This window comes from Pseudomonas sp. MPR-R2A5 (assembly GCF_058793055.1).
Window position 1 is genome coordinate 1 of the sequence record NZ_JBXAFK010000001.1, and the last position, 55173, is coordinate 55173.

The 55173-nt window shown below is 61.9% G+C and carries 53 protein-coding genes (1 of these 53 only partly in view); 30 read left to right on the forward strand and 23 right to left on the reverse strand.

Annotation, left to right across the window (positions count from 1 at the left end):
- Positions 1-158 precede the first annotated feature (158 nt).
- Positions 159-830 (reverse strand): ribose-5-phosphate isomerase RpiA, encoded by a 672-nt coding sequence (gene rpiA, locus AC1Q6I_RS00005; RefSeq protein ID WP_024077955.1) that lies wholly within the window; start codon positions 828-830, stop codon positions 159-161.
- A gap of 135 nt (positions 831-965) precedes the next feature.
- On the opposite strand from rpiA, the gene ilvA reads away from it, so the two are divergent.
- A complete protein-coding gene (gene ilvA / locus AC1Q6I_RS00010) occupies positions 966-2480 on the forward strand; it encodes a threonine ammonia-lyase, biosynthetic (RefSeq protein WP_024077954.1) in 1515 nt (504 codons plus the stop codon).
- Positions 2481-2520: 40 nt separating this feature from the next.
- Positions 2521-2934 (forward strand): DUF2269 family protein, encoded by a 414-nt coding sequence (locus tag AC1Q6I_RS00015; RefSeq protein WP_024077953.1) that lies wholly within the window; start codon positions 2521-2523, stop codon positions 2932-2934.
- 100 nt (positions 2935-3034) lie between these two features.
- Here the strand turns inward: AC1Q6I_RS00015 and AC1Q6I_RS00020 are convergent, their stop codons facing one another.
- A complete protein-coding gene (locus AC1Q6I_RS00020; RefSeq protein WP_024077952.1) occupies positions 3035-3691 on the reverse strand; it encodes a histidinol-phosphatase in 657 nt (218 codons plus the stop codon).
- A 143-nt stretch (positions 3692-3834) separates the two neighbouring features.
- Between AC1Q6I_RS00020 and AC1Q6I_RS00025 the strand changes: the two genes are divergently transcribed.
- Together AC1Q6I_RS00025 and ptsP are read left to right on the forward strand one after the other, a co-directional pair.
- Positions 3835-4314: an RNA pyrophosphohydrolase gene (locus AC1Q6I_RS00025; RefSeq protein ID WP_003176750.1), complete on the forward strand. Its 480-nt coding sequence runs from the start codon at positions 3835-3837 to the stop codon at positions 4312-4314.
- A 22-nt stretch (positions 4315-4336) separates the two neighbouring features.
- Positions 4337-6616 carry a phosphoenolpyruvate--protein phosphotransferase gene (ptsP, locus tag AC1Q6I_RS00030; RefSeq protein ID WP_102624183.1) on the forward strand — a complete coding sequence of 760 codons (2280 nt, stop codon included), beginning with the start codon at positions 4337-4339 and terminating at the stop codon, positions 6614-6616.
- A 65-nt stretch (positions 6617-6681) separates the two neighbouring features.
- On the opposite strand, the gene AC1Q6I_RS00035 is transcribed toward ptsP, so the two are convergent.
- Complete coding sequence (locus AC1Q6I_RS00035; protein ID WP_024077950.1) at positions 6682-7428, reverse strand: NRDE family protein; 747 nt, start codon at positions 7426-7428, stop codon at positions 6682-6684.
- Positions 7429-7550: 122 nt separating this feature from the next.
- Here AC1Q6I_RS00035 and AC1Q6I_RS00040 point away from each other — a divergent pair, with 122 nt between their 5' ends.
- The 3 genes from AC1Q6I_RS00040 (at position 7551) to AC1Q6I_RS00050 (ending at position 10096) form a co-directional block, all read left to right on the forward strand.
- Positions 7551-8333 (forward strand): sulfite exporter TauE/SafE family protein, encoded by a 783-nt coding sequence (locus AC1Q6I_RS00040; RefSeq protein WP_069077231.1) that lies wholly within the window; start codon positions 7551-7553, stop codon positions 8331-8333.
- Positions 8334-8397: 64 nt separating this feature from the next.
- Complete coding sequence (gene lgt, locus AC1Q6I_RS00045) at positions 8398-9210, forward strand: prolipoprotein diacylglyceryl transferase (RefSeq protein ID WP_024077948.1); 813 nt, start codon at positions 8398-8400, stop codon at positions 9208-9210.
- Between the two features lie 52 nt (positions 9211-9262).
- The gene (locus AC1Q6I_RS00050) at positions 9263-10096 is read left to right on the forward strand and encodes a thymidylate synthase (RefSeq protein WP_024077947.1); all 834 of its coding nucleotides are present in this window, start codon (positions 9263-9265) and stop codon (positions 10094-10096) included.
- A gap of 324 nt (positions 10097-10420) precedes the next feature.
- Here the strand turns inward: AC1Q6I_RS00050 and cadR are convergent, their stop codons facing one another.
- The gene (gene cadR, locus AC1Q6I_RS00055; RefSeq protein ID WP_024077946.1) at positions 10421-10870 is read right to left on the reverse strand and encodes a Cd(II)/Pb(II)-responsive transcriptional regulator; all 450 of its coding nucleotides are present in this window, start codon (positions 10868-10870) and stop codon (positions 10421-10423) included.
- A gap of 84 nt (positions 10871-10954) precedes the next feature.
- On the opposite strand from cadR, the gene AC1Q6I_RS00060 reads away from it, so the two are divergent.
- The 8 genes from AC1Q6I_RS00060 (at position 10955) to AC1Q6I_RS00095 (ending at position 20586) form a co-directional block, all read left to right on the forward strand.
- Positions 10955-13225: a heavy metal translocating P-type ATPase gene (locus tag AC1Q6I_RS00060; RefSeq protein WP_102624182.1), complete on the forward strand. Its 2271-nt coding sequence runs from the start codon at positions 10955-10957 to the stop codon at positions 13223-13225.
- A 16-nt stretch (positions 13226-13241) separates the two neighbouring features.
- Entirely contained in the window at positions 13242-14105 is an 864-nt protein-coding gene (locus AC1Q6I_RS00065; protein WP_024077944.1) for a LysR family transcriptional regulator, read from the forward strand.
- 257 nt (positions 14106-14362) lie between these two features.
- Positions 14363-15427 carry a putative 2-aminoethylphosphonate ABC transporter ATP-binding protein gene (locus AC1Q6I_RS00070; protein WP_102624181.1) on the forward strand — a complete coding sequence of 355 codons (1065 nt, stop codon included), beginning with the start codon at positions 14363-14365 and terminating at the stop codon, positions 15425-15427.
- A gap of 1 nt (position 15428) precedes the next feature.
- Positions 15429-17141: a putative 2-aminoethylphosphonate ABC transporter permease subunit gene (locus tag AC1Q6I_RS00075; protein WP_041161047.1), complete on the forward strand. Its 1713-nt coding sequence runs from the start codon at positions 15429-15431 to the stop codon at positions 17139-17141.
- Positions 17142-17163: 22 nt separating this feature from the next.
- Positions 17164-18189: a putative 2-aminoethylphosphonate ABC transporter substrate-binding protein gene (locus AC1Q6I_RS00080; RefSeq protein ID WP_024077941.1), complete on the forward strand. Its 1026-nt coding sequence runs from the start codon at positions 17164-17166 to the stop codon at positions 18187-18189.
- 73 nt (positions 18190-18262) lie between these two features.
- Positions 18263-19396 (forward strand): TIGR03364 family FAD-dependent oxidoreductase, encoded by a 1134-nt coding sequence (locus AC1Q6I_RS00085; protein ID WP_102624180.1) that lies wholly within the window; start codon positions 18263-18265, stop codon positions 19394-19396.
- Positions 19396-19950, forward strand: coding sequence for a phosphonate degradation HD-domain oxygenase (locus AC1Q6I_RS00090; RefSeq protein WP_102624185.1), 555 nt, complete (start codon positions 19396-19398; stop codon positions 19948-19950). The genes AC1Q6I_RS00085 and AC1Q6I_RS00090 overlap by 1 nt, the downstream gene beginning before the upstream one ends.
- A gap of 93 nt (positions 19951-20043) precedes the next feature.
- The gene (locus tag AC1Q6I_RS00095; RefSeq protein ID WP_069077227.1) at positions 20044-20586 is read left to right on the forward strand and encodes a hypothetical protein; all 543 of its coding nucleotides are present in this window, start codon (positions 20044-20046) and stop codon (positions 20584-20586) included.
- A gap of 5 nt (positions 20587-20591) precedes the next feature.
- Here the strand turns inward: AC1Q6I_RS00095 and AC1Q6I_RS00100 are convergent, their stop codons facing one another.
- Both AC1Q6I_RS00100 and AC1Q6I_RS00105 read right to left on the reverse strand, forming a co-directional pair.
- Entirely contained in the window at positions 20592-21959 is a 1368-nt protein-coding gene (locus tag AC1Q6I_RS00100) for a DUF3482 domain-containing protein (protein WP_024077937.1), read from the reverse strand.
- Positions 21952-23331 carry a DUF2868 domain-containing protein gene (locus tag AC1Q6I_RS00105; protein ID WP_069077226.1) on the reverse strand — a complete coding sequence of 460 codons (1380 nt, stop codon included), beginning with the start codon at positions 23329-23331 and terminating at the stop codon, positions 21952-21954. Before AC1Q6I_RS00105 ends, AC1Q6I_RS00100 begins: the two co-directional genes overlap by 8 nt.
- A gap of 90 nt (positions 23332-23421) precedes the next feature.
- Here AC1Q6I_RS00105 and AC1Q6I_RS00110 point away from each other — a divergent pair, with 90 nt between their 5' ends.
- Positions 23422-23934: a dihydrofolate reductase gene (locus AC1Q6I_RS00110; protein ID WP_069077225.1), complete on the forward strand. Its 513-nt coding sequence runs from the start codon at positions 23422-23424 to the stop codon at positions 23932-23934.
- A 95-nt stretch (positions 23935-24029) separates the two neighbouring features.
- On the opposite strand, the gene AC1Q6I_RS00115 is transcribed toward AC1Q6I_RS00110, so the two are convergent.
- Positions 24030-25421 (reverse strand): L-cystine transporter, encoded by a 1392-nt coding sequence (locus AC1Q6I_RS00115; protein WP_024077934.1) that lies wholly within the window; start codon positions 25419-25421, stop codon positions 24030-24032.
- Positions 25422-25662: 241 nt separating this feature from the next.
- On the opposite strand from AC1Q6I_RS00115, the gene AC1Q6I_RS00120 reads away from it, so the two are divergent.
- Positions 25663-26724 carry an HAD family hydrolase gene (locus tag AC1Q6I_RS00120; protein WP_102624179.1) on the forward strand — a complete coding sequence of 354 codons (1062 nt, stop codon included), beginning with the start codon at positions 25663-25665 and terminating at the stop codon, positions 26722-26724.
- Positions 26725-26913: 189 nt separating this feature from the next.
- Here the strand turns inward: AC1Q6I_RS00120 and ilvD are convergent, their stop codons facing one another.
- Positions 26914-28755 (reverse strand): dihydroxy-acid dehydratase, encoded by a 1842-nt coding sequence (ilvD, locus tag AC1Q6I_RS00125; RefSeq protein ID WP_024077932.1) that lies wholly within the window; start codon positions 28753-28755, stop codon positions 26914-26916.
- Between the two features lie 386 nt (positions 28756-29141).
- Here ilvD and AC1Q6I_RS00130 point away from each other — a divergent pair, with 386 nt between their 5' ends.
- Positions 29142-29600 (forward strand): REP-associated tyrosine transposase, encoded by a 459-nt coding sequence (locus tag AC1Q6I_RS00130; RefSeq protein WP_102624178.1) that lies wholly within the window; start codon positions 29142-29144, stop codon positions 29598-29600.
- A gap of 124 nt (positions 29601-29724) precedes the next feature.
- On the opposite strand, the gene AC1Q6I_RS00135 is transcribed toward AC1Q6I_RS00130, so the two are convergent.
- Both AC1Q6I_RS00135 and AC1Q6I_RS00140 read right to left on the reverse strand, forming a co-directional pair.
- On the reverse strand, positions 29725-30885 hold the full coding sequence (locus tag AC1Q6I_RS00135) for an MFS transporter (protein ID WP_024077931.1): 1161 nt from the start codon (positions 30883-30885) through the stop codon (positions 29725-29727).
- 225 nt (positions 30886-31110) lie between these two features.
- A complete protein-coding gene (locus AC1Q6I_RS00140; RefSeq protein ID WP_046381745.1) occupies positions 31111-32307 on the reverse strand; it encodes a class I SAM-dependent rRNA methyltransferase in 1197 nt (398 codons plus the stop codon).
- A 133-nt stretch (positions 32308-32440) separates the two neighbouring features.
- Between AC1Q6I_RS00140 and AC1Q6I_RS00145 the strand changes: the two genes are divergently transcribed.
- Together AC1Q6I_RS00145 and mutM are read left to right on the forward strand one after the other, a co-directional pair.
- Positions 32441-33307, forward strand: coding sequence for an HDOD domain-containing protein (locus AC1Q6I_RS00145; RefSeq protein ID WP_024077930.1), 867 nt, complete (start codon positions 32441-32443; stop codon positions 33305-33307).
- A 21-nt stretch (positions 33308-33328) separates the two neighbouring features.
- Positions 33329-34141, forward strand: coding sequence for a bifunctional DNA-formamidopyrimidine glycosylase/DNA-(apurinic or apyrimidinic site) lyase (gene mutM / locus AC1Q6I_RS00150; RefSeq protein ID WP_024077929.1), 813 nt, complete (start codon positions 33329-33331; stop codon positions 34139-34141).
- Positions 34142-34265: 124 nt separating this feature from the next.
- On the opposite strand, the gene AC1Q6I_RS00155 is transcribed toward mutM, so the two are convergent.
- The 5 genes from AC1Q6I_RS00155 to AC1Q6I_RS00175 form a co-directional block, all read right to left on the reverse strand.
- Positions 34266-34517 (reverse strand): YfhL family 4Fe-4S dicluster ferredoxin, encoded by a 252-nt coding sequence (locus tag AC1Q6I_RS00155; protein ID WP_010564414.1) that lies wholly within the window; start codon positions 34515-34517, stop codon positions 34266-34268.
- A 296-nt stretch (positions 34518-34813) separates the two neighbouring features.
- A complete protein-coding gene (gene coaD / locus AC1Q6I_RS00160) occupies positions 34814-35293 on the reverse strand; it encodes a pantetheine-phosphate adenylyltransferase (RefSeq protein WP_003176711.1) in 480 nt (159 codons plus the stop codon).
- 114 nt (positions 35294-35407) lie between these two features.
- A complete protein-coding gene (locus tag AC1Q6I_RS00165; RefSeq protein WP_102624177.1) occupies positions 35408-37003 on the reverse strand; it encodes a GMC family oxidoreductase in 1596 nt (531 codons plus the stop codon).
- A 71-nt stretch (positions 37004-37074) separates the two neighbouring features.
- Positions 37075-37620 (reverse strand): hypothetical protein, encoded by a 546-nt coding sequence (locus tag AC1Q6I_RS00170; RefSeq protein WP_024077927.1) that lies wholly within the window; start codon positions 37618-37620, stop codon positions 37075-37077.
- A gap of 28 nt (positions 37621-37648) precedes the next feature.
- A complete protein-coding gene (locus AC1Q6I_RS00175) occupies positions 37649-39076 on the reverse strand; it encodes a coniferyl aldehyde dehydrogenase (RefSeq protein WP_102624176.1) in 1428 nt (475 codons plus the stop codon).
- Positions 39077-39222: 146 nt separating this feature from the next.
- Between AC1Q6I_RS00175 and AC1Q6I_RS00180 the strand changes: the two genes are divergently transcribed.
- Together AC1Q6I_RS00180 and AC1Q6I_RS00185 are read left to right on the forward strand one after the other, a co-directional pair.
- Positions 39223-39894 (forward strand): TetR/AcrR family transcriptional regulator, encoded by a 672-nt coding sequence (locus AC1Q6I_RS00180; protein ID WP_069077217.1) that lies wholly within the window; start codon positions 39223-39225, stop codon positions 39892-39894.
- 32 nt (positions 39895-39926) lie between these two features.
- Positions 39927-40781, forward strand: coding sequence for a sulfurtransferase (locus AC1Q6I_RS00185; RefSeq protein WP_024077924.1), 855 nt, complete (start codon positions 39927-39929; stop codon positions 40779-40781).
- A 67-nt stretch (positions 40782-40848) separates the two neighbouring features.
- On the opposite strand, the gene AC1Q6I_RS00190 is transcribed toward AC1Q6I_RS00185, so the two are convergent.
- The 4 genes from AC1Q6I_RS00190 to AC1Q6I_RS00205 form a co-directional block, all read right to left on the reverse strand.
- A complete protein-coding gene (locus AC1Q6I_RS00190; RefSeq protein WP_102624175.1) occupies positions 40849-41844 on the reverse strand; it encodes a hydrolase in 996 nt (331 codons plus the stop codon).
- Between the two features lie 351 nt (positions 41845-42195).
- Entirely contained in the window at positions 42196-42813 is a 618-nt protein-coding gene (rsmD, locus tag AC1Q6I_RS00195) for a 16S rRNA (guanine(966)-N(2))-methyltransferase RsmD (RefSeq protein ID WP_024077922.1), read from the reverse strand.
- The gene (locus AC1Q6I_RS00200) at positions 42813-44303 is read right to left on the reverse strand and encodes a M16 family metallopeptidase (protein ID WP_024077921.1); all 1491 of its coding nucleotides are present in this window, start codon (positions 44301-44303) and stop codon (positions 42813-42815) included. The genes rsmD and AC1Q6I_RS00200 overlap by 1 nt, the downstream gene beginning before the upstream one ends.
- The gene (locus AC1Q6I_RS00205) at positions 44296-45651 is read right to left on the reverse strand and encodes a M16 family metallopeptidase (RefSeq protein WP_102623714.1); all 1356 of its coding nucleotides are present in this window, start codon (positions 45649-45651) and stop codon (positions 44296-44298) included. Before AC1Q6I_RS00205 ends, AC1Q6I_RS00200 begins: the two co-directional genes overlap by 8 nt.
- A 232-nt stretch (positions 45652-45883) precedes the next feature.
- Between AC1Q6I_RS00205 and ftsY the strand changes: the two genes are divergently transcribed.
- The 4 genes from ftsY to rpoH all read left to right on the forward strand — a co-directional run bounded on the left by ftsY (position 45884) and on the right by rpoH (position 49961).
- Positions 45884-47290: a signal recognition particle-docking protein FtsY gene (gene ftsY, locus AC1Q6I_RS00210; protein ID WP_102623713.1), complete on the forward strand. Its 1407-nt coding sequence runs from the start codon at positions 45884-45886 to the stop codon at positions 47288-47290.
- Complete coding sequence (ftsE, locus tag AC1Q6I_RS00215; RefSeq protein ID WP_003213784.1) at positions 47287-47958, forward strand: cell division ATP-binding protein FtsE; 672 nt, start codon at positions 47287-47289, stop codon at positions 47956-47958. Before ftsY ends, ftsE begins: the two co-directional genes overlap by 4 nt.
- The gene (ftsX, locus tag AC1Q6I_RS00220; RefSeq protein WP_024077918.1) at positions 47955-48977 is read left to right on the forward strand and encodes a permease-like cell division protein FtsX; all 1023 of its coding nucleotides are present in this window, start codon (positions 47955-47957) and stop codon (positions 48975-48977) included. The genes ftsE and ftsX overlap by 4 nt, the downstream gene beginning before the upstream one ends.
- A 129-nt stretch (positions 48978-49106) precedes the next feature.
- On the forward strand, positions 49107-49961 hold the full coding sequence (gene rpoH, locus AC1Q6I_RS00225) for an RNA polymerase sigma factor RpoH (RefSeq protein ID WP_003176698.1): 855 nt from the start codon (positions 49107-49109) through the stop codon (positions 49959-49961).
- A gap of 47 nt (positions 49962-50008) precedes the next feature.
- Here rpoH and mtgA read toward each other — a convergent pair whose 3' ends face one another.
- Positions 50009-50731 carry a monofunctional biosynthetic peptidoglycan transglycosylase gene (mtgA, locus tag AC1Q6I_RS00230; protein ID WP_024077917.1) on the reverse strand — a complete coding sequence of 241 codons (723 nt, stop codon included), beginning with the start codon at positions 50729-50731 and terminating at the stop codon, positions 50009-50011.
- Positions 50732-50805: 74 nt separating this feature from the next.
- On the opposite strand from mtgA, the gene AC1Q6I_RS00235 reads away from it, so the two are divergent.
- The 4 genes from AC1Q6I_RS00235 to trmB all read left to right on the forward strand — a co-directional run bounded on the left by AC1Q6I_RS00235 (position 50806) and on the right by trmB (position 53062).
- Positions 50806-51183 (forward strand): DUF423 domain-containing protein, encoded by a 378-nt coding sequence (locus AC1Q6I_RS00235; RefSeq protein ID WP_024077916.1) that lies wholly within the window; start codon positions 50806-50808, stop codon positions 51181-51183.
- An 83-nt stretch (positions 51184-51266) separates the two neighbouring features.
- Positions 51267-51467 carry a sulfur carrier protein ThiS gene (gene thiS, locus AC1Q6I_RS00240; RefSeq protein WP_069077196.1) on the forward strand — a complete coding sequence of 67 codons (201 nt, stop codon included), beginning with the start codon at positions 51267-51269 and terminating at the stop codon, positions 51465-51467.
- 65 nt (positions 51468-51532) lie between these two features.
- Positions 51533-52327, forward strand: coding sequence for a thiazole synthase (locus AC1Q6I_RS00245; RefSeq protein WP_017845016.1), 795 nt, complete (start codon positions 51533-51535; stop codon positions 52325-52327).
- 9 nt (positions 52328-52336) lie between these two features.
- Positions 52337-53062: a tRNA (guanosine(46)-N7)-methyltransferase TrmB gene (gene trmB, locus AC1Q6I_RS00250; RefSeq protein WP_024077914.1), complete on the forward strand. Its 726-nt coding sequence runs from the start codon at positions 52337-52339 to the stop codon at positions 53060-53062.
- Positions 53063-53204: 142 nt separating this feature from the next.
- Here the strand turns inward: trmB and AC1Q6I_RS00255 are convergent, their stop codons facing one another.
- The 3 genes in view from AC1Q6I_RS00255 to rdgB are tightly spaced (at most 19 nt apart) and all read right to left on the reverse strand, a layout consistent with a single transcriptional unit that may run on beyond the window.
- Positions 53205-53528: a DUF3392 domain-containing protein gene (locus tag AC1Q6I_RS00255; protein WP_003176691.1), complete on the reverse strand. Its 324-nt coding sequence runs from the start codon at positions 53526-53528 to the stop codon at positions 53205-53207.
- 19 nt (positions 53529-53547) lie between these two features.
- Complete coding sequence (gene hemW / locus AC1Q6I_RS00260; protein ID WP_069077197.1) at positions 53548-54750, reverse strand: radical SAM family heme chaperone HemW; 1203 nt, start codon at positions 54748-54750, stop codon at positions 53548-53550.
- Positions 54747-55173, reverse strand: the 3' portion of a protein-coding gene (rdgB, locus tag AC1Q6I_RS00265) for an RdgB/HAM1 family non-canonical purine NTP pyrophosphatase (protein WP_162163625.1). 170 nt of this gene lie beyond the right edge of the window; the window shows 427 of its 597 coding nt (coding positions 171-597); its start codon lies off the right edge, out of view; it ends in the stop codon at positions 54747-54749. The genes hemW and rdgB overlap by 4 nt, the downstream gene beginning before the upstream one ends.

Here is a 55173-nt window from a genome sequence, read left to right on the forward strand (position 1 = left end):
CCGCGTCCAAGCCTCAAATGTGTAAACGATGTCCCCGGTTTCAGATGTAAACGATGTCTACGGTTCTACACCCCGATGACGGTGGGTCAGTCAAGTAGATGTCGACTGACACACCGCCATCGGGGCAAGCCCCCTCCCACATTGGATGTGTGGTGTTCTCAGGCCTTGAGGGTTTTCACGCCTTCGGGCGTGCCCAGCAACAGCACATCAGCCGGACGCGCAGCGAACAGGCCGTTGGTGACCACGCCGACGATGGCGTTGATTTGAGTCTCAAGCTCCACCGGGTTGGTGATTTGCATGTTGAACACGTCGAGGATGATGTTGCCGTTGTCGGTCAACACGCCTTCGCGGTACACCGGGTCGCCGCCCAGTTTCACCAGTTCGCGGGCCACGTGGCTGCGGGCCATGGGGATCACTTCCACCGGCAGCGGGAACGCGCCGAGCACCGGCACCAGCTTGCTGGCGTCGGCGATGCAGATAAAGGTCTTGGCCACGGCCGCGACGATCTTCTCGCGGGTCAGGGCCGCGCCGCCGCCCTTGATCAGGTTCAGGTGCGCGTCGCTTTCATCGGCACCGTCGACATAGAACTCCAGGTCGCTCACGGTATTGAGCTCGTACACCGGAATGCCATGGCCCTTGAGGCGTGCGGCGGTGGCTTCGGAGCTGGCCACGGCGCCATCGAATGCGCCCTTGTGCTTGGCCAGCGCATCGATAAAGCAGTTGGCGGTGGAGCCGGTGCCGACACCGACGATGCTCTTGTCGTCGAGTTTAGGAAGGATTAAATCGACGGCGGCCTGGGCCACTGCCTGTTTGAGTTGATCCTGGGTCATGCGGGCTCCGGAACGGGCGGGGAGTAAAGAGGGCGCGAGTATAACCCAACAAAACCTCGGGATTCGTGTGGTCGTACGGCCAAAAGCCGGGTTAGACTCCTCGACCCTGCCCAACCCGCCCAGTGATGCTTTCCGATGCTTGAACAGTACGTCAAAAAGATCCTCACCTCGCGCGTTTACGACGTTGCCGTGGAAACTCCATTGCAGACCGCCCGCCAGCTCTCCGAGCGGCTGGGCAACAAGGTCTGGCTCAAGCGTGAAGACTTGCAGCCGGTGTTCTCATTCAAGATTCGCGGTGCGTATAACAAGCTGACCCAGTTGACGGACGAAGAGCGTGCGCGCGGCGTGGTCACCGCCTCGGCCGGCAACCATGCCCAGGGCCTGGCCCTGGCAGCCAAGGTGCTGGGGGTCAAGGCCACTATCGTAATGCCCAAGACCACCCCGGAGATCAAGGTCGAAGGCGTGCGCTCCCGTGGCGGCAAGGTGGTGCTGCACGGTGATTCCTTCCCGGAAGCCCTGGCCTACTCGCTGAAGCTGGTCGATGAAAAAGGCTACGTCTACATCCACCCCTATGACGATCCGCACACCATTGCCGGGCAGGGCACTGTGGCCATGGAGATCCTGCGCCAGCACCCAGGGCCGTTGGATGCGATCTTCGTTCCGGTGGGCGGCGGCGGGCTGATCGCGGGTATCGCGGCGTACGTGAAATACCTGCGCCCGGAAATCAAGATCATCGGCGTCGAGCCGGACGACTCCAACTGCCTGCAAGCCGCGATGGCGGCGGGCGAACGTGTGGTATTGCCGACCGTGGGCATTTTTGCCGATGGCGTGGCCGTGGCGCAGATCGGCCAGTACACCTTCGATATCTGCAAGGACTATGTGGATGAAGTGATCACCGTCAGCACCGATGAAATCTGTGCGGCGATCAAGGACATCTACGACGATACCCGTTCGATCACCGAGCCGGCCGGCGCGCTGGGCGTGGCCGGTATCAAGAAGTACGTCGAGACCCGTGGCATCACCGGGCAAACCCTGGTGGCCATCGACTCGGGGGCCAACGTCAACTTCGACCGCCTGCGCCATGTGGCCGAGCGCGCTGAGTTGGGTGAGGGGCGCGAAGCCATTATCGCCGTGACCATCCCGGAAAAACCGGGCAGCTTCAAAGCGTTCTGCGAGGCCGTGGGCAAGCGCCAGATCACCGAATTCAACTACCGCTACCACTCCGGCAGCGAGGCGCACATCTTTGTCGGCGTGCAGACCCACCCGGAAAACGACCCGCGCAGCGCGTTGATCGCCAGCCTCACCGGCAAGGGCTTTCCGGTGCTGGACCTGACCGAAAACGAGCTGGCCAAGTTGCACATCCGCCATATGGTTGGCGGGCATGCGGCCAAAGTCAGCGATGAAGTGGTGTTGCGCTTCGAGTTCCCGGAGCGCCCCGGCGCGCTGTTCAACTTCCTGAATAAGCTGGGCGGGCGCTGGAATATCTCGATGTTCCACTATCGCAACCATGGCGCGGCTGATGGCCGTGTGGTCGCCGGCTTGCAAGTGCCGGCGGACGAGCGCCACTTGGTGCCTGCAGCCCTTGAAGCCATCGGCTACCCGTACTGGGATGAAAGTGATAACCCGGCGTACCAACTGTTCCTCGGTTGAACGACTACGCTGATTGGGCGGCCTTTAAGGAATCGAAACCATGGAAACCCTGACCACCCTGAAAGTTATCCACATTGCGGCCACTGCGTTATTGCTGCTCAGCGGCCTGGGCCTGGCACTGCTGGCCTGGCGCAAACGCAGTGCCGGCCCGGCGGTTACCGTGCAACGCCCATGGGTGTTCGTGTGGTTGCTGATGGGGGTCTGCCTGCTCAGCATGCCGTTTACCGGCTGGTGGCTGGCGCACTTGATCGGCTGGCCGCTGGGGCAGACCTGGATCCTGGGCTCCAGCATCCTCTACACCGTCGCGGCGCTGGCCTGGTTCTGGCTGGTGGCGCGGCTCAATCGCCTGCGCAAGGGCGAGGGCGGCAGCCTGAATTTCACCCTGGTCCTGGCAGTGGTCAGCCTGGTGGGGTTTGTAGCGATTGCGGGGTTGATGGGCGCCAAGCCGGTTTAGGGTTTTAGACCGCGCCTACCTTATCGGGAGGCAAGCCCCTCCCACATGTTGATTTGTGAATGCGCTCGAGTGTGGGAGGGGCTTGCCCCCGATAGGGCCATCAGCTACGCAGCGTAATCACCGGCCAACCACGCTTCTCGGCTTCAGCGCGCAGATTCGGATCCGGATCCACCGCCACCGGATGCGTCACCTGCTCCAACAGCGGCAGGTCATTCATCGAGTCGCTATAGAAGTAACTGCCTTCCAGGCTATGCCCAGTCTCTTCCAGCCAACGATTCAAGCGTGTCACCTTGCCTTCACGGAAGCACGGCACATCGGTGCTGCGCCCGGTGTAGCGGCCGTCTTCCATCTCGCATTCGGTGGCGATCAGGGCGTCTACGCCCAGGCGTGCGGCAATTGGCGCGGTGACGAACCGGTTGGTGGCGGTGATGATCACCAACTTGTCCCCGGCATCGCGGTGTTTGGCCAGCAGTTCCAATGCCTGCGGCAACATGATCGGCTCGATGCAGTCGCGCATATAGTCGTTGTGCCACTCGTCCAGCTGGGCCATCTCGGTGCGGCCGAGGATTTCCAGGCAAAAGTTCAGGTAGGCCGCGTTATCCAGTTGGCCGGCCAGGTAGTCCTGGTAGAACTCATCGTTGCGAGCCTTGTAGGCCACCGGGTCGAGAATCCCGCGTTCGCAGAGGTAATCGCCCCAGGCGTGATCGCTGTCACCCCCCAGGAGCGTGTTGTCCAAGTCGAATAAAGCCAGGCGCATTGCAGTTACTCGCTGAAAAGTCTGTAAAAAGGCGTCCAGAATACGGTCTTTTCACAAGAGTGCACATAAGGTAAGAAGCCTCGTTGCCGCTGGATCAACCTTTGTGGAACAATGCGGCGACATGCGTTTGCGAGGTTGTTGCCGTGATCGACCCCGATGGTTTCCGTCCTAATGTCGGGATTATTCTTACGAATGATGCCGGACAGGTGCTATGGGCTCGCCGAATCAACCAAGATGCCTGGCAGTTTCCTCAAGGTGGAATCAACCCCGACGAAACCCCTGAAGACGCCTTGTACCGTGAGTTGAACGAAGAAGTCGGCCTTGAGCGTGAAGATGTGCAAATTCTGGCCTGTACCCGCGGCTGGTTGCGCTATCGTTTGCCGCAACGTCTGGTGCGTACCCACAGCCAACCGCTGTGCATCGGCCAGAAGCAGAAATGGTTTCTCCTGCGCCTGATCTCCAACGAGCAGCGGGTGCGGATGGATTTGACCGGTAAACCGGAGTTCGATGGCTGGCGCTGGGTCAGCTATTGGTACCCGTTGGGCCAGGTGGTGACATTCAAGCGCGAGGTTTATCGTCGCGCTCTCAAAGAGCTTGCCCCGCGCCTTTTAGCGCGCGACTGACGACGGAGTTCGACCCCGAGCCATGCTCAATACGCTGCGCAAGATCGTCCAGGAAGTTAACTCCGCCAAGGATCTCAAGGCGGCGTTGGGGATTATTGTGTTGCGCGTCAAGGAAGCCATGGGCAGCCAGGTCTGCTCGGTTTACCTGCTGGACCCAGAGACCAACCGTTTTGTGCTGATGGCCACCGAGGGCTTGAACAAGCGCTCCATTGGCAAGGTCAGCATGGCACCCAATGAGGGTCTGGTGGGCCTGGTGGGGACGCGTGAAGAACCCCTGAACCTTGAACACGCCGCTGATCACCCGCGGTATCGCTACTTCGCCGAGACCGGTGAAGAGCGCTACGCCTCGTTCCTCGGCGCACCGATTATCCACCACCGCCGCGTCGTTGGCGTGTTGGTCATCCAGCAGAAAGAACGCCGCCAGTTCGACGAAGGTGAAGAAGCCTTCCTCGTGACCATGAGCGCGCAACTGGCCGGGGTTATCGCCCACGCCGAAGCCACGGGCTCGATTCGCGGCCTGGGGCGCCAGGGCAAGGGCATCCAGGAAGCCAAGTTCGTCGGCGTGCCGGGTTCGCCGGGCGCTGCGGTGGGTACGGCGGTGGTCATGCTGCCACCGGCCGACCTCGATGTGGTGCCGGACAAGACCGTCATCGACATCGACGCCGAGATCAGGCTGTTCAAGACCGCCCTCGAAGGCGTGCGCGCCGACATGCGCAACCTGTCGAACAAGCTGGCCACCCAGCTGCGCCCCGAAGAGCGCGCGCTGTTCGACGTGTACCAGATGATGCTCGACGACGCGTCCCTGGGTAACGAAGTCAAGACCGTGATCAAGACTGGCCAGTGGGCCCAGGGCGCGTTGCGCCAGGTGGTCACCGATCACGTCAACCGCTTTGAAATGATGGATGACGCCTACCTGCGTGAACGGGCTTCGGATGTGCGCGACCTGGGTCGCCGTCTGCTGGCTTATCTGCAGGAAGATCGCACCACCAACATGGTCTTCCCCGATAACACCATCCTGGTCAGTGAAGAACTGACGGCCACTCAGCTTGGCGAAGTGCCAGAAGGCAAGCTGGTGGGCCTGGTTTCGGTATTGGGTTCGGGCAACTCCCACGTCGCGATCCTGGCTCGCGCCATGGGCATTCCGACCGTGATGGGCCTGGTGGACTTGCCTTATTCCAAGGTCGACGGCATCGACATGATCGTCGATGGCCATCGTGGCGAGGTCTACACCAACCCCAGCGACGTGCTGCGCAAGCAATTCGCCGAGGTGGTGGAAGAAGAGAAACAACTGGCGCAAGGCCTCGATTCGTTGCGCGAGCTGCCCTGCGTCACCCTCGACGGCCACCGCGTGCCGCTGCTGGTCAACACCGGCCTGCTCGCCGATGTCGCGCGCGCGCAACAGCGTGGGGCCGAAGGGGTGGGACTGTACCGCACCGAAGTGCCGTTCATGATCAACCAGCGTTTCCCGAGTGAGAAGGAGCAGTTGGCGATTTATCGCGAGCAATTGCAGGCCTTCCACCCGTTACCGGTGACCATGCGCAGCCTGGACATCGGCGGCGACAAGTCACTGTCTTATTTCCCGATCAAGGAAGACAACCCCTTCCTCGGCTGGCGCGGTATTCGCGTCACCCTCGACCATCCCGAGATTTTCCTGGTACAAACCCGCGCCATGCTCAAGGCCAGCGAAGGCTTGAATAACCTGCGCATCCTGCTGCCGATGATCTCCGGCACCCATGAGCTGGAAGAGGCCCTGCACCTGATTCACCGTGCCTGGGGCGAAGTGCGCGACGAAGGTGCCGACGTACCGATGCCGCCGATTGGCGTGATGATCGAAATCCCGGCGGCGGTCTACCAGGCCAAGGAGCTGGCGCGGCAGGTGGACTTCCTCTCGGTCGGTTCCAACGACTTGACCCAGTACCTGCTGGCCGTGGACCGCAACAACCCACGGGTGGCCGACCTCTACGACTACCTGCACCCGGCCGTCCTGCAAGCCCTGCAACACGTGGTGCGCGACGCCCATGCCGAAGGCAAGCCGGTGAGCATCTGCGGTGAAATGGCCGGCGACCCGGCCGCAGCGGTGCTGTTGATGGCGATGGGCTTTGACAGCCTGTCGATGAACGCCACCAACTTGCCGAAAGTGAAGTGGATGCTGCGCCAGATCAACCTGAGCCGGGCCAAAGACTTGCTGGCGGAGTTGATGACCATCGACAACCCGCAAGTGATCCACAGCTCGCTGCAATTGGCGCTGAAGAACCTGGGGCTGACGCGGATGATCAATCCGGCTTCCGCCAAGACTCTCTAAAGCCTGGCACCGATCAGAAAGGTGGGAGGGGGCTTGCTCCCTCCCACATTGGTTTTGTGGTGTGCCTAGAGCGTGAGTTCGACTTCGCCGAGTCGGCCACCATGGGGGCCGAAACTACGCTCCACCATCCGCCGCGTGCCATCGGCATTTACAATCAGCGCCGTACTCGCCCGTGTCCCATAACTTGGGCTGGCGATAAACACGCTCGATAACAGGCTTTCAGTCGCCAACCCCACGCCGGTATCCGGCAACTCCGCAAATGGCGCTGTCAGCGGGTCGCTCAAGATCTGCAGCAACGCGTCCGGCTGCGGGTCGTCCAGGACTTCGATCAATGCTGACTTGGCCTTGAGCAGCTTCGGCCAGGGCGTATCCAGCCCTGCATTGGATAGCCCGTACACGCCAGGCGCCAACAGGCTGGGCGCAGTGTCCCGGGCGTTGTAATGCCACAACTCATCCCGCGTGCCCACCAGCAGGTTAAACCCGGCATATTCAATCGATCGGCCGTTAACGTCGGCCAAGTAGTCGTCAATGGGCAGTGAACCGCTGAGAAACCGCGCCACCAATTCACCGCGCGACTTGCGTGCGGGCGGTTGGTGCGGGTCGCGGATATTGGTCAGGGCGGCGAATCGTCCATCGGTATTGACCCCCAGCCAGGTGCCGCCCGCTTCCTGGTCGCGACCGGCGTACACATCGGGCGCATCCAGCCACTGGGCCAGCGGCAGGCTGGGGCGGGCGTAGAACTCATCACGGTTGGCCGCGACGATCAGCGGTTGGGCGTGGCCCGGCCGCCAGGCGAAAACAATCAGGCACATCAGGCGATTCCCCTTTGTGTTTTTTTGTCACTCTACCCACACCGGCAGCGGCGTTCCATCGTATCCAGTTGGGTCGCATGCCTTCCATCCGTTAACATGCCGGACTTGGTTGGGGGGCTCCCATGGAATTTCTGCTGTATTTGCTGCTGGGTGCCTGTGCGGGCGTGCTCGCCGGGCTGTTTGGCGTGGGGGGCGGGATCATTATCGTGCCGGTGCTGGTGTTCAGTTTCACCTTGCAGGGCTTTGACCCGCAGGTGCTGACCCACCTGGCCGTGGGCACTTCCCTGGCGACGATCATATTTACCTCGATCAATGCCGTGCGTGAGCATCACCGACGCGGCGCGGTGCGTTGGCCGATATTCGTGTGGATGACGGTCGGCATCTTGATCGGCGCAGGCTTCGGCGCGCTGACGGCCGAGGCGATCTCCGGCCCGCATTTGCAGAAGATCATTGGCGTGTTCGCATTGATCGTCGCCGTGCAGCTGGCCCTGGAGGTCAAGCCCAAGGCCAGCCGGACGGTACCCGGCAAGGTCGGCCTGACCCTGGCCGGTACGGTGATCGGCTGGGCCTCGGCGATTTTCGGCATCGGCGGCGGCTCGCTGACCGTACCGTTTTTGACCTGGCGCAGCGTGCCGATGCAGCAAGCGGTGGCCACCTCATCGGCCTGCGGCCTGCCGATCGCCGTGGCCAGCGCGTTAAGTTTCATGATTCTGGGCTGGCATGACCCGCTGTTGCCCGCTCATAGTCTAGGGTTCGTGTATTTGCCGGCACTGCTGGGCATTGCCTTGACCAGCATGGTGTTCGCCCGCTTCGGCGCACGCCTGGCGCACCGCTTGTCGCCGCGTCTGTTGAAGCGGCTGTTCGCCGGTCTGTTGTTTTGTGTCGGTTTGAATTTTTTGCTGTAACGCAGGCTTAATCGCGCCCGGGCATGGTCCGGCGCCATAACGAATGATTTAACGAGGAGTCGCAATGCTGCCTTACCCGCAGATCGACCCGGTGGCCCTGGCCATCGGTCCGCTGAAAATCCACTGGTACGGGTTGATGTACCTGATCGGCATCGGCGGCGCCTGGCTGCTGGCCTCTCGGCGTTTGAACCGTTTTGACCCGACCTGGACCAAGGAAAAACTCTCCGACATGGTGTTCTGGCTGTCGATGGGGGTGATTGTCGGCGGGCGACTGGGGTATGTGCTGTTCTACGATCTCTCGGCGTATATCGCCAACCCGACGCTGATCTTCGAAGTGTGGAAGGGCGGCATGGCGTTCCACGGTGGGTTTATCGGCGTGATGATCGCCGCCTGGTGGTTTGGCCGGCGCAACGGCAAGTCGTTTTTCCAACTGATGGATTTCGTCGCACCGCTGGTGCCGATCGGCCTGGGTGCCGGGCGTATCGGTAACTTCATCAACGCCGAGTTGTGGGGCAAGCCGACCGACGTGCCGTGGGCCATGGTGTTCCCGCCGTTCAGCGACCCGGCACAGCTGCCGCGCCATCCGTCGCAGCTTTACCAGTTCGCCCTGGAAGGGGTGGCACTGTTCCTTATCCTGTACCTCTTCTCGCGCAAACCACGTCCCACCATGGCGGTGTCGGGTATGTTCGCGTTGTTCTACGGGATCTTCCGTTTCATCGTCGAGTTCGTGCGCGTGCCGGATGCGCAACTGGGCTACCTGGCGTGGGGCTGGCTGACCATGGGCCAGATCCTCAGCCTGCCGATGATCCTGGCCGGCCTGGGCTTGCTGTGGTGGGCCTACAACCGCCCGCAACCGCTGAAGAACACCGCGCTTTAAATTCGAACGCCGAGGCCTGCGAGGTCTCGGCTTCAACGATACGGGTAATGACATGAAGCAATATCTCGAACTACTGAACGACGTCGTGACCAATGGCCTGACCAAAGGCGACCGTACCGGCACCGGCACCAAGGCCGTGTTCGCCCGTCAGTATCGGCATAACTTGGCCGACGGCTTCCCGTTGCTGACCACCAAGAAGCTTCACTTCAAGAGCATCGCCAACGAGCTGATCTGGATGTTGAGCGGTAACACCAACATCAAGTGGCTGAACGAAAACGGCGTGAGAATCTGGGACGAGTGGGCCACCGAAGAAGGTGACCTGGGCCCGGTGTACGGCGAACAGTGGACCGCCTGGCCGACCAAGGATGGCGGCACGATCAACCAGATCGACTACATGGTGCACACGCTCAAGACCAACCCCAACAGCCGTCGCATCCTGTTCCACGGCTGGAACGTCGAGTACCTGCCGGACGAAACCAAGAGCCCGCAGGAGAACGCGCGCAACGGCAAACAAGCCCTGCCACCGTGCCACCTGCTGTACCAGGCGTTCGTGCATGACGGCCATCTGTCGATGCAGTTGTACATCCGCAGCTCCGACGTGTTCCTCGGCCTGCCCTACAACACCGCCGCGCTGGCGCTGCTGACCCATATGCTGGCGCAGCAATGCGACCTGATCCCTCACGAGATCATCGTCACCACCGGCGACACCCACGCCTACAGCAACCATATGGAACAGATCCGGACCCAGCTGGCGCGCACGCCGAAGAAACTGCCGGAACTGGTGATCAAGCGTAAGCCGGCGTCGATCTACGACTACAGGTTCGAAGACTTTGAAATCGTGGGCTACGACGCCGACCCAAGCATCAAGGCCGACGTGGCTATCTAACGTCGGTCTCGGTTCCACTGTGGGAGGGGGCTTGCCCCCGATTGCAGTATGTCAGCCACCTAATACTTAGCTGATCCACTGCTATCGGGGGCAAGCCCTAATGCCGTTCAGTTAAGCGTACATCGCCTTCTGTAGGAGCGAGCTTGCTCGCGAAAAACGTCAACGATAACGCGTGTTTCCTGAGTGAACGCGGCGCCTGTGAGTTCTTCGCGAGCAAGCTCGCTCCTACAAAAAAGCCTTAACTATGTCAGCCACCTGATACTTAGCTGATCCACTGCTATCGGGGGCAAGCCCCCTCCCGCATTTGATCTGTGTCGCCTTGAGTCAGTGGCCGTGGCTTCTGCCCACGTGCGAAGGCTCAGCCTCGCTGGCAGCGACACCGCCGCTGACCTCCAGCCGCTGCAAAATCCCGCACTGGTCCAGCTCCGGCCCGCTGCCACAGCGCTGGCGCAGGTCGATCAACTGTTCCTGCAACGCCAGCAGCCCATCGATCCGCGCTTTCACATGGTGGATATGCTCGTCGATCAATGCATTCACGTTTTCACACTGGTCCTGCGGGCTGTCGCGCAGCCCGAGCAGGCTGCGGATTTCTTCCAGGGTCATGTCGAGGCTGCGGCAATTGCGGATAAATACCAGCCGTTCGGTGTGCGCCTGGGTGTACACACGGTAGTTGGCCTCGGTGCGCGCCGGGGGCGGCAGCAGGCCTTCCTTCTCGTAATAACGGATGGTTTCCACCGGGCAGTCGGTCAGTTTGGCCAGTTCGCCGATCTTCATCGCAGCAATCTCCAAATGGGTGCTTGACCCTATAGTGGCTACAGGGTCTTTACTTGGCAACAGGCACCTTACGGACGCGACCTGATGAGCGACTCCTTCCACACCCCGCATAAGCATGACCACGATCACGATCACGACCATGAGCACGATCATGCGCCGAAGAAACTTACGCCCGTGCATGATCACGGCCATGGCGGCTCCTGCTGCTACGGTACCCCGGCGCCTGCATTGGTGCGACTGAGCGATGCCCAGACCGCCGGCTCACGCCTGAGCACCTTCCGTATCGAAGCCATGGACTGCCCCACCGAGCAAACGCTGATCCAGAACAAACTGGGCAAGTTGGCCGGCGTGCAGCAACTGGAGTTCAACCTGATCAACCGCATACTCGGCGTCACCCATGACCTGCCGAGCACCGCGTCGATTGTCGAGGCCATCAAATCCCTGGGCATGCACGCCGATCCGATCGAAGAGGGCGTCCCGGCCGCCGAGCCGCCAGCCAAGAAGCACTGGTGGCCGCTGGCGTTGTCTGGCGTGGGCGCACTGGGCGCCGAAGTGTTGCACTTTACCAATGCCGCGCCGACCTGGGTGATCGCCATCGTGGCGCTGGTATCGATCCTCAGTGGCGGCCTCACCACCTATAAAAAGGGTTGGATAGCCCTGAAAAACCTCAACCTGAACATCAACGCGCTGATGAGTATCGCGGTCACCGGCGCGATCCTGATTGGCCAGTGGCCGGAAGCGGCGATGGTGATGTTCCTGTTCACTGTGGCCGAGTTGATCGAAGCCAAGTCCCTGGACCGGGCGCGCAACGCGATCAGCGGCTTGATGCAGATGACGCCGGAGCAGGCAACGGTACGGCAGGCGGATGGATCGTGGGGCGTACAACCAGTCAAAAACATCGAACTGGGTGCAATCGTGCGGGTTCGACCTGGCGAGCGCATTGGCCTGGACGGCGAAGTTACCGCCGGCCAATCCACTGTCGACCAGGCGCCGATCACCGGCGAAAGCCTGCCGATTGAGAAGGCTGCGGGCGATAAGGTCTTTGCCGGCACTATCAACCAGGCCGGCTCCCTGGAATACAAGGTGACGGCGGCAGCCAACAATTCCACGCTGGCGCGGATCATTCACGCGGTGGAACAGGCCCAGGGCGCGCGTGCACCGACCCAGCGCTTTGTCGACAGCTTTGCCAGGATCTACACCCCGGCTGTGTTCCTGTTCGCGCTGGGCGTGGCGTTGATCCCGCCGCTGTTCATGGCCGGCATGTGGTTTGACTGGATCTACCGCGCGCTGGTGCTGCTGGTGGTCGCCTGCCCCTGCGCGCTGGTGATCTCCACCCCGGTGACCATTGTCAGCGGCCTGGCCGCCGCGGCGCGCAAAGGCATCCTGATCAAGGGCGGCGTGTACCTGGAGGGCGGTTACAAGCTCGACTACCTGGCCCTCGACAAGACCGGCACCCTTACCCACGGCAAGCCGGTGCAAACCGATTACCTGGCGCTGTTCCCGAATGTCGAAGACAGCGCACCGGCCCTGGCCGCGAGTTTGGCCGCGCGGTCCGATCACCCGGTGTCCCTGGCGATCGCCTTGGCGGCTGTGGATAAAAACCTGGCGACCCACGCTGTGGATAACTTCGCAGCGCTGGCCGGTCGCGGTGTGCGCGGCGATATCAACGGTCAAACCTACCACCTGGGCAACCACCGCCTGGTGGAAGACCTGGGCCTGTGTTCGCCAGCCCTGGAAGAAAAACTCTTCGCCCTGGAAAAACAAGGCAAGTCCGTGGTGCTGCTGCTCGACACATCCGGCCCGCTGGCGCTGTTCGCCGTGGCCGATACGGTCAAGGACAGCAGCCGCGAAGCCATCCAGCAGTTGCATGAGCTGGGCATCAAGACCCTGATGCTCACCGGCGACAACACCCATACCGCCCAGGCGATCGCAGCCCAGGTCGGCATCGACCAGGCCCAGGGCGACCTGTTGCCCACCGATAAGCTGCAAGCCATCGAAACCCTCTACGGCCAAGGCCACCGCGTGGGCATGGTCGGCGACGGCATCAACGACGCCCCGGCCCTGGCTCGCGCCGAGATCGGTTTTGCCATGGCCGCCGCAGGCACGGACACCGCCATCGAGACCGCCGACGTCGCCTTGATGGATGATGACTTGCGCAAGATTCCCGCATTCATTCGGTTGTCGCGGCAAACGTCGAGTATCCTCAAGCAGAACATCGCCCTGGCGCTGGTGATCAAGGCCATCTTCCTGGCCGTTACCTTCCTGGGCATGGCCACCATGTGGATGGCGGTGTTCGCCGACATGGGCGTGAGCCTGCTGGTGGTATTCAATGGCCTGCGCCTGCTGCGCAAATAGACGATGAGAGGGTGGTGTGCTGAGTGCCGAGCTGAAGGCGTTTTATCTGGTCGCCCGCCTGGGCAGCATCACCCAGGCGGCGAAAAAACTCGGCCTGAGCCAGCCCACCGTCACCACCCAGGTGCGCAACCTGGAGAGCCAATACGGCGTTGAGTTGTTCTACCGTGGCGGCCGCCGTCTCACCGTCAGCGACGAAGGCGCGCGCCTGTTGCCGATGGTCAAGACGCTGTTGCAGCAGGAAGCGGACATCGAGTTTTTCCTGCGCAACAGCGGTCAGGTCCAAGGGGCGCTGAGGATTGCCGCGACGGCGCCGTATTACATCCTCGACCTGGTCAAAGCCTTTCGCGAACGCCTGCCGCACGTGGAGGTGTCGGTGGAAATCGGCAACTCCCAGCAGGTGCTCGAGGCCCTGGACGATTACCGTGTAGACGTCGCTGCCTCCTCGCAGTTGCTGGAAGACCCCCGTTTGATCCGCCGCGTATTGGGCACCGACCCCCTGGTGCTGGCGGTGCATCGCAACCATCCCCTGGCCAAACTGGATCATGTGCCGTTGACCGCGCTCGCCGGCCATACGCTGTTGATGCGTGAGGCGGGTTCTACCACGCGACGGCTGACGGAAGAGATGCTGCAAGGCGCCGGTGTGAGTTATGGGCCGCTGCTGGAAATCGGCAGTCGCGAGTCGATTCGCGAAGCAGTGCTGCGCAATATCGGCATCAGCATCATCGCCCGCCAGGAAGTGCCCCATGACCCGCAGTTACGGGTGCTGACCATCGAGCATGCACCGCAGATTCCGGAATATCTCTACTGCCTCAAGGAAAGAAAAGGCGCTCGGTTGCCGGCGGCGTTTTTGGGGTTGGCGCAGGAAATGTCGCCGATCTGAAGCCTTGTGGTTGCTTTGGGGACCAATCGGGGGCAAGTCGAATCGTCGCACCGCCCCTCCCACAGGGGACCGCATTTCCATGTTGGAACTCGGTCAATGTGGGAGGCTTGCCCCCGATTGCGGTAAACCAGGCAACCCATCTCTGAATGGCCTACCCAAATCCACCAATACCACTATCGCCATGTTTTGCCTTTCTGCCACACCAGGGACGCATTGGCTGCCTAGCATGGCCCTCATCCGTTTGATGAGGTGCCTCCATGAACACAGCCCTGAGCAACCCCGGCGCGCCAATGAAGGTGCGCGGTGTCCAGAAACGCTTCGGCGCCTTTACCGCGCTGGACAACGTGTCCCTGGACGTCGCCGCCGGCGAGCTGGTGTGTCTGCTGGGCCCGTCGGGTTGCGGCAAGACCACCTTGCTGCGTTGCATCGCCGGCCTGGAGCGCCAGGACAGCGGTGAACTGTACCTGGGCAGCCGGGATGTTTCCCTGCTGCCGCCCCAGGCACGGGACTACGGCATTCTGTTCCAGTCCTACGCGTTGTTTCCCAACCTCAGCGTCGAAGCCAATATTGGCTACGGCCTTACCGGCAGCGGCCGTGATGAAGTGCGCCAGCGTGTCGGGCAGATGCTCGAACTGGTGGGCCTGGTCGGCAGTGAAAAGAAATACCCAGGCCAACTGTCCGGTGGCCAACAGCAGCGTGTCGCCCTGGCCCGTGCGCTGGCGCCAGCACCGTCGTTGCTGCTGCTGGACGAGCCGATGTCGGCCCTCGATGCCCGTGTCCGCGAGCATTTATGCACCGAGTTGCGCCAACTGCAACGGCGCCTGGGCATCACCACCCTGATGGTCACCCATAATCAGGATGAGGCCATGTTGATGGCCGACCGCATCGCCGTGATGAACAACGGCAAGGTCGAGCAATACGCCACGCCCCAGGAAATCTATGATCGCCCGGCCACGCCGTTCGTGGCCGAGTTTGTCGGCCAGGGCAATTGGCTGCCGTTCAGCCGCAACAGCGCGAGTCACGCCCAGGTCGGCGGGATGAACATGCGCCTGGCCGACGACGCGGGTGTGGCTTCCTCCGGCCGCCTGTTCTGCCGCCCGGAAGCGATCAGCGTCAACCCACCGGTGCATGAAGAAAACCTGTTCCCGGCCAAGGTCCGCGAGATCACCTTCCTGGGTAACCGCTGCCGCATGAGCTTTGAACTGGAGCAGTTGCCTGGGCATCCGCTGTTGGCCGAGCTGGCCCCGGAAGCCATGCCACGCCTGGGCGCCCAGCACATCTGGGTCGCCTTGCCGCCGCGTAGCCTGCAGGTGTTTGCCTGAGATGGCCGTTGATATGAGCTTGCCGATACCGCGCCAGGTTTCCCGTGCGGAAACCGGCGACCGCCTTTTTGTGCTCGGCGGCAAACTGTTGTGGCTGTGCCTGCTGGGTGTCGCGGTCCTGCTACCGCTGTTGGCGATCTTCTGGCGTGGCTTCAGCAGCGAGGCGGGGCAGGGCGGTGGCCTGGTCGCTGCGCGAGAGCTGGTGAGCAGCGCCAACTTTCATTGGCTGTTGGGCAATAGCCTGAAAGTTTCCCTTAGCGTGGCGGCTATCGTCGTACCGCTGGCCTACCTGTTTGCCTACGCGCTGCAACGCACCCTGATTCCCGGCAAGGCCATCTGGCGTGGCCTGTCGTTACTGCCGTTGATGGCACCGTCGATGCTGCCGGGGATTGCGTTGGTGTACCTGTTTGGTAACCAGGGCCTGTTACGTGGCCTGCTCTCGGAGAATATCTACGGCTTCTGGGGCATTGTCCTCGGCGAAGTGATCTACACCTTCCCACATGCCTTGATGATCCTGTTGTCAGCGCTTTCCTTGGCGGATGCTCGGTTATTCGACGCGGCATCGAGCATGGGCGCCAGCCCCGCCCGAGCATTTCGCAGCATCACCTGGCCGGCCACGCGCCAGGCGGTGTTTGCCGCGTTCTGCCTGGTGTTCACCTTGACCATCACCGACTTCGGCGTGCCCGTGGTGGTCGGCGGCGATTATCAGGTGTTGGCGCTGGAAGCCTACAAGGCGGTGGTGGGCCAGCAACAGTTCGGCCGCGGTGCGTTGATTGGCATGGTGTTGCTGCTGCCGGCGCTGTTCAGCTTTGGCGTGGACGCCTGGTTACGTCGTCGGCAGGGTGATTCGATGAGTGGCCGCGCCCAGGTGTTCCAACCCGCGCCATCGCGGCTGCGGGACGCCTGCTACCTGGCCATTGTGCTGGGGATGTGTGCCGTGTTGCTGCTGGTGTTCGGCATGGCGGTGTACTCCTCGCTGGTGAAGTTCTGGCCGTACAACCTGTCGCTGTCGCTCAACCACTACCAGTTCGAAGACACGGCCGGCGGCGGCTGGCTGGCCTATCGCAACAGCCTGACCCTGGCACTGTGCACCGCGTTGATCGGCAGCGTGCTGATCTTCACCGGCGCCTACCTGATGGAAAAGACCCAGGGCCAGAAGGGCCTCAACCTGGCGCTGCGCCTGCTCAGTTTTGTGCCGATGGCCGTGCCGGGCTTGGTGTTGGGCCTGGGTTATGTGTTCTTCTTCAACCTCAACGGCAACCCGCTGCATGTGTTCTACGGGACCATGACCTTGCTGGTGGTGTGCACCATCGCGCACTACCTGACCACTGCCCAGATGACCGCGACCACTGCCCTGCGCCAGCTGGACGCCGAGTTCGAAGCCGCTGCGCTGTCCCTCAAGGCGCCGCTTTATCGCCACTACCTGCGGGTGACCGTGCCGATTTGCCTGCCGGCACTGCTGGATATCGTGCGCTACCTGTTTGTGTCGGCGATGACCACGGTGTCGGCGGCAATTTTTCTCTACAGCCCCGACACCATTCTCGCCGCCGTCGCCGTGCTGAACATGGACGACGCCGGCAACGTGGGCGGCGCGGCGGCCATGTCGACCCTGATCCTGTTCACTTCGGCCGCCGTCTCGCTGCTGCTGGCGTGGGCCTCACGCGGCCTGTTGCGTCGCTCCCAAGCCTGGCGTCAAACCGCGCCCGGTCAATAACCCTCGATAAAGGAAGTGCACCATGTTCAAGCCCCTGGCGCTGGCCGCTGCTGTACTCAGCGTATTCAGCCTGAATGCCTTTGCCGCGAAAACCGAGCTGACCGTGTACACGGCCCTCGAAGCCGAGCAGTTGAAGACCTACAAGCAGGCCTTCGAGAAGGCCAACCCGGATATCGATATCAAATGGGTGCGCGACTCCACCGGCATCATCACCGCCAAGCTGCTGGCCGAAAAAGCTCGCCCGCAAGCCGACGTAGTGTGGGGCCTGGCCGCGTCGAGCCTGGCGATTCTCGATCAGCAGGGCATGCTGGACAACTACGCGCCCAAGGACCTGGACAAGATCGGCAAGCACTACCGTGACGCCGCCAACCCACCGGCCTGGGTCGGCATGGATGTGTGGGCCGCGACCATTTGCTTCAACACTGTCGAAGCCGAGAAACAGGGCCTGACCAAGCCGGTGAGCTGGCAGGACCTGACCAAGCCCGAGTACAAGGGCAAGATCGTCATGCCCAACCCGGCATCGTCCGGCACCGGCTTCCTGGATGTGAGCGCCTGGCTGCAAACCTTCGGCGAGAAGCAGGGCTGGCAGTACATGGACGACTTGCACCAGAACATCGGCCAATACGTTCACTCCGGCTCCAAGCCCTGCAAGCTGGCGGCTTCCGGTGAATTCCCGATTGGTATTTCCTTTGAGTACCCGGCCGTGCAGCTCAAGCGCCAGGGCGCACCGCTGGACATCATCCTGCCGAAGGAAGGCCTGGGCTGGGACATCGAAGCCACCGCCGTGATCAAGGGTTCCGCCCACGCCGATGCGGCGAAAAAACTCGCCGACTTCTCTGCCAGCCCCGCCGCGATGGACCTGTACAAAGAAAATTTTGCGGTCCTTGCCCAGCCGGGCATCGCCAAGCCGCAAACCGAACTGCCGGCCGACTACGAGCAGCGCCTGATCAAGAACGACTTTGGCTGGGCGTCGAAGAATCGCGACAGCATCTTGACCGAGTGGCGTAAGCGCTATGACGGCAAGTCGGAGAAGGTCGCGGGTCAGTAAGGCTTTCGTTAGGGCTACTGGCCTCATCGGGGGCAAGCCCCCGATAGCGGTCTTGAAAACAGGACATCACTCAATGACACACCACAGCGACCTGCTGATCGTCGGCGCCGGCATCCTCGGCCTGTCCCACGCCTACGCCGCTGCCAGGCGCGGGCTCAAGGTCAGGGTGTTCGAGCGCAGCGCCACCCCGCTGGGCGCCTCCGTGCGCAACTTTGGCCAGGCGCTGGTCACTGGCCAACCACCGGGGCCGATGCTCGACCTGGCTCGGGAGAGCCGCGCGATCTGGGACCAATGGGCACAACTCGCCAGCCTGCAACTCAAGCGCAATGGTTCTTACCTGTTCGCGCGAACCGAAGCGGAAGAACATCTGCTGGAAGCCTTCTGTGCCGGCCGCGCGCAGGAGCACGGCTATCACGTCGAACTGCTGCAAGGCGCGGCAATGAAGGACCTGTACGGCGGCCAGTTCCGCCATCACCGCGCCGCGCTGCATGGCAAGGACGATCAGCAACTGTATTCGCGCGAAGCGATCCCGGCGCTGATCAACTACCTTCGCCGTGAACTGAAGGTGGAGTTTCACTTTTCCACCCTGGTGCGCGATGTGGAACCGGGCCAGTTGCACAGCACGGCCGGCAGCTTTCGTGGCGAGCAGATCATCGTGTGTTCCGGCCATGACTACCAAACCCTGCTGGCCGAGGCCATCGCCGAACTCAACCCGCAGATCTGCCGGCTGCAAATGCTGCGCGCCCGGCCTGCACTCAACCTTAACCTGCAACACGCCTTGCTCACCGGCCTCAGTTGCGTGCACTACGGTGCGTTTGCCGACTTGCCGGAAGCGGCGGCGGTACAGGCGCAGATCCTGCGGGAGGCACCGTACCTGCATGAACACGGCATCCACCTGCTGATCAGCCCGACGCCCCATGGTGAGCTGATCATCGGCGATTCCCATGATTACGGCAGCGATCCGTCGCCGTTCAACGCCGAACACGTGGATAACTGGTTGGTTGAGCTGGCCGAGCACGCCTTGGGGTGCAGGATCCAGGTGGTGGAGCGCTGGCAGGGTGTCTATGGCTCGCGCGGGCCGGGACCGTTTTCATTCCTGCGTGCTGCTCCAGGGGTGAGCGCGGCGTTGATGCACACCGGTGTAGGCATGAGCGTGGGGCCGGCGATGGCCGAGCGAAATATCAGTGCGTTGTGGGGGGCGGCATGATGAACCCGGAACAGGCAATCGCCGAGGTGTTTGGCTTGTACGAGCAGCACGGCGCGGCGGATTACATCGGCGAGCCGGTGTCGCAGATCGAGCACATGTCCCAAGCCGCTCAGTTGGCCATGGCCGAGGGCTTTGATGATGAAGTGGTGTTGGCGGCGTTCTTCCACGATATCGGCCATCTCTGCGGCCAGGGCGGCGAGAGCATGGGCGGTTATGGCGTGGCCAGCCATGAGCGGCTGGGCGCCGATTACCTGCGCCGCGTCGGTTTCAGCGAGCGCCTGGCGCGGCTGGTGGAATATCACGTCGAGGCCAAGCGCTACCTGACCTTCAGCCAGCCGGACTACTACGCCCGGTTGAGCGAAGCCAGCCGCCGCACGCTGGCGTATCAAGGCGGGGCAATGACGCCTGACGAAGCGCGGGCGTTCGAGCAAGACCCGCTCTACGCGATCAGTCTGCGTCTGCGCCACTGGGACGAACAGGCCAAGCAAGCGCAGGTGCCGGTGCTCGACCTGCAGCTACTCAAGGCCAAGGCCGCGCGGCTACTGGCTGCGTAGATTGGCCTTACGCCAAATGCAGATGCGCCGCCTAGAGCCCCTGAGGTCGGATCACTAAGGTGGCTTGCTTCTTCAATCCAAGGAGCAACGCTGATGCGCTACTTAAAAGTGACGGCCCAGGACATGAGCGGCAACGGTCGGGCAGACACCGTCATCCTGCACTTCTATGAGCAGCAGGCTGGCCGTCCCGATGAACTGATCCACGAGATCTTCGCCGTGGACATGAGCGCGGACGGTCGGGTCGACCTGCAATGGGCGGACGATCTGAACCCGGTCACCCGCCCCTGTCGGCTGGAAAAACAGCGGGTGGACACTTTCGCCGACTGCTTTTTGAAGTTGAACTGGTTCAATCGGCGCAGCCACTGGCAGCGCACGTTGACGCTGTACGTCGATCATTACGCCAAGGCCGGCACGCCCAACGCGGTCAAGCTGGAATTCCAAGAGCGCACGGCGTCGCAGTGCAAGGGTTCGCTGATCTACAAGGCGGCGGCCTATGACGGCGATGGCGACGGGGTGCTGGAATCGTTTACCAACAGTGACATCGACCGCGACGGTATTGCGGACAAGGCCGATAAAGAGCTGATCCGCACGTTATGCACGACCTTTCTGGGCTTTGAGTGGTACGCGCGTCAATAAGCCGGTCAGGCTTCATCGAGTCGGGCGGCCAGGGCTTCGACCTGCTCCTGACGCTCGGCCTGGCTCAATTTGGCGTTTGGGTTGAGGGACGACCATTGCGGGTGAGCGCGGGCCTTGTGCAAGGCTTCCGGCAGCTTGCCTTCACGCCAGGTCTTGTCCTGCGGCGTGTCGACCTTGATGCTGTGCATCGCCGCATGACCGCGCAGGTTAAGGGCCTTGAGCAACTGGCGTTGGCGCAGGGCGAGCAGGCGCAGCACGCTATCGTCGACGGTCAGCTCACGCTGGCCTTTGATTTTGCCCAGCAGTCGGCTGCCATAGCTGCGCGCGGTTTGCAGTGCGCCGCCGGCAATCGCGCCGGCCAGGGCGGCGGCGCCAAGCGTCAGGCCACCGACCAGCAGGTCCACACCGGCACCCGCGGCAGCGCCTGCGGCGATGCCACCTCCGACGCGCACGCCGAGTTGCTTGAGGGTTTCCGGGTTGAACAGGTCATCACCCCAGCGGCCGTCGAGCAAGGGCAGGTCGCTGGCGGCGGCATCCTGGGGGCGGAAGCCGAATAGTTTGAGCAGGGCTTCCACGCATTTTTGTTCGCGCTGGCGCACCGCTTTGCGCAGGTCACCGATGGCTTGCTGTTCGTCTTCGGTGACCACGCTGCGGCGGCAAGCGGCGCAGTCGATCAGCAATTCGGCAATCAACCGCGCAGCGCTTTGCTGACGAGCCTGGCGTTGGGCGTGTTGATCGAGAATCAGCCTTTCCAGTTGCGGCCGCGCGTTTTCCAGCAGCAGGGCAAGGCTTTCATACAAGCGCCGTTCGCCGTCTTCCGGCGGCGCCACGCTGTCAAAGCGCACCAGCGCATGCAGGCCGAGGCGGGCCAGGGCTTCGCGCCAGTCCGGCTCGCGGTGGTCGTTGCTGCTGACAAAGTTGAGTACGGGCAGCAGCGGTTTGCCGCAACTGGCCAGCACTTGCAGTTCATCGCGATACTTGGCCAGCACCGGCTCGCGGGCGTCGATCACATACAGGCCGGCGTCGGAGGCGAGCAACTGGCGCAGCACCTTGGCTTCCTGTTCGAACCGCTGGCGCGCTTCGCTGCCGTCCAGAAACCGCACCAGGCGTGCAGGGCCGTCCAGGCGTTCGCCGGGGCGTTCCAGGCGCTCCAGGTAGTCGAGCAGGGCGATGGCATCTTCCAGGCCGGGGGTGTCGTAAAGCTCCAGCAAGGCTTCGCCATCCACCGACAAACGCGCGCCTTCGACATGGCGTGTGGTGCTGGGGCGATGGGAGACTTCGCCGAAGCCGACGTCACGGGTCAGCGTGCGCAGCAGGGAGGTCTTGCCGACGTTGGTGTGGCCGACCACGGCGAGTTTCAGCGGTTTAGTCATGACCGGTCTCCAGCCAGTTCAGCGGCGCGCAATCGGCGAACGGTAGTTCAAGCTGTTGCAGCGCGGCGTGCCAGTCGCCCAGGCGCTCGGCATCCAGCGCCTGGCCGGGCGGGGCTTGCAGCAGCCACACCCGGGTAGCGCTGGCGCTGCGTGCCAGCTCGGCGATCAGCGCCAGGCTGCCGCGGTCCGGCGAGCGGCGTGGATCGCAGGCGATGGCCAGGCGCGCAGGTGGAAAGCGGGCGAGTTGTTCCAGCAGCTTGTTGCGCGATTCGCGGCTGTCGAGGATGCCGGCGTTCTTGACGCTGGAGGGCAGCTTGGGCGGCCAGGGGTGCTGGTCGTCCAGCTCGATGGCCACCAGCAGCGCGCCATCGCTTTCCAATTCACTGACGCCGCCGCTGACGTGGTGCAGCTGTTCGGGCGCGGCATCGTTGACCCCAAGGCGCTCGCTGCTCGGCATCAGGCGTTCGCGCAACTGGCTGTAGCCGGGCAGGTTGAGGTCCAGGCGCAGGGCGGCGCGCCCGCGTTTCCAGCGCCACAGGCACAGCAGGGCGAGGATCAAGCGGGGCATCAAGCCATAGACCAGCAGCACGCCCACCAGCCAGGCGGCCCAGGCTTGGCGGGCGCTTTCGATATTCAGCGCGGAATCGCCGCTGGCGCGGATCATGTCGACGGTTGGCACATTGAAGCCCAGCAGGGCGGGCAGGGTGCCGAGGGCCTGGGTGACGGCGACAAAGGTATCGGCGCCCAGAATGGTGGTTTCCCACACAAAGCCGTAGCGGCGGGTAGCGAGCAGCGTCAGCAGAATCACCAGGGCACTGAGCAGCGCCAACACCCACAGGCTGTTGACCAGCACACCGACCGCCCAGCGATTGAGTTTCTGTCGTTGCAGCAGCAGTAAAAGCGCTGGCGCCAGTTGTGCGGCCTTGGCGTCACGGGCGAGCTTTTCGCTGAGCCACAACCACAGTCGCCCAAGGCTGGCGCTGTGTTCGCCGGCAAACAGCAGGCCCAAAGCCCAGCTGATTAACAGGATCAGGTTTAAGCCGAGCAGGCTGCCCAGGGCCCAGAATACGTTCACCGGGATCAAGCCGTTACCCAGCGCGGCAAAGGCCAGGCCGGCACCGCTGATCACTGCGACTATTGCCAGCAGCAGCAGCGCCAGGCGCGCACCTTGCAGCCAGCGAGCAAGGGCGGCCGTCAGGCCATCGCGCTCGGCCAGGTGCAGAGCGCGCTGCTGGATGCGCGTCGGCAGATCGCCGCCGGCCGTACGGGCCAGGCGGTTGGCTTCGAGGTCTTCCAAGGGGCCGGCGTGTTCTTCACGCAGGCGCACGGTTTCCGTCAGCCAGAGTGTGTGCAGGGGGGTCAGTGCAGTCACGCGCCGTCCTGTTGTGTTCGTGAGCCTGGAGCATAACCGCTGTGCACCTGGTTGGGGTACGCGGCGTGCTGCTCTGGTATTCTCGTCGCCATGAAAAAAACTCTCCCTTTAAGCCTGATCGCAGCCCTCGGTGAAAACCGTGTGATCGGCGTCGACAACAGCATGCCCTGGCATTTGCCGGGGGATTTCAAATATTTCAAGGCCACCACCCTGGGCAAGCCGATCATCATGGGGCGCAAGACCTGGGATTCCCTGGGCCGACCGCTGCCGGGGCGCTTGAACATTGTGGTCAGTCGTCAGACCGATCTGGCGCTTGAAGGTGCGGAAGTTTTTCCGTCACTCGATGCCGCCGTGGCGCGGGCTGAGGCCTGGGCGCTGGAGCAGGGCGTGGATGAGCTGATGCTGATCGGCGGCGCGCAGCTGTATGAGCAGGGGCTGGCGCAGGCGGATCGCCTGTATTTGACGCGGGTGGCGTTGAGCCCGGATGGGGATGCGTGGTTTCCGGATTTTGATACGAACCAGTGGACGTTGGTCTCCAATCTGCCGAACCCAGCCGAAGGTGATAAGCCGGCTTACACCTTCGAAGTCTGGGAAAAAGTCTAAAAGCATCGGGGGCAAGCCCCCTCCCACAGTTGATCGAGTTCCAACATGAGAATGCGGTCGAATGTGGGAGGGGGCTTGCCCCCGATAGCGGCCTATCAGGCCTGCGCTAATTCGGCATGCTCATCGGCATCCAACAACGCTTTATCCGTCTGCTGCATGATCTGGCTGGTAATCGCCCCCGCTGTCATCGAACCATTCACGTTCAACGCCGTGCGGCCCATGTCGATCAGCGGCTCCACGGAAATCAGCAGCGCCACCAGTGACACCGGCAAGCCCATGGCTGGCAATACGATCAGTGCGGCGAATGTCGCACCGCCACCCACGCCCGCCACACCGGCCGAGCTTAAGGTCACAATGGCCACCAGGGTCGCGATCCACAGCGGGTCCAGCGGGTTGATGCCCACGGTCGGCGCGACCATCACCGCCAACATGGCAGGGTACAGGCCGGCGCAGCCGTTCTGGCCGATGGTGGCGCCGAACGAGGCGGCGAAACCGGCGATGGAGTGCGGGATCCCCAGGCGACGGGTCTGCGCTTCGATGCTCAGCGGGATCGCCGCCGCGCTGGAGCGGCTGGTAAAGGCAAAGGTCAGCACCGGCCACACCTTGCGGAAGAAGCGCAGCGGGTTGATCCCGGCCAGCGACAGCAGCAGGCCATGCACCACGAACATCAGCCCCAGGGCCAGGTACGAGACCACGACAAAACTGCCGAGCTTGATGATGTCTTGCAGGTTGGAGCTGGCGACCACCTTGGTCATCAGCGCCAATACACCGTAGGGCGTCAGCTTCATCACCAGGCGCACCAGGCGCATCACCCAGGCTTGCAGGGTGTCGATGGCGTTGAGCACTTTCTGGCCTTTCTCCACGTCATCCTTGAGCAGTTGCAGCGCGGCAACCCCTAGGAATGCGGCGAAGATCACCACACTGATGATCGACGTCGGCTTGGCCCGCGCCAGGTCGGCGAACGGGTTGGCCGGCACGAATGAGAGCAGCAACTGCGGGATATTCAGGTCGGCGACCTTGCCCGCGTAATCGCTCTGGATGACTTGCAGGCGCGCCATTTCCTGGGTGCCGGCCACCAGGCCTTCGGCGGTGAGGCCGAACAGGTTGGTCAGGCCGATGCCGATCAGGGCTGCAATCGCCGTGGTGAACAGCAGCGTGCCGATGGTCAGGAAGCTGATCTTGCCCAGGGACGCGGCGTTATGCAGGCGCGCCACGGCACTGAGGATCGAGGCGAACACCAGCGGGATCACGATCATCTGCAGCAACTGCACATAACCATTGCCGACCAGGTCGAACCAGCCGATGGAGGCCTTGAGCACCGGGTTGCCGGCGCCATAAATGGCGTGCAGGGCCACACCGAACGCCACGCCCAGTACCAGGGCGAACAGAACCTTCTTGGCGAGGCTCCAGTGGGTGCGACGGGTTTGTGCCAGGCCCAATAGCAAGGCCACGAACACCAGTAAGTTGAGAATCAGGGGCAGATTCATTGAAGCTCCGTTGAGAAGGCAGCCAATCGCGTGAGCCTGCGATTGCGAACCGGGAAGCCTAACAGCTTGAAATATAATGATTTAATACCGATATGGAATGGCGTCTGTCGTTTTTGGAATAAGCGTTTGACGCTCAGGCACATGCCATTGGCGCAATCGCGATGGAGGCGGTCGTGCTCGGGCGGTAACTGTCACAGAGATTTGTTAGCGTCGATGTCTTTCACTCAGGGAGACAACGCCTATGAAGCTCGTATCGAAACTACTGGTATCCGCCGCATTCTGCCTAGGCCTCGCCAGCCAGGCGTTCGCCGCCACCGAGTTGAAGCACTGGCCGGCACCCGCCGCCAAGCAACTGGACGAAATGATCGCCGCCAATGCCAACAAAGGTAACTTTGCGGTGTTCGACATGGACAACACCAGCTATCGCTACGACCTCGAAGAGTCCCTGCTGCCCTACATGGAAAACAAGGGCCTGATCACCCGCGACACGCTCGACCCGTCGCTCAAGCTCATCCCGTTCAAAGACACCGCCGACCATAAGGAAAGCCTGTTCAGTTACTACTATCGCCTCTGCGAAGTGGACGACATGGTCTGCTACCCGTGGGTCGCCCAAGTGTTTGCAGGTTTTACCCTCAAGGAGCTCAAGGTTCAGGTCGATGAGTTGATGGCCTCCGGCAAGCCGGTACCGGTCAGCTACTTCGAAGGCGACGTGGTGAAGAACTCCGAAGTACAGCCGCCGAAAGTCTTCACCGGCCAGGCCGAGCTGTACAACAAACTGATGGAAAACGGCATCGAGGTGTACGTGATGACCGCTGCCTCGGAAGAGCTGGTGCGCATGGTCGCCGCCGATCCGAAGTACGGCTATAACGTCAAGCCCGAGAACGTCATCGGCGTGACCACCTTGCTCAAGGACCGCAAGACCGGCGAGCTGACCACGGCGCGCAAGCAGATCAGCGCCGGTAAATATGACGAGAAAGCCAACCTCGGCCTGGAACTGACCCCGTACCTGTGGACCCCCGCCACCTGGATGGCCGGCAAACACGCCGCAATCCTGACCTACATCGACGAATGGAAAAAACCAGTGATCGTCGGTGGCGATACCCCGACCAGCGACGGCTACATGCTGTTCCACGATGTGGACGTGGCCAAGGGCGGCATCCATCTGTGGGTCAACCGCAAGGACAAGTACATGACCCAGCTCAACGGCATGATCGCCAAGCACGCGGCAGCGCAGGCCAAGGAAGGGTTGCCGGTGACGGCGGACAAGAACTGGGTGATCGTCAAGCCTGACGAAATCCAGTAACGGGCCGAATGCGGTCAGAAATGTGGGAGGGGGCTTGCCCCCGATAGCGGTGGGTCAGCTGTGGATGTATCTACTGACACGCTGCCATCGGGGCAAGCCCCCTCCCACAGTTGATCTTCAGTGTTTTGAAGAGTTGTTCCAGGCAAAAAAAATGCCCCGCACTTGGCGGGGCATTTTTATGCGCGAGGCTTACAGGCCGTCGAGCATCGCCTTGTTACGCACGGCACCCTTGTCGGCACTGGTGGCCAGCAGGGCATAGGCTTTCAGCGCCGTGGTGACTTTGCGCGGACGCTTCTCCACCGGTTTCCAGCCTTTCTTGTCCTGCTCGACCCGGCGCGCAGCCAGTTCTTCGTCGCTGATCAACAGGTTGATCGAACGGTTTGGAATGTCGATCAGCACCTTGTCGCCATCCTGCACCAGGCCGATCGCGCCGCCAGCAGCGGCTTCCGGCGAAGCGTGGCCGATGGACAGGCCCGAGGTGCCGCCGGAGAAGCGGCCGTCGGTCAGCAGGGCACAGGCTTTGCCCAGGCCCTTGGATTTCAGGTAGGACGTCGGGTAGAGCATCTCCTGCATACCCGGGCCGCCTTTCGGGCCTTCGTAGCGGATGATCACGATGTCGCCTTCCTTGACTTCGTCGGCGAGGATGCCGCGTACCGCGCTGTCCTGGCTTTCGAAGATCTTGGCGTTGCCTTCGAACACGTGGATCGACTCATCCACGCCGGCGGTTTTCACCACGCAGCCGTCCAGGGCGATGTTGCCGTACAGCACAGCAAGGCCGCCCTCTTTCGAGTAGGCGTGCTCGACGCTGCGGATGCAGCCGTTTTCACGGTCGTCGTCGAGGGTGTCCCAGCGGGTCGACTGGCTGAACGCGGTCTGGGTCGGGATACCCGCCGGGCCGGCCTTGAAGAAGGTGTGCACGGCTTCGTCGTCCGTGAGGGTGATGTCCCACTTGGCGATGCCTTCGGCGAGGGACTTGCTGTGTACGGTCGGCAGGTCGGTGTGCAGCAGGCCGCCACGGGCCAGGGAGCCCAGGATGGAGAAGATCCCGCCGGCGCGGTGCACGTCTTCCATGTGGTACTTCTGGATGTTCGGCGCGACCTTGCACAGTTGCGGCACGTGGCGGGACAGGCGGTCGATGTCGCGCAGGTCGAAATCGATCTCGGCTTCCTGGGCCGCGGCCAGCAAGTGCAGGATGGTGTTGGTGGAACCGCCCATGGCGATGTCCAGGGTCATGGCGTTTTCGAACGCCTTGAAGTTGGCGATATTGCGCGGCAATACCGACTCATCGTTCTCGCCGTAGTAACGCTTGCACAGCTCGACGATGGTGCGGCCGGCCTGCAGGAACAGTTGCTCGCGGTCGCTGTGGGTGGCCAGTGTCGAACCGTTGCCCGGCAAGGCCAGGCCCAGGGCTTCCACCAGGCAGTTCATCGAGTTGGCGGTGAACATGCCGGAGCATGAGCCGCAGGTCGGGCAGGCGCTGCGCTCGTATTCCGCGACCTTCTCGTCAGAAGCGCTGGAATCGGCGGCGATGACCATGGCGTCCACCAGGTCGAGGCCGTGGGAGGCCAGCTTGGTCTTGCCGGCTTCCATCGGGCCGCCGGAGACGAAGATCACCGGCACATTCAGGCGCAGGGCGGCCATCAGCATGCCGGGGGTGATCTTGTCGCAGTTCGAGATGCAGACGATGGCGTCGGCGCAGTGGGCGTTGACCATGTACTCGACGGAATCGGCGATGATCTCGCGGCTCGGCAGCGAGTACAGCATGCCGTCATGGCCCATGGCGATGCCGTCGTCCACGGCGATGGTGTTGAATTCCTTGGCCACGCCGCCAGCGCGTTCGATCTCGCGGGCGACCAGCTGGCCCAGGTCCTTGAGGTGCACGTGACCCGGTACGAACTGGGTGAACGAGTTGGCAATCGCGATGATCGGCTTTTTGAAGTCGTCATCTTTCATCCCAGTGGCCCGCCACAGTGCGCGGGCGCCGGCCATGTTGCGGCCGTGGGTGGATGTTTTCGAGCGGTAATCAGGCATTGGAGCACTCCGGGCGGCTAATCGGTATCAAAGGGGAGTGAGCTTCTATTGACGTCTGGAACACCCGAAAAATGGCACTGGTGTCCGGAAGTTGCCGCAAACGTGACGGGATCGCCGTGCGCATTGGCCTTGAGCTCATAAACCCGCCGGGGGATGACTGGCGATGAATAGGGCCGATTCTACACCGTCTTCCTGTAGGAGGGAGCTTGCTCGCGAAAAACGTCAACGATAACGCAGCGCTATCAGATGGCCCGAGTCGTCTATGAGTTTTTCGCGAGCGAGCTCGCTCCTACAGGGACCGGACATATTCAGAACCACTGTTTAAAAGGTCAGTCGACGCCGCTACGCCTACCGTTTCTCCTCCATTCACAGAAGAGGACGAAGGAATGTCCACCCAGCAACATGCACATCGGCTGCGTACCGGGCGCTATTCGGAGTCAGGCCAAATTTACCTGATCACTGCGGTTACCCATCAACGGCAATGGGTCTTTCAGGACTGGCGCGTCGGTCGGTTGCTTGTCAGTGAATTCAGGGCGGCTCAGGACAAGGGTGAGGCGACTTCGCTGGCCTGGGTGGTCATGCCTGACCATTTCCATTGGCTGGTCGAGTTGCATAACGGCGACTTGCCAAGGCTGATGCGAATCACCAAGTCGCGAAGTGCCCGTGCCATCAACCAGGCCAGGTGTTCGTTCGGGACCCTATGGCAAAAAGGTTACTTCGACCGCGCACTGCGTCGGGAGGAAGATCTGAAAGCAATGGCCCGCTATATCGTGGCCAATCCCTTGCGTGCAGGGCTAGTCGAGCATATCGGCCAGTACCCGCTATGGGACGCCATCTGGTTGTGACCTCTTCTCCCCTGTAGGAGCGAGCTTGCTCGCGAAAAGCGTCAACGATGACGCAGCGCTATCAGATGGCCCGAGTCGTCTATGAGTTTTTCGCGAGCGAGCTCGCTCCTACAGGGGGACAGTGTCAGTGTCCGACCCGCGCATTGGTCAGCCAACCCCACAGGCTGAAGATGATAAAGCTCACGGCAATCGTCATCAGCAAATGACTGCCGGTTTGCGCAAGCGCTGCGCTGCTGACGGCGGCGGTGAAGAACATGATGCTATTTCCTGCTGATGCTGCTGTGCCCGCGCTGCTTGAAAACAACAGCATCGCCGCCGAAATTGCGGCGGGACGAATCAGGGTGACCGCCAGTGCGCTGATCATCATCGGAATGAGCAGGGTCACTGTGGTAATGGCTTCAAAGATGATAATCAGCGCCAGCAGCACACCCGCGACCAGCAACAACCCAAGACCGATATTGATTTGCCGGGACAGCGCGATAAGTTTTTGCAGGTACGAGGCTGCCACTCCGCCGAGGAGATAAGCCGCGCCGTACACCATCAGCACCAGCGCGTACTGATATTCGGAAAGCTTCAGCGCATCCATGAAAATCAGCGGTGTCACGCTGATCAAGGCGAAGTAGCAGGCAAACACCAGGGCGGCGATCCACCAGTAGCGCAGGAAGTCGCGATTGGCCGCGACCGCCTTGAGCGTGCCTGGGATCGAGACGGGCGCGCTGTGAGGGCTGGCAGCCTTGGAAGGCAGGATGCAAAACGCATGGAGAAACATGCCCAATGCCATGAGTGCGAACGCATAGAAGCTCCCTTGCCAGTCGAAGGTGGTTTGCAGCCAGGAGCCGATCAGCGGTGACAAGGCGACAAACGAGCCGCTCAGGGTCATGTAATAGAGGCGCACCCGGACTCGGTCCTGTTCGTCGAACAGGTCTTCCACCAGTGCATGGCCCAATACAAAGAATCCACAGCCCATGGCCTGCACCGCGCGAAACAGCAGGAAGGTCAGGTAATTCGACGCCAGTGCGCAGCCTATTGCTCCGACAATCGACAACGTGATGCAGCCGAGCAGCACGTTCTTGCGCCCCCATTTATCCGAAAGCGGACCGGTGACCAGTTGAGAGATGGAAAAGACCAGGGTGAACAGGCTGATGGACAGCGCGATGTCTGCGCTGGGCGTGTCAAACCGGGTTGCCAGCGCGGGGAAAGAGGGCAGTAGGATGTTGATAGGGAAGAAGCTGATCAGTGAAATGCAGGTGATGAGGATAAAGCGGGAGAGGGTGGGCCCAGACATTGCTTTTGTTTTCCGGAGTAAAACCAGAAACCGATACTAGTCTGCGAAAGATGGAATTCAATCAAATCTATTGTGCGAAGCGTCCCGTATTGGTGTACGCCGCCCCTGTAGGAGCGAGCTTGCTCGCGAAAAACGTCAACGATAACGCAGTGCTATCAGGTAGCCCGCGTCGTCTATGAGTTTTTCGCGAGCAAGCCCGCTCCTACAGGGGGACGGTTTCGGTATTTAGCTATTGGGCAACAACCGGCACGTAATGCTCTTGATATAGCGCGTCTCGACAATCGCCGGATGCACCGGGTGATCCGGACCCTGGCCGCCGCGCTCGAGCATCTGGATATTGCGGTCCAGGTGACGGGCGCTGGTCAGCAGGATGTTTTGCAGGTCGTCTTCCGGCAGGTGCATGGAGCATGAGGCGCTGACGAGGATGCCGTCCTTGCTGAGCAGGCGCATGGCTTGCTCGTTGAGGCGGCGGTAGGCGCCTTCGCCGTTTTTCATGTCTTTTTTGCGTTTGATGAAGGCCGGTGGGTCGGCGACGATCACGTCGAAGCGTTCTTCGCTGGCTTTGAGTTCCTTCAGGGCTTCGAAGACGTCGCCTTCGATGCAGGTCATTTTCTCGGCGACACCATTGAGCGCGGCGTTGCGCTCGACGCCGTCGAGGGCGAAGGCCGAGGCGTCGACGCAGAATACTTCAGTGGCGCCGAAGGCTGCCGCTTGCACGCCCCAGCCACCGATGTAGCTGTACAGGTCGAGTACACGTTTGCCTTTGGCATACGGCGCCAGGCGCGCGCGGTTCATGCGGTGGTCGTAGAACCAGCCGGTTTTCTGGCCCTGGATCACCGGGGCTTCGAATTTCACGCCGTTCTCTTCCAGCGCGACCCACTCCGGCACCAGGCCGAACACGGTCTCGACGTAGCGGTTGAGGCCTTCGGCATCGCGCGCGGCGGAGTCATTCTTGAACAGGATGCCGCTCGGCTTGAGCACTTGGGTCAAGGCGGCGATCACGTCTTCTTTATGGGCTTCCATGGTCGCCGAGGCGATCTGTACCACCAGGATGTCGCCGAAACGGTCGACCACCAGGCCTGGCAACAGGTCGGAATCGCCGTAGACCAGGCGGTAGAACGGCTTGTCGAACAGGCGGTCGCGCAGGGACAGGGCGACGTTGAGGCGGTGCACCAGCAGCGATTTGTCCAGGGGCAACTTGATGTCACGCGACAGCAGGCGTGCGCAGATCAGGTTGTTCGGGCTCATGGCCACGATGCCCAGGGTCTTGCCGCCGGCCGCTTCCAGGATGGCCTGGTCGCCTGCCTGGAAGCCGTGAAGAGGTGTGGCGGCCACGTCGATTTCGTTGCTGTAGACCCACAGGTGGCCGTTGCGCAAACGACGATCGGCGTTGGCTTTGAGACGCAGGCTTGGCAGGGACATGACGTCGCTCCGGAAAAAAGAGCGGGAGTATACCGTGTTGTGTAGGAAATGGCCGGGCTGCCGGATGTGCGGGAAGGTGTCGGCGCGCCGTGGATAAGGGTTAGAATCTCCGCCTAGCCCAGAGTATGCACTTATGTCCCCAGAGCTTTCCGCCGAACAGATCCAACAGGCCTTGCAAGGCATCAGCGTACCGCCTCAGCCGCAAATCATGGTGGATTTGCAGATGGAGCAGTACATGCCCGATCCGGACCTGGAAGTGATTGCGCGGCTGATTTCCCAGGATCCAGGCCTTTCCGGTGCGCTGTTGAAGATCGTCAACTCGTCGTATTACGGCTTGAGCAACAAGATCGCTTCGATCCAGCGCGCGGTTAACCTGTTGGGGAGCCGTTCGATCATCAACCTGATCAACGCATTGTCGATCAAAGGCGAGATGAGCGACGATACCATCGTTACGCTCAATCGTTTCTGGGACACCGCCCAGGATGTGGCGATGACCTGCCTGACCCTGGCCAAGCGCACCGGTTCCCAAGCAGTCGACGAGGCTTATGCCTTGGGCCTGTTCCACGACTGCGGCGTGCCGTTGATGCTCAAGCGCTTCCCCGACTACATGGCGGTGCTCGAAGAGGCCTACGCCAACGCCGGCGCCGATTGCCGGGTAGTCGACACCGAGAACAATGCGTTCAACACCAACCACGCCGTGGTCGGCTACTACACGGCCAAGTCCTGGCGCCTGCCGGAGCATGTGACCGATGCCATCGCCAACCACCACAATGCCCTGGCGATCTTCAGCGATGAGTCGTCGCGCAATCCGCAGCTGAAAAACCTGCTGGCGATCCTGAAAATGGCCGAGCACATCTGCTCGTCCTACCGCGTGTTGGGCAACCAGGCGGAGGACCATGAGTGGAACGCCATTGGCCACCTGGTGCTGGACTACGTGGGCCTGTCGGACTACGACTTCGAAAGCATGAAGCTGTCGATCCGCGAGCTGGGCGCGCACTGATCCCCCCTTCAAGAGGTCCACATGCCCGAGTTACCTGAAGTCGAAACCACCCGGCGCGGGATCGCGCCGCACCTGGAAGGCCAGCGGGTCAGCCGCGTCGTGGTGCGCGAACGGCGCCTGCGCTGGCCGATCCCGGAAGACCTGGATGTGCGCCTGTCCGGGCAGCGTATCGTGCTGGTGGAACGACGGGCCAAGTACCTGTTGATCAACGCCGAAGTGGGCACCTTGATCAGCCACCTGGGCATGTCCGGTAACCTGCGCCTGGTGGAGGTCGGCATGCCGGCGGCCAAGCATGAGCATGTGGACATCGAGCTTGAATCCGGCCTGGCCCTGCGTTACACCGACCCTCGGCGTTTCGGCGCAATGCTCTGGAGCCAGGACCCGCATAACCACGAACTGCTGCTGCGCCTGGGGCCGGAGCCGTTGACCGAGCTGTTCGACGGTGAGCGTTTGTTTCAACTGTCTCGCGGCAAGTCGATGGCGGTGAAACCGTTCATCATGGACAACGCGGTGGTGGTCGGCGTGGGCAATATCTATGCGACTGAGGCGTTGTTTGCGGCGGGGATTGATCCGCGTCGCGCCGCCGGCGGCATTTCACGCGGGCGTTATTTGAAGCTGGCGATCGAGATCAAGCGCATTCTGGCGGCGGCGATCGAGCGTGGCGGCACCACGTTGCGCGACTTTATCGGCGGTGACGGGCAGCCGGGGTATTTCCAGCAGGAATTGTTCGTCTACGGCCGGGGTGGCGAGGCGTGCAAGGTCTGTGGGAGCGAATTGCGCAACGTGGTGCTGGGGCAACGGGCGAGTGTGTTTTGCCCCAAGTGCCAGAGTTGATTGCGGTGTAAAGGCTGATATCGCTATCGGGGGCAAGCCCTCTCCCACATTTTGAGGGTATTCACAAATCAAAGTGTGGGAGGGGGCTTGCCCCCGATGAGGTCCTTACAGGCACTAAAGAAGCTCAAGCCTTACCGGTAATCTTCCGGTACTTCTCCATCAACTGCGCTTCAGTCTCGGGGTGTGCCTCATCCAGCGGAATGCAATCCACCGGGCACACCTGCTGGCACTGGGGTTCGTCGTAGTGGCCGACGCACTGGGTGCACAGGTTGGGGTCGATCACATAGATCTCTTCGCCTTGTGAAATCGCAGCGTTCGGGCACTCAGGTTCGCAGACGTCGCAGTTGATGCAATCGTCGGTGATGATCAGGGACATGGAAACTCCTGCCAGGGCTGTCAGCCAAGGCATCTGAAAACGAATGCGCGCAATTGTGCCGCATTGGCGCCCGCAGTGCGAGTGCACATGACCTGTGGCCGTCCGGCATGTCGTGTAGAGGACTACTTTGTTGCTGTGGCGAGCGGGCTTGCCCCGCGTTGGGCTGCGTAGCGGCCCCAATAAAGGCACTGCGTAGTTTCAGGCAGAATCTGGTCGCCTGGTTTTAGGGCCGCTGCGCAGCCCAACGCGGGGCAAGCCCGCTCGCCACAGTCAAACCCGGCTTGCCAATAAGAGCATTACTTCTTGAAGCGCAGCGTCAGTGCATCCGCCACGGCCGGGTGGACGAACTTGGTGATATCCCCTCCCAATGCGGCGATTTCACGGACCAGCGTCGAGGAAATGAACGAATAACGTTCCGACGGCGTGAGGAACAGGCTTTCCACGTCCGGCGCCAGTTGGCGATTCATGTTGGCCAGCTGGAATTCGTATTCGAAGTCCGACACCGCACGCAAGCCGCGCAGGAACACATTGGCGTTCTGCTCCTTGGCGAAGTGCGCCAGCAACGTCGAGAAGCCCACCACTTCAACGTTAGGCAGGTGCTTGGTGACCTCACGCGCCAGCTCCACGCGCTGTTCCAGGGGAAACAGCGGGTTTTTCTTGGGGCTGGCCGCGACCGCGATGATCACGTGGTCGAACAAGCGTGAGGCACGTTCGACCAGATCGCCATGGCCTTTGGTAATCGGGTCGAAGGTACCTGGGTACAACACTCGGTTCATCGCGTCGTCCTGGCGGAGTCCGTTGGGGAACCGGATGGTATCGCAGCCATCCCGGTCGGCCAAGTCAACTTATGCAGAAGAAAGCACTATAGACACCCCGAATACCGGCTTTTTTCATGCTGTTTTCAGACGTTCGGCCAATGCCGACGCCAGTTGCGCGGTCAATCCATACACCGACAACTGCGGGTTGGCGCCAATGCTGGTGGGGAACAGCGAGCCATCATGGATCGACAGATTGCGCAGCTGGTGATGGCGACCGAGGCTGTCGGCCACGGCACTTTTCGGGTCTTCGCCCATGGCGCAACCGCCCATCACATGGGCGCTGCCCAGGCAGGTGCGGTGCAATTCCAGGTTAAGGCCGTCGATCAGGCTACGGGCTTCGGCCAGGGTCTTCACATACTGCGCATCGTGATGCAGCGGCTTGACCGACTTGGCACCTGCCGCGAACTGGATCTCGGCCATGCTGTGGAAGGCGCGGCGCAGGCCGTCCCAGGCGTAGTCCGACACCTGATAGTCGAGCACCGGCGTACCGTCACCGCGCAATTCCACGCTGCCACCGGGGCTATCGGGATGGAAACCGTCGCGCAGCAAGGCGAGCATGGCGTGAGTGTGGGGCAATTGGCTCATGTCCAGGGCGTTCTGGGTGCCGTAGCCGCCGAGCAGGGTGCTGGCCAGCGCCGGGTGCAGCGGCGGTGCTTCCAGTTTGTAGGACATTTTGCCGGTGGTGCCGTCCTGCCATTGGAAGTGGTCGGAATAGATCGACTGTGGCGCACCGTAGAAGGGGTTGATCACCTCATCGAACAGCCCCGCGGAGAAATTCACCAAGTGCAAAAACGTACGCTTGCCCAGCCGTGAATGCGGGTCAGGGGCGTTCGAGCGCATCAGCAGTGCCGGACTATTGATGCCGCCACCCGCGAGTACGTAATGCTTGGCCTTGACCGTGATCTTGCGCCCGGTGGGGGCCACGCAGCGTTCGTCCATGGCCACGCATTCCAGGCTGCTGATCGTATCGCCGCTGTATCTCAGGCGCTCGGCGCGGGCCAGGTAGAGCAGTTCACCACCTTTCTCCAGGGTGGAGGGAATGGTGGTCACCAGCATCGACTGCTTGGCATTGACCGGGCAGCCCATGCCGCAATACCCCAGGTTGAAACAGCCGCGCACGTTGCGCGGGATCACATGCCAGCTGTAGCCGAGCTTCTCGCAACCTTTGCGGATCACATCGTTATTGGCGTTGGGCGGCATGGCCCAGGGTGCGATGCCCAGGCGCCGCTCCATCTTTTCGAACCACGGCGCCATCTCGGCACTGCTGTGGCCCCTGACCGCGTATTCGCTGGCCCAGTGGGCGAGGGTGGCGTCCGGGGTGCGAAAACTCGAGGTCCAGTTGATCAACGTCGTGCCGCCCACTGCCCGGCCTTGCAGGATGGTAATGGCGCCATCCTTACTCATGCGACCGATGCCCTCTTGGTACAGGCTGGCGTAAGCCTCATCTTCGAGCAGCTTGAAATCGCTGCTGGTCTTGAGCGGGCCTTCTTCGATCAGCAGCACTTTGTAGCCGGCGGCGCTGAGGATCTCAGCGGTGGTGCCGCCGCCGGCACCGCTGCCGATGATTGCGACGTCGGCATCCAGGGTCAGGTCGTTGTCCAGGGCGGCGCCGTTGTGGGTTTTCCAGCCACGGGCCAGGCCGTCGCGAAACAAATCGGGTACGGGCATAGAGGAGCACTCTTGTTTTTATGCGTTAAAGGCTAGGACGTTGCCGTCAATGTGGGCGCCGGAGAGCACGGCTAGATCTTCGGTGGCCCGGGGTAACCGCAATGTGCCCAGGACGCCGGTCGGAAGTACCAGGCCATGATCACCAGCTTGAGCAGCGAGCCCTGGCCCATGCGCAGCAGGTTCAGGTAGCTGTTTTCCCAGCGGTGCAGGAAGTTGCGGATTTGCTCGCTGCTGGCGTTTTCCCAACTGCCCCAGATGCCGGTCAGTGGGCCACGGGTGATGCCCATGCCGAGCACGTCGAACAACTGCTCGGTCAGCTTGAACATCTCCGGCGACAGGTGCTGCAGGCTGTAGTCGAGCTTTTTCAGCGTGTCTTCAATCCCGTTGGCGACTTCCTGGGCGCTGGCCACGCCTTCCAGCAGGACCGGGATCACCGCGCGCAGAAATGGCAAATCACTGGCACGCAGCATGGCGAAGCCGCTGGCCGGGGTGCTGCTGGAGCAGCCGCTGAGGCTGGCGCCCAGCCCGGCGGTGGCCAGGAAGGCACTGGCGCACAGGCCGATTTTCAAGACGCCGCGCCGCGACAGCGCGGGTGAATCAGTCAGGCTAGGGTTCATTGTTATTGTTATCCCGAGGGTGGCGGTATCAGCGAACGAACAGCTTCTGGATCAACTTCTGGATCGATTTGCCGTAGGGCGGGTAGATCAGCTTTGCCGCATTGAGGCGCTGTTTCACCAGTACCCCCTTGGCCTTGCTGAACGTGAGAAAACCTTCATGGCCATGGTAATGGCCCATGCCTGAAGGGCCGATCCCGCCAAAGGGCATGTCGTCCTGGGCGACGTGCAGCAGGGTGTCGTTCAGGCACACGCCACCGGAGTGGGTTTCGTGGAGCACGCGGTTCTGTTCGCGCTTGTTGTAGCCGAAGTAATACAGGGCCAGTGGGCGAGGGCGTTGGTTGATGTAGGCAAACGCCTGGTCGAGGCCGCGATAAGGCACGATCGGCAGCACAGGGCCGAAGATTTCATCCTGCATCACGGTCATGTCGTCACTGACATTCAACAGCAGGCTGTGGGCCATGCGCCGTGCCTGGTTCTGCTCGTACAGCGGGATCAGGGTGGCCCCCTTGTCGGTGGCGTCCTTTACGTAAGCATTCAGCCGGGCCAATTGCCGCTCGTTGATGATGGCGGTGTAGTCCGGGTTGTCGGCCAAGGTCGGATAAAACCCGCGAATCGCCTGGCTGTAAGCCTCGACAAAACCCTCGACGCGATCTTCCGGAACCAGCACGTAGTCCGGTGCCACACAGGTTTGCCCGGCATTCAGGGCCTTGCCGAACGCGATACGTTCGGCGGCGTCCTTGAGCGGCACATCCGCCGAGACGATGGCCGGGGACTTGCCGCCCAGCTCCAGCGTCACCGGCGTGAGGTGTTCGGCTGCGGCGCGCATCACATGCTTGCCAATGCTGGTGGCACCCGTGAACAGCAGGTGGTCGAAGCGCAGCCTGGAAAACGCCATGCCCACGTCGGCCTCGCCCAGCACCACACACACCAGGTCTTCAGGGAAGATCTTCGCCAGCAGGGTCTTGAGCAGCGCGCCGGTAGCGGGGGTGGACTCGCTCAGCTTGAGCATTACCCGGTTACCGGCCGCCAGGGCGCCGACCAGCGGGCCGATGGCCAGGTACAGCGGGTAGTTCCAGGGCACAATCACCCCGACCACGCCCAGCGGTTGGTAGATAACTTTGGCTGACGCGGGTTGGAAGGCTATACCTACAGCGCGGCGGGAAGGTTTCATCCAGCCCTTGAGGTGTTTACTGGCGTAGTGAATGCCATGCAGGCTGGGCATCAGCTCGGCGAACAGGGTTTCGTCTGCGCTGCGGTGGCTGAAGTCCTGGCTGATCGCGTTGATCAGCGCCTGACGTTCGTCGCTGAGCAACTCGCGCAGGGCCTTGAGCCATTGCTGGCGTTGCGCGGCCGGCGGCATCGGGTTGGCCACATAGGCGCGACGCTGGGCATCGAACAAGCCCTGGAGTTGGTCCAGTGCCTGGGAATCCTGGAGGTAGGCAACGTTGGCAGACATGGCGCAGTTCCCGATTGTTATAGGTCTGCCTGGATTTTTAGAGTCATTACTCTAAATTGTCAAATAACATTGCAGTAACATCCGGATTTATCCCAATCAGGATAGGCCGTAAGATGCCCGATCACGTGTACAGAAGCTGATCCCCTATGGCACCACGAGTAAAGACCAGCGAGCGCATTGTGCAAACCAGCCTGGAGCTTTTTAACCAGCAGGGCGAGCGTAGTGTCAGCACCAACCATATCGCCGCCCATATGGAAATTTCGCCGGGCAACCTGTACTACCACTTCCCCAACAAGCAAGCGATCATCGCCGTGCTGTTTCGCGAATATGAAGCGTTGGTCGACAGCTTCCTGCGCCCGCCCCAGGGGCGTGCAATGGTCGTGGAGGATAAGCGTTTCTACCTGCAGGCCGTATTAGCCGGGATGTGGCGCTACCGCTTCCTGCATCGCGACCTTGAACACTTGCTGGAAAGCGACCCGGAACTGGCCACCGGCTACCGGCGGTTTTCCCAGCGTTGCCTGATCCAGGGCGGCGCCATCTACCAGGGGTTTGTCGACGCCGGCATCCTTAATATGAACCCGGTGCAGACCGAAGCCCTGACCCTCAATGCCTGGATCATCCTCACCTCTTGGGTGCGTTTCTTGTGCACCACCAACGAAAATTCCACGCATTTGAGCGCCGAGGCAATCAAGCGCGGTGTGTACCAGGTGCTGGTGCTGGAGGCGGGGTTTGTCACGCCCCAGGCCAAAGAGGCGGTGGATGCATTGTTCAAAGAGTTTTACGTGCCGCTGAACCAGGCACTGGAAGAAGTGAAGTAGACCTTTCCCACCTGTATTTGTAGGAGTCCGTCATGCCACTTGCCCAATTGATCAGCCCCCAGCAATTAGCCGAGCGCCAAAAGTCGGCGGGGCTGGTGATCCTGGATTGCCGTTTTGCCCTGGAAGACCCAGATTACGGGCGTTGCAGCTACGCCGAAGGGCATATCGAAGGCGCGCAATATGCTGACCTGGAGCGCCATTTGAGCGGGCCGGTGACCAAGGGGGTGACCGGGCGTCATCCCTTGCCAGAGGCGAAAAGATTCGTCGAACAGCTCCAGGCCTGGGGCATCAATGCCGACACCGACGTAGTGCTTTATGACGACGGCCCCGGCGCCTATGCCGCTCGCGCCTGGTGGCTGTTGGCCTGGCTGGGCAAGCGTGACGGCGTGTTTATCCTGGACGGTGGCCTCAAGGCCTGGCACTCCGCGGGTTTCCCGTTGAGCCTGGATGCGCCGGTAATTGCGCCTGGCACCTTTGTGGGGGCGCCGGACAATCACCTGCTGCTGGACGCCGAACAGCTGCAAAAACGCCTGGGCCAGCCCGGCCTGACCTTGATCGATGCCCGTGCCCAAGCACGTTTTCGCGGTGAAGTTGAGCCTATTGACCCGATTGCCGGGCATATCCCCGGTGCTCAATGTGCAGCGTTTAGCGAAAACCTGGGCAGTGATGGGCGTTTCCTGCCGGCCGACCAACTCAAGCAACGCTTCGCCGCGCAGTTGCAGGGCCGCTCGCCCGAAGATCTGGTGGCGTACTGCGGCTCGGGCGTGACGGCGTGCCACAACCTGTTCGCCCTGAGCCTGGCGGGTTACCCGTTGGGCAAGTTGTATGCGGGGTCGTGGAGCGAGTGGATTACCGATCCCGCGCGGGCAATCGCTACGGGTGACTGAGTTCCCTGCCTCAAATGTGTAAACGATGTCCCCGGTTTCAGATGTAAACGATGTCTACGGTTTTACTTCAACCGTGTTGGGCCAGCAGCCATTGGGGGATGCGCCGCTCCAGGTAGTAGCTGGGGCGTTTCAGTGAGCCATCGACGAAGCCCACGTGCCCACCTTTGGTCGTCAGCTCAAACTCGGTGCATGCCGACAGCTCGCTGGCTTCGGGCAAGCTGTGGGCGAATACGAACGGGTCGTCGGCAGCTTGGATAATCAACGTCGGTGTGCGGATAGCGCCCAGGTAGTAGCGGCTCGACGCGCGCCGGTAATAGTCCTCGGCACTCAAGAAACCATGCAGCGGCGCGGTCACCCGGCCATCGAAGTCCCAGAACGTGCGCATCTTCTCCAGTGAACCGAGGGCTTCCAGGGTTTTCAGCCCGTCCGCACGACCATCCTGTAAAAAGCGGCTTTGTTTGGCGCGGATATACGCGAGCATTTCGCGCATGAAGTGCTTTTGATAGATCCGCGAAAAGCCCAGCCCGATGCGATCTGCGCACTGGTCCAGGCGAAACGGCACCGACACCGCTGCTGCGCCTTGCAGCCCCGAAGCGTCGCCGGTTTCGCCCAAATGCTTGAGCAGCACATTGCCGCCCAGCGAATAACCCACTGCATACAGCGGTGCCAATGGTCGTTTGGTGCGCAGGTGGGTAATCGTGGCTGCCAGGTCTTCACTGGCCCCGGAGTGATAGCTGCGCGCCAACAGGTTCGGCTCGCCCGAGCAGCCGCGCCAGTTCAGGGCTGCGCTGGCCCAGCCTTGTACGGCGAGGACTTTTTGCAGGCCGGCCACGTAAGGCGAGTTGGATGAGCCGGTGAGCCCGTGCAGCACCAGTACCAACGGTGCTTGCGCGTCGTGCGGGCCGTGCCAGTCGAGGTCGAGAAAGTCGCCATCTTCCAGCCATAGCCGTTCGCGCTGGCGTTCGATGTGGGTGGTAGGGCGCCACAGCGGCCCCCACAGGGTTTGCAGGTGAGGGTTGCCGAGGCCGAAGGCGGGGGTGAACAGGTCGGAGGACGGTGTCATGAAACTCTCGGTTTTGAGCTAACTCACTGTCTGTGGCGAGCGGGCTTGCCCTAATGCCGTTCAGTTAAGGCTTTTTTGTAGGAGCGAGCTTGCTCGCGAAGAACTCACAGGCGCCGCGTTCACTCAGGAAACACGCGTTATTGTTGAGGTTTTTCGCGAGCAAGCTCGCTCCTACAGAAGGCGATGTACGCTTAACTGAACGGCATTAGGGCTTGCCCCGCGTTGGGCTGCGAAGCAGCCCCATCAAGAACACCGCATTTATTCAGTCAGAGTGCCGTCGCAGGTTTTAGGGCTGCTTCGCAGCCCGACGCGGGGCAGCCCGCTCGCCACACTTGACGCCAGTCTGAAAGGTCAGACGGCGCTTTCGACCAACCGATGCCACAGCGCGTAATACACCCGCCCGGATTTTTGTTCCCGGTGCAGGCGCCAGGCGCCCGGCAAACCCAAGGTAGACGGTGCCGTCTCGCTTTCAGTGTAGATCCATGAGTCCGGTGCCAGCCATTGGCGCTCTTCAAGCAATGCGCACACCGTCGGCAACAGGTTCTGGTTGAATGGCGGGTCGAGGAACACCACGTCGTATTCGCTCGCCGCCTGGGTTTCCAGGTAGCGCAGCGCGTCAGCGGTCTGCACCTGGCCGTTGGTGCAGCGCAGGGTGCCCAGGTGCTCCTTGAGGCTGGACACCGCCACATTGCTGGCATCCAGCGCCTGTGCCTGGGCCGCGCCACGGGACAGCGCCTCCAGGAACAGGGCGCCGCTGCCGGCAAACGGGTCCAGCACCTTCGCCCCGGCGATGTACGGGGCCAGCCAGTTGAACAGGGTTTCGCGCACGCGATCCGGCGTTGGGCGCAGGCCCACGACGTCGGGGAAGCTCAGCTTGCGGCTGCCCCATTCGCCGCCAATGATGCGCAGTTGGCCCACACCGTTATGCACGTTGTGGACAGGTTTTTTCGGGCGAGATGAACTGGCCATTAATGCTCCGGAACCCCGAGCGGCTGCTCGGCAGGTTTATCAGTGGGGGGCGGTAGTGGCTTTTGCGCAGTGGTCGGGCCGGCGGTCACGATGACCATCTTGTCGGCGCTCAAGTGTTTGTTCAAGGCAGCCTTGACCTGCTCTACGGTCAGGGCCTGGGATTGTTTCATGAAATCTTCCAGGTAGCTCAGCGGCAGGTTGTAGAAACCCATGGCGCCCAGTTGCCCGACGATATCGGCGTTGCTCGCGGTCGACAGCGGGAAGCTGCCGGCCAGCTCGCGCTTGGCGTCATCCAGCTCCTTTTGCGTCGGGCCGGTCTTGAGGTAGTCGGCGAGCACATCCTCGACCAGGCGCAGGGTGCCACCGCTCATTTCCGCGCGGGTCTGCAGGTTGATCATGAACGGGCCGCGTGCCTGCATCGGCGAGAAACCGGAGTACACGCCGTAGGTCAGGCCGCGCTTCTCGCGCACTTCACTCATCAACCGGGTGCCGAAACCACCGCCGCCGAGGATCTGGTTGCCCAGGGAGAGGGCCGCGTAGTCCGGGTCGGCTCGGTCGATACCCAGTTGGGCGAACAACAGGTGGGTCTGCTTGGACGGAAACTCGATATGGCTCAGGCCAGCCTTGGGCTCGGTCGGCTGGGCGATCTTCGCCAGGGCCGGGCCCTTGGGCAGCGAGGCCGACACTTTGGCCGTCATCGCTTCGGCTTCGGCGCGGGTCAAATCACCGACCACGGCAATTACGGCATTACCCGCCGCATAAGCCTTGGCGTGGAACGCCTGCAACTGCGCGAGGGTAATCTTCGGAACGCTTTCTGGCGTGCCTTCGCTTGGGTGAGCGTAAGGGTGATCGCCGTACAGGCGCTTGAACAGTTCAAGGCTGGCCAGTTTGCCGGGGTTCTGCTTCTGGTATTCAAAGCCGGCGAGGATCTGGTTCTTGATCCGTGCCAGGGAGTCGGCGGGGAAGGTCGGCTTGCCAATCACCTGGTCAAACAGCGTCAGGGCGGCGTCGCGCTTGGTGCTGTCGCTCAGGCTGCGCAGGGAGACCAGCGCCATGTCGCGATAAGCGCCATTGCCAAAGTCGGCGCCCAGGCTTTCAAAACCGCTGGCGATCTGGCTGACATCCTTGCCCGGCACGCCTTCGTTGAGCATGGCGTTGGTCATCAGCGCGAGGCCCGGGACGTTGCCGTCCTGGCTGCTGCCAGCGGCGAACAGGATACGCATGTCGAACATCGGCAGTTCATGGGCCTCGACGAACAGCACCTTGGCGCCTTCGGCGGTGGTCCAGGTTTGCACATCGAGCTTGCGATTGGTCGGCGCCTTGCCGTTCAGCTCTGCCAGAGATTGCAGCTTGTTGGCCGATTGGGCCTTGTCCAGGGCCTGGCTGGCGACGGACTCGCTGGGGCGCAGGAAATACACGGCGCTTGCTGCGATCAAGGTGACGGCGATCAGGCCGGGCAGGATCAGGCGGCTGCTTTTGCGATCACTCATGAGCGGTCTCCTGAGGCAGAACATGGGCGACGCTGAGACGTTCGCGGGTGAAATAGGTGCGTGCGGCCTTCTGGATGTCTTCCGGGGTCACGCTTTGCAGGTCGGCCAGCTCGGTGTCCATGAGTTTCCAGGACAGGCCGACGGTTTCCAGGGAGCCGATGGCCGTTGCCTGGCTGGTGATGGAATCACGTTGGTATACCAGGCCGGCGATGACCTGGGCACGGATGCGCTCCAGCTCTTCGGCGGTCGGCGGCTTGGCCTTCAACTCTTCCAGCAGGCGCCACAGGCCGGCTTCGGCTTGGGCAATGGTCTTTTTCTTTTGCTGGTTCGGGGTGGCCGAGAGGGTGAACAGGCTGTCACCCCGGGTGTAGGCGTCGTAGTTGGTGGATGCGGCGGATACCAGCTCTTCACCACGTTCCAGTTGCTCGGAGATCCGTGCACTGTAGCCACCGTCCAGCAGGGCCGAGATCAGGCGCAGGGCTTGGACCGAGCGCTTGTCTTCGGCGGTGGCCAGGCCGGGTACGTTGAAGCCCAGGATCACACTCGGCAATTGGGTCTGCACGTGCATCGTCAGCAGGCGCTCGCCGGGCTCGGCCAGCTCCATCGGGATCTTGGCGGGCGGTACGTCACGCTTGGGGATAGGGCCGAAGTAGCGCTGGGCCAGGTTTTTTACCTCATCCGGGGTGACATCGCCCACCACTACCAGCGTGGCGTTGTTCGGCACATACCAGGACTGGTACCAGTGGCGCAGTTCCTCGACCTTCATGCGGTCGAGGTCGGCCATCCAGCCGATGGTCGGCGTGTGGTAGCCACTGGCGGGGTAGGCCATGGCCTTGAAGCGCTCGAAGGCCTTGGACATCGGGTTATCGTCAGTGCGCAGGCGGCGCTCTTCCTTGATGACCTCGATTTCGCGGCTGAACTCGTCGGCCGGCAGGCGCAGGCTGGCCATGCGGTCGGCCTCCAGCTCGAAAGCGACGCCCAGGCGGTCGCGGGCCAGTACCTGGTAATAAGCGGTGTAGTCATCGCTGGTGAAGGCATTTTCTTCGGCGCCCAGGTCGCGCAGGATCAGCGAGGCTTCGCCGGGGCCGACCTTGGCGCTGCCTTTGAACATCATATGTTCCAGAGCGTGGGACAAACCGGTCTGGCCTGGGGTTTCGTAGCTCGAACCGACCTTGTACCAGACCTGCGAAACCACCACCGGCGCGCGATGGTCTTCGCGCACCACGACCTTGAGGCCGTTATCCAAGGTGAATTCATGGGTGGGTTGTGGGTCGGCAGCCAAGGCTGAGAGGGGCAGACAAACTGTGCTGAGCAGCAGGCCTGCAGCGCGGCGGGCTAGAGCATTCATTCGTTTTTAAACCTGTTGGGCTGCCCGCTTGGTCTTAGCGTCGGCGGGCGAGGAGGTGCTAGGATACTGATCCGACTAAGGGACGGCCACTGTGGCTGTCTTGTTGAGGCCCTATTTAGGCCTTACAAAATGTTGCGCATGAACGAGCTGGCTAAAAAACAGTCTGTTACGCATCGAATTTTATTTACCGATGTGCCCCTTGGCGCGTCGCTACCTTGAGATAGCCGTCTCCATGTTTGGTTCCAACGACGACAAGAAGACCCCAGCTGCGGCTGGCGAGAAAAAAGGCCTGTTCGGATGGCTGCGCAAAAAGCCGCAGGAAACCGTCGTCGAACAGCCACAGGTTCAAGCTGAGCCGATCCCCGCTCCTATAGTAGAAGCCGAACCGGTTGCCCAAGCCCCGGCGCCGGTGGTGCTGCCGATGGCTGAGCCGGTGTTGCAGCCGGTGGCCGACGTGGTGCCGGAACCTGAGCCCGAGCATAAGCCGTGGCCGGAGCTGCCGGTGGCCGAAGAGCCCGTGGCGTTGGTTGACGATGTGCAGGCCGAGCATGTGACGCCACCGATTCCGGTGGTTATCGAGCCGGCTCCTGTTGTGTTCGAAGCCCCTGCGCCTCTGGCCGTGATCGAGCCGGCGCCCGTTGCGGTTGTCGCGCCCGTGGTTGAGCCGGTCCCCGTCGAGCCCGAGCCGGCCGCTGCCGTCGAAACCAGCAAGACCGGTTTCTTCGCCCGCCTCAAGCAAGGCCTGAGCAAGACCAGCGCCAGCATCGGCGAAGGCATGGCCAGCTTGTTCCTGGGCAGGAAGACCATCGATGACGAACTGCTCGAAGACATCGAGACTCGCCTGCTGACGGCGGACGTGGGCGTTGAAGCCACCGCCGTGATCATCCAGAGCCTGACCCAGAAGGTCGCGCGCAAGCAGTTGACCGACGCGGACGCACTGTACAAGTCCCTGCAAGCCGAGCTGGCCGCGATGCTCAAGCCGGTGGAAGCGCCGCTGGTGATTACCCCGAAGAAACCTTTCGTGATCCTGGTCGTGGGCGTCAACGGCGCCGGCAAGACCACCACCATCGGTAAGCTGGCCAAGAAGCTGCAACTGGAAGGCAAGAAAGTCATGCTCGCCGCTGGCGACACCTTCCGCGCCGCTGCTGTGGAGCAATTGCAGGTCTGGGGTGAGCGCAACAAGATCCCGGTGATCGCCCAGCACACCGGTGCCGATTCGGCCTCGGTGATCTTCGATGCCGTGCAAGCCGCCAAGGCGCGCAATATTGACGTGCTGATCGCCGACACCGCCGGTCGCTTGCACACCAAAGACAATTTGATGGAAGAGCTGAAGAAAGTCCGCCGTGTGATCGGCAAGCTCGATGCCGACGCGCCGCATGAGGTGTTGCTGGTGTTGGACGCCGGCACTGGGCAGAACGCCATCAGTCAGGCCAAACAATTCAACCAGACGGTACAACTGACCGGCCTGGCATTGACTAAGCTCGACGGCACGGCCAAGGGGGGGGTGATCTTCGCCCTGGCCAAGCAGTTCGGGTTACCGATTCGTTACATCGGCGTTGGTGAAGGCATCGACGACCTACGCACCTTTGAAGCCGAACCCTTTGTCCAGGCACTGTTTGCCGAGCGGGAGCGTTCATGATTCGATTCGAACAGGTCGGTAAACGCTATGCCAACGGGCATGTCGGCTTGCATGAGCTGAGCTTTCGAGTGCGTCGCGGCGAATTCTTGTTTGTGACCGGCCATTCGGGCGCCGGTAAAAGTACATTGTTGCGCCTGCTGCTGGCCATGGAGCGCCCGACTACCGGCAAGCTGCTGCTGGCCGGGCAGGACCTGGCCACCATCAGCAATGCGCAGATTCCGTTCCTGCGCCGCCAGATCGGCGTGGTATTCCAGAACCACCAGTTACTGTTCGATCGCACGGTGTTCAATAACATTGCCTTGCCATTGCAGATCCTCGGGTTGTCCAAGGCCGAGATCGTCAAGCGCGTGGATTCGGCCCTGGAGCGCGTGGCGCTGTCCGACAAGACCGACCTCTACCCGGGTGACCTGTCCACAGGCCAGCAACAGCGCGTCGGCATCGCCCGCGCCATCGTCCATCGCCCGGCCCTGCTGTTGGCGGACGAACCCACCGGTAACCTCGACCCGCGCCTGGCCGCCGAGATCATGGGGGTGTTTGAAGACATTAATCGCCTGGGCACCAGCGTATTGATCGCCAGTCACGACCTGGCGTTGATCGCGCGCATGCGCCATCGCATGCTCACGCTGCAACGCGGGCGCCTGATCGGCGACGGGGAGGCTGGCGTATGAGTGCGACCCGCAGCCCCAAGGTTTCCGAGCGTGTGGCGCCAAAGGCAGCCGACCCGCAGCCGAAAAAGAAAAAACACGACGAAGACGACGGCCCGGACTTCAGCACCCTGTTGCGCGCCTGGATCGAAAGCCATCGCGCCAGCCTGCTGGACAGCCTGCGTCGCCTGGGCAAGCAACCCATCGGCAGCTTTTTCACCTGTTTGGTGATGGCCGTGGCCTTGAGCCTGCCGATGGGCTTGTCGCTGTTGCTCAATAATGTGGAGCGCCTGGGCGGTTCCTGGCAGCGTGCGGCGCAGATTTCGCTGTACCTGAACCTGGATGCCAGCGCCAAGGAGGGAGAGGCTCTGCGTGATGACATCAAGAACCTGCCGGGCGTGGCGGATGCCGAGTACATCAGTCGCGATCAGGCCCTTGAAGAGTTCCAGCAGCAGTCCGGATTAGGTGAGGCGCTCAAGGAACTGCCGCAGAACCCGCTGCCGGGCGTGGTGCTGGTGACGCCGAATGAAGTCGACAAGCCTGCCCTTGAAGCGCTGCGACAAAAACTCGCAGAGATGCCCAAGGTGCAACAGGCGCAACTTGATCTAGTCTGGGTAGAGCGCCTGGCCGCGATTCTCAAGCTGGGCGACCGCTTTGTGTTCGGCCTGACGGTGTTGTTGGTGTCTGCATTACTTTTGGTGATAGGTAATACCATTCGTCTTCATATTGAAAACCGTCGCACCGAGATAGAAGTGATTAAACTGGTCGGCGGCACGGACAGCTATGTGCGTCGTCCCTTTCTGTACATGGGCGCGCTTTATGGCTTTGGTGCGGGGATCTTGTCCTGGGGTGTCCTGGCGTTTGGCCTTGACTGGCTGAATGACGCGGTGGTCGGGCTTGCCGGCTTGTACGGCAGTGATTTCGCCCTGGCGGGCGTGCCGGTTGCCGACGGTCTGTCGCTCTTGCTTGGCGCGGTATTGTTGGGGTATATCGGTGCGTGGATTGCGGTCGCACGGCATTTACGTGAGCTGGCACCGAAGTAGTTAATGTCAGGGTAATGTGGTTTCGTTTGTATTGGCCGTATCAGTAGTTTAGGGAACTTGTCCTACGGTTCCCGGTCAATTTTCGCAGTGCTGAACTGCACGAGTTATGTGAGTCGGAGGTTTTTTCGTATGACCACTTCTTTGCAACCTGCTTATGCTTTGGTCCCAGGTGCGAACCTGGAGGCTTATGTGCACACGGTGAACAGCATTCCATTGCTGACACCGGAGCAGGAGCGTGAACTGGCCGAGAGTCTCTACTATGAGCAGGATTTGGGGGCGGCTCGGCAGATGGTGCTCGCCCACCTGCGTTTTGTCGTACATATCGCCCGTAGCTACAGTGGCTACGGCCTGGCCCAGGCTGACCTGATCCAGGAAGGCAACGTCGGCCTGATGAAGGCTGTAAAGCGCTTCAACCCGGAGATGGGTGTGCGCCTGGTGTCGTTTGCCGTGCACTGGATCAAGGCGGAAATCCACGAATTCATCCTGCGCAACTGGCGCATCGTGAAAGTCGCGACCACCAAGGCCCAGCGCAAGCTGTTCTTCAACCTGCGCAGCCAGAAGAAACGCCTGGCGTGGCTGAACAACGAGGAAGTCCACCGCGTGGCCGAAAGCCTTGGCGTGGAGCCCCGTGAAGTACGTGAGATGGAAAGCCGCCTGACCGGCCATGACATGGCCTTCGACCCGGCCGCCGAAGCGGACGACGACAGCGCGTTCCAATCGCCAGCCAACTACCTGGAAGACCACCGGTACGACCCGGCGCGTCAACTGGAAGACGCTGATTGGAGCGACAATTCCAACCACAACCTGCACGAAGCGCTGGAAGTGCTGGACGACCGCAGCCGTGACATCCTCTACCAGCGCTGGCTGGCGGAAGAAAAAGCCACGCTGCACGACCTGGCGCAGAAGTACAACGTGTCGGCCGAGCGGATTCGTCAGCTTGAGAAAAGCGCGATGAATAAGCTGAAGCTGTCGATCGCGGCTTAAAAATGTGGGAGGGGGCTTGCCCCCTCCCACATTTGTTTTGTGTTGTCTCAGTCGGACCAAGGCGCCTTGCGCGAATTGTTCAGCTCCACCAGATAACCATCCCCACCCAACTGGCTCATCTGCTGGCGAATCCATGCGGCCCGTCGCGCCACATAGGCGGTCGGATGGCTTGCGCTCCACACCCGTGGGTTAGGCAGTACCGCCGCCAGATAGCTGGCTTGCTGTCGGGACAGCCCCTTGGCACTTACGCCGAAGTGATGCTGCGCCGCCGCTTCCGCGCCAAACACGCCCTCATCCCACTCCACGCTGTTGAGGTACACCTCAAGAATCCGCTCCTTGGGCCACAGCACCTCGATCAGCCCGGTAAACCAGGCCTCCAGGCCCTTGCGCAAATAACTGCGGCCTGCCCACAGGAACAGGTTTTTCGACACCTGCTGGCTCAGCGTACTGGCGCCGCGAATCGAACCGCCGCGCTCGTTGTGCAGGAGCGCCGCCTGGATCGCGCCGAAATCGAAGCCCCAATGCTGCGGGAAGCGCTGGTCTTCACCGGCCATCACCGCGACCTTGAGGTCATCGGAGATCTGGTCCCAGGGCACCCAGGTGCGCTGCAGGTCAATGGGTTCGCCGTCGAACCAGGATTCAACCTTGCGTTCCACCATCAACGCCGTGAACGGTGGCGGCACGAAACGGAATAGCAGCACCAGCAAAACGCTGCCGATGGCAAACCATTTCACGACTTTGAGAAAACGATTGAAGAGGACACGCAGCATAGAGATGGCTTGGCCGAACCCGTTGAGCGGGCCATTATACAGACCCTGCCCAATGAGTCTGACTGGAGTTCCTCATGCTGCGTGGCTTTCTGATGTTGGCTGCCTTTTTCGGCTTCACCGGCGTCGCCCTCGGTGCATTCGCCGCCCATGGCCTGAAAAACCGCCTGAGCGCCGAGTACCTGGCAATCTTCCACACCGGCGTCACCTACCAGTTGGTGCACGCCCTGGCGCTGTTCGGCGTCGCGCTGCTGGCCGCGCATATGCCTGGCCGGCTGGTCAACTGGGCGGGTCTCTCGTTTACCGTCGGTATTCTGCTGTTCTCCGGCAGCCTGTATGTGCTGACCCTGACTGGCATCAGCAAGCTGGGCATCATCACGCCATTTGGCGGGCTCGCGTTCCTGCTGGGCTGGTTCTTCCTCGGCCTGGCGGCATGGCGCCTGCAGGCTGATTAAAGCTTTCGCTGACCGGAGGACTTGGGCCAGCAACCTCAATCGGGCTAGAATGCTGGCCCCTAAAAACGATGGCGGCCCGTGGCATGCGCATTCAGTTGAACGGCGAATCTTTTGAACTGCCCGACGGTGAATCCGTTGCGGCCCTGCTGACCCGCCTGGACCTGACCGGGCGTCGCGTCGCAGTGGAGCTCAACCAGGATATCGTCCCGCGTAGCCAGCACGCCGAGACCGCGCTCACCGAAGGTGACCAGGTCGAAGTGGTGCACGCCATCGGCGGCGGCTAGTCGTCCGGCGTCCAGGCGCGCCACCCCGGATTCTGCAGAACCTCACCCCATTTCGAGGATTTCCCATGAGCATCGTTCGTAGCGACAAGCCCTTCGTCCTGGCCGGCCGCACCTACCAGTCCCGTCTGCTGGTCGGCACCGGCAAGTACCGCGACATGGAAGAAACCCGCCTGGCCATCGAAGCCTCGGGCGCCGAGATCGTGACCGTGGCCGTGCGCCGTACCAACATCGGCCAGAACCCGGGCGAACCGAACCTGCTGGATATCCTGCCGCCAGACCGCTACACCATCCTGCCGAATACCGCCGGTTGCTACGACGCCATCGAAGCCGTGCGCACCTGCCGCCTGGCTCGTGAGCTGCTCGACGGTCACAATCTGGTGAAGCTGGAAGTACTTGCCGACCAGAAAACCCTGTTCCCCAACGTGATCGAAACCCTCAAGGCCGCCGAAACCCTGGTCAAGGAAGGTTTCGACGTGATGGTCTACACCAGCGACGACCCGATCATCGCCCGCCAACTGGCCGAAATCGGCTGCATCGCCGTGATGCCACTGGCTGGCCTGATAGGCACGGGCCTGGGGATCTGCAACCCGTATAACCTGCAGATCATCCTCGAAGAAGCCAAGATTCCGGTGCTGGTGGACGCGGGTGTAGGCACTGCCTCCGACGCCACCATCGCCATGGAACTGGGCTGCGAAGCGGTGCTGATGAACTCTGCCATCGCCAATGCCCAGCAACCGATCATGATGGCAGAAGCCATGAAACACGCGATCGTCGCGGGCCGCCTGGCCTACCTTGCCGGGCGCATGCCGAAAAAACTCTACGCCAGCGCCTCCTCGCCGCTGGATGGTCTGATCAAGTAAGAGCCATTGATGACTGAATCAAACGAAACGCCGAACACCGTGGACGCAGGCGACGAGTCCAAGCACCGCCGTATCAAGAGTTTTGTGATGCGCGCCGGTCGCATGACCGAAGGCCAGCAAAAGGGGCTGGAACAGGGCACGCCGCTGTTCGTCCTGCCCCTGGCCGACGCGCCGGTGGATTACGACCAGGTGTTCGGTCGCTCGGCCCCACGTTCCCTGGAAATCGGTTTCGGCATGGGCCACTCCCTGTTGGAAATGGCCGCGGCCTCGCCCGAACAGGATTTCATTGGTGTGGAAGTGCACCGGCCCGGTGTCGGCGCGCTGCTCAACGGCGTGCTCACCCAGGGCCTGACCAACCTGCGGGTGTATGACTGCGACGCGATCGAGGTGCTCAACCGCTGCATCGCCGACAACAGCCTTGACCGCCTGATGCTGTTTTTCCCTGATCCGTGGCACAAAAGCCGTCACCACAAGCGCCGTATCGTCCAGGCCTCCTTCGCCGAGTTGGTGCGTAGCAAGTTGAAAGTCGGCGGCATCCTGCACATGGCCACCGACTGGGAACCCTACGCGGAATACATGCTGGAAGTGATGAACGTCGCCCCCGGCTACCGCAACCTGGCCGAAGACGGCAAATGCGTACCGCGCCCGGCCGAACGCCCGATCACCAAGTTCGAACGCCGCGGCGAGCGGCTGGGGCATGGGGTTTGGGATTTGAAGTTCGAGAAAGTGGACTGATCAGCCGGTCACTTGGAATGCGGTCAAAATGTGGGAGGGGGCTTGCCCCCGATAGCGGTGGGTCAGTCATAGAGTGGTTGACTGATATTCTGCTATCGGGGGCAAGCCCCCTCCCACATTTGTATCTGTGTTGGGTATGGAATCAGCGGCGATCAGCGACGACGCCAATCAACACCAGCACCACCACCAGCACCGGCGCCAGGCTGTAGTTATTGAACTGGCTCAACCCTCGCACAATCCACGGCGTGGCGTAGATCAGCGCCGCGCCGCTGCCGATCATGCACAGCAGGGCCATCAACGGTACGCGCAACGCGCCGGCGATGCTGCCCAGGCGGGCTTCAACCCAGCCCTTGATGTCCGCGCCGAACAGCACCAACAGGCAGCCGACGAGGGCCAGGGATATTTCCGACAGGTTGCTGCGGCTCCAGCGGGATACGGTGGCGAGCAGGTCGAGTACCAAATCCATTCGATTTCCTTAAGAGCGATCAGCTCAAAAACTTCTGCAACAGGTCATTGAGAAAGAGTTGCCCGCGGTCGGTGGCCACCAGGCGTGACGGTTCGACCTGCATTAAGCCACTTTGTTCTGCCTCGCGCCGGGCCTCATCGAGGCTGGCCAGGTCGAGGCCGGTGCGCTCGGCATAGAGCTTGGCCTCGACGCCTTCGGTGAGGCGCAGGGCGTTCATCAGGAACTCGAACGGCAATTCTTCGTTGGTCAGTTCCTTCGCGCCAGCCTGAAAGCTTTTGGCCGGGTTGAGGTAGTCCTTCGGCGCGCGGGTCTTCCAGGTACGCACGATGCGTCCATTCGGGTGGCTGAGCTTGCCGTGGGCGCCGGCACCGATGCCGATAAAGTCACCAAAGCTCCAGTAGTTGAGGTTATGTCGCGCCGCACGCCCCGGTTGCGCATAGGCTGAGACTTCATATTGCGCGTAACCGTGTTCGGCCAGCAGCGCCTGGCCGGCTTCCTGGATATCCCACAAGGTATCGTCTTCCGGTAGCGTCGGCGGCTGGTTCCAGAAGACGGTGTTGGGCTCCAGGGTCAGCTGGTACCACGACAAATGGGTCGGCTTGAGCGCGATGGCCTGGCGCAGGTCGCCCAAGGCGTCATCCAGGGACTGATCGGGCAAACCGTGCATCAGGTCCAGGTTGAAGTTGTCGAACCCGGCCTGGCGCGCCATGCCGGCGGCGCGCATGGCTTCATCGCCGTTGTGGATGCGGCCCAGGGCTGCGAGTTTTTCCTGCTGGAAGCTCTGGATGCCGATGGACAGGCGATTGATCCCCAGCTTGCGGTAAGCCACGAACTTCTCTTGCTCGAACGTTCCGGGGTTGGCTTCCAGGGTGATCTCGATGTCGTCGGCAAACGGGATGCGTGCTTCAACCCCCTTGAGCAGGCGACCCAGCGCGGCGGCGCTGAACAGGCTCGGGGTGCCACCGCCGAAGAAGATCGAACTCAGTTCACGGCCGTACACCGCGTGCAGGTCCTGATCGAGGTCGGCCAGCAGCGCGTCGACGTACTCTTCTTCCGGCAACACGGGGCTGGCGGTGTGGGAGTTGAAGTCGCAATAAGGGCATTTGCGCACGCACCACGGGATGTGGATATACAGCGCCAGGGGCGGCAGCACCGGCAACGCCGCCCTTGGTGTTTGCGCGCCGCCGTGGATCAGCGGCTGCGCGGAGGTGTTCTGGGTCATTTCAAGCCCAGGCGCTGGCGCAGCAAAGCCATGGCGCGGGCGCGGTGGCTGATCTGGTTTTTGTCGGCCGGGCTCAGTTCGGCGCTGGAGACATTGCGCTCCGGCACCCAGAACAGCGGGTCGTAACCAAACCCATGCTCGCCGCTGGCCGCATGCAGGATGCGCCCGTGCCACAGGCCTTCGCAAAGGATCGGCAGCGGGTCATCGGCGTGCCGCACCAGGGCCAGCACGCAGACGAACTGCGCGCCACGCTCGGCGTCCGGTACTTCCTTGAGGGCGTCCAGCAGCTTGGCGTTGTTGGCCGCGTCACCCTTGCCGTCGGCATAGCGCGCGGAATAGATACCCGGAGCGCCGCCGAGGAAGTCCACCGCCAGGCCCGAATCATCGGCCAACGCCGGCAGGCCCGAGATGCGTGCAGCATTG

Excerpts from the sequence above, each read along its gene's own strand:
- rpiA (WP_024077955.1), bottom strand. The coding sequence starts at position 830 with ATGACCCAGGATCAACTCAAACAGGCAGTGGCCCAGGCCGCCGTCGAT.
- ilvA (WP_024077954.1), top strand. The coding sequence starts at position 966 with ATGCTTGAACAGTACGTCAAAAAGATCCTCACCTCGCGCGTTTACGAC.
- AC1Q6I_RS00015 (WP_024077953.1), top strand. The coding sequence starts at position 2,521 with ATGGAAACCCTGACCACCCTGAAAGTTATCCACATTGCGGCCACTGCG.
- AC1Q6I_RS00020 (WP_024077952.1), bottom strand. The coding sequence starts at position 3,691 with ATGCGCCTGGCTTTATTCGACTTGGACAACACGCTCCTGGGGGGTGAC.
- ptsP (WP_102624183.1), top strand. The coding sequence starts at position 4,337 with ATGCTCAATACGCTGCGCAAGATCGTCCAGGAAGTTAACTCCGCCAAG.
- AC1Q6I_RS00035 (WP_024077950.1), bottom strand. The coding sequence starts at position 7,428 with ATGTGCCTGATTGTTTTCGCCTGGCGGCCGGGCCACGCCCAACCGCTG.
- AC1Q6I_RS00040 (WP_069077231.1), top strand. The coding sequence starts at position 7,551 with ATGGAATTTCTGCTGTATTTGCTGCTGGGTGCCTGTGCGGGCGTGCTC.
- lgt (WP_024077948.1), top strand. The coding sequence starts at position 8,398 with ATGCTGCCTTACCCGCAGATCGACCCGGTGGCCCTGGCCATCGGTCCG.
- AC1Q6I_RS00050 (WP_024077947.1), top strand. The coding sequence starts at position 9,263 with ATGAAGCAATATCTCGAACTACTGAACGACGTCGTGACCAATGGCCTG.
- cadR (WP_024077946.1), bottom strand. The coding sequence starts at position 10,870 with ATGAAGATCGGCGAACTGGCCAAACTGACCGACTGCCCGGTGGAAACC.
- AC1Q6I_RS00060 (WP_102624182.1), top strand. The coding sequence starts at position 10,955 with ATGAGCGACTCCTTCCACACCCCGCATAAGCATGACCACGATCACGAT.
- AC1Q6I_RS00070 (WP_102624181.1), top strand. The coding sequence starts at position 14,363 with ATGAACACAGCCCTGAGCAACCCCGGCGCGCCAATGAAGGTGCGCGGT.
- AC1Q6I_RS00075 (WP_041161047.1), top strand. The coding sequence starts at position 15,429 with ATGGCCGTTGATATGAGCTTGCCGATACCGCGCCAGGTTTCCCGTGCG.
- AC1Q6I_RS00080 (WP_024077941.1), top strand. The coding sequence starts at position 17,164 with ATGTTCAAGCCCCTGGCGCTGGCCGCTGCTGTACTCAGCGTATTCAGC.
- AC1Q6I_RS00085 (WP_102624180.1), top strand. The coding sequence starts at position 18,263 with ATGACACACCACAGCGACCTGCTGATCGTCGGCGCCGGCATCCTCGGC.
- AC1Q6I_RS00090 (WP_102624185.1), top strand. The coding sequence starts at position 19,396 with ATGAACCCGGAACAGGCAATCGCCGAGGTGTTTGGCTTGTACGAGCAG.
- AC1Q6I_RS00095 (WP_069077227.1), top strand. The coding sequence starts at position 20,044 with ATGCGCTACTTAAAAGTGACGGCCCAGGACATGAGCGGCAACGGTCGG.
- AC1Q6I_RS00100 (WP_024077937.1), bottom strand. The coding sequence starts at position 21,959 with ATGACTAAACCGCTGAAACTCGCCGTGGTCGGCCACACCAACGTCGGC.
- AC1Q6I_RS00110 (WP_069077225.1), top strand. The coding sequence starts at position 23,422 with ATGAAAAAAACTCTCCCTTTAAGCCTGATCGCAGCCCTCGGTGAAAAC.
- AC1Q6I_RS00115 (WP_024077934.1), bottom strand. The coding sequence starts at position 25,421 with ATGAATCTGCCCCTGATTCTCAACTTACTGGTGTTCGTGGCCTTGCTA.
- AC1Q6I_RS00120 (WP_102624179.1), top strand. The coding sequence starts at position 25,663 with ATGAAGCTCGTATCGAAACTACTGGTATCCGCCGCATTCTGCCTAGGC.
- ilvD (WP_024077932.1), bottom strand. The coding sequence starts at position 28,755 with ATGCCTGATTACCGCTCGAAAACATCCACCCACGGCCGCAACATGGCC.
- AC1Q6I_RS00130 (WP_102624178.1), top strand. The coding sequence starts at position 29,142 with ATGTCCACCCAGCAACATGCACATCGGCTGCGTACCGGGCGCTATTCG.
- AC1Q6I_RS00135 (WP_024077931.1), bottom strand. The coding sequence starts at position 30,885 with ATGTCTGGGCCCACCCTCTCCCGCTTTATCCTCATCACCTGCATTTCA.
- AC1Q6I_RS00140 (WP_046381745.1), bottom strand. The coding sequence starts at position 32,307 with ATGTCCCTGCCAAGCCTGCGTCTCAAAGCCAACGCCGATCGTCGTTTG.
- AC1Q6I_RS00145 (WP_024077930.1), top strand. The coding sequence starts at position 32,441 with ATGTCCCCAGAGCTTTCCGCCGAACAGATCCAACAGGCCTTGCAAGGC.
- mutM (WP_024077929.1), top strand. The coding sequence starts at position 33,329 with ATGCCCGAGTTACCTGAAGTCGAAACCACCCGGCGCGGGATCGCGCCG.
- AC1Q6I_RS00155 (WP_010564414.1), bottom strand. The coding sequence starts at position 34,517 with ATGTCCCTGATCATCACCGACGATTGCATCAACTGCGACGTCTGCGAA.
- coaD (WP_003176711.1), bottom strand. The coding sequence starts at position 35,293 with ATGAACCGAGTGTTGTACCCAGGTACCTTCGACCCGATTACCAAAGGC.
- AC1Q6I_RS00165 (WP_102624177.1), bottom strand. The coding sequence starts at position 37,003 with ATGCCCGTACCCGATTTGTTTCGCGACGGCCTGGCCCGTGGCTGGAAA.
- AC1Q6I_RS00170 (WP_024077927.1), bottom strand. The coding sequence starts at position 37,620 with ATGAACCCTAGCCTGACTGATTCACCCGCGCTGTCGCGGCGCGGCGTC.
- AC1Q6I_RS00175 (WP_102624176.1), bottom strand. The coding sequence starts at position 39,076 with ATGTCTGCCAACGTTGCCTACCTCCAGGATTCCCAGGCACTGGACCAA.
- AC1Q6I_RS00180 (WP_069077217.1), top strand. The coding sequence starts at position 39,223 with ATGGCACCACGAGTAAAGACCAGCGAGCGCATTGTGCAAACCAGCCTG.
- AC1Q6I_RS00185 (WP_024077924.1), top strand. The coding sequence starts at position 39,927 with ATGCCACTTGCCCAATTGATCAGCCCCCAGCAATTAGCCGAGCGCCAA.
- AC1Q6I_RS00190 (WP_102624175.1), bottom strand. The coding sequence starts at position 41,844 with ATGACACCGTCCTCCGACCTGTTCACCCCCGCCTTCGGCCTCGGCAAC.
- rsmD (WP_024077922.1), bottom strand. The coding sequence starts at position 42,813 with ATGGCCAGTTCATCTCGCCCGAAAAAACCTGTCCACAACGTGCATAAC.
- AC1Q6I_RS00200 (WP_024077921.1), bottom strand. The coding sequence starts at position 44,303 with ATGAGTGATCGCAAAAGCAGCCGCCTGATCCTGCCCGGCCTGATCGCC.
- AC1Q6I_RS00205 (WP_102623714.1), bottom strand. The coding sequence starts at position 45,651 with ATGAATGCTCTAGCCCGCCGCGCTGCAGGCCTGCTGCTCAGCACAGTT.
- ftsY (WP_102623713.1), top strand. The coding sequence starts at position 45,884 with ATGTTTGGTTCCAACGACGACAAGAAGACCCCAGCTGCGGCTGGCGAG.
- ftsE (WP_003213784.1), top strand. The coding sequence starts at position 47,287 with ATGATTCGATTCGAACAGGTCGGTAAACGCTATGCCAACGGGCATGTC.
- ftsX (WP_024077918.1), top strand. The coding sequence starts at position 47,955 with ATGAGTGCGACCCGCAGCCCCAAGGTTTCCGAGCGTGTGGCGCCAAAG.
- rpoH (WP_003176698.1), top strand. The coding sequence starts at position 49,107 with ATGACCACTTCTTTGCAACCTGCTTATGCTTTGGTCCCAGGTGCGAAC.
- mtgA (WP_024077917.1), bottom strand. The coding sequence starts at position 50,731 with ATGCTGCGTGTCCTCTTCAATCGTTTTCTCAAAGTCGTGAAATGGTTT.
- AC1Q6I_RS00235 (WP_024077916.1), top strand. The coding sequence starts at position 50,806 with ATGCTGCGTGGCTTTCTGATGTTGGCTGCCTTTTTCGGCTTCACCGGC.
- thiS (WP_069077196.1), top strand. The coding sequence starts at position 51,267 with ATGCGCATTCAGTTGAACGGCGAATCTTTTGAACTGCCCGACGGTGAA.
- AC1Q6I_RS00245 (WP_017845016.1), top strand. The coding sequence starts at position 51,533 with ATGAGCATCGTTCGTAGCGACAAGCCCTTCGTCCTGGCCGGCCGCACC.
- trmB (WP_024077914.1), top strand. The coding sequence starts at position 52,337 with ATGACTGAATCAAACGAAACGCCGAACACCGTGGACGCAGGCGACGAG.
- AC1Q6I_RS00255 (WP_003176691.1), bottom strand. The coding sequence starts at position 53,528 with ATGGATTTGGTACTCGACCTGCTCGCCACCGTATCCCGCTGGAGCCGC.
- hemW (WP_069077197.1), bottom strand. The coding sequence starts at position 54,750 with ATGACCCAGAACACCTCCGCGCAGCCGCTGATCCACGGCGGCGCGCAA.